Here is a 57671-nt window from a genome sequence, read left to right on the forward strand (position 1 = left end):
CCGGCCAGGATGCGGTGGAAGGCGTCGACATCATCACCACGGTGACGGCCGACAAGCAGTACGCCACCATTCTCACCGACAACATGGTCGGCACCGGCGTCCACATCAACGCGGTCGGCGGCGACTGCCCCGGCAAGACCGAGTTGCATCGCGACATCCTGCTGCGCTCCGACATCTTCGTCGAGTTCCCGCCGCAGACGCGCGTCGAGGGCGAGATCCAGCAGCTCGACGTCGACCATCCGGTGACCGAGCTGTGGCAGGTGATGACCGGCCAGGCTGAGGGCCGCAAGGCGCCCGAACAGATCACGCTGTTCGATTCCGTCGGCTTCGCCACCGAGGATTTTTCGGCGCTGCGCTATGTCCGCGACCAGCTCCAGGCGACCGGCCTCTACGAGGAGCTCGACCTGCTCGCCGACCCCGACGAGCCGCGCGACCTGTTCGGCATGCTGGAGAGGGCGGCAATGCAGCCGGCGGCTTGAGGGGGTCCTCCAGGGGCAGCAGCGAATTCCGCTGCCTTATGCGCGAAGTTCGGCGGCTGGAACTATTATTGCGTGATAGCGACTGACCGGAAGCGAGAGCGGATGGTCGCTGGTTCGGGAGACCACTGCCGTGAGGTGTGAACCAAGCGTAAAATGACTCAAATTCGCCCCGATTTTGGCCCAAGGCAAGGGCCAAAGCCGCGTCGGCTTGGCGTGTCCGAACTCCCCACCACCGACGCCGCGCTAGGCAATGGCGTATTCATTGGCCTCGAAAACATGGTGATGGACGCGGCCGGTGAACATCTTGAGAAGTTCGCTGGTCAGGTCGCGGCTCTGAAATCTCACGCTGGACTGAAGCGCCTTGTTACAAGTATCCATGTCGGGATAGCGGATGGCGAGCGCCATGGCATAGCCCGGCGCGCCGTCGTCACGAGCCGTGCCGTCCAGCACGCGCACTTCCTCGGCGCCCGGAAACTGCGTCCACAGGGGCACCAACCGCTCCCTGACGAAATGTCGGAACTCACTCTCGCGTCCGGCGTGGATCTCACCTTCAAAGAGTGCGTAGCGGATGATCATCGCGATGGTTCCTGATTTGCTTGCATTTGCACACCAAAGCCTTTGCGAGCGGATGCCGGCGGGAAGGCTTGCGGGCGCATCGCCTGAAGCGCCCGCGTTGACGATGCTATTTGCCCCAGATTTTCTTGTACTCGTCGCGGTAGCCGTTACCGGGATCAAACGAATTGTTGGGGCCGCCGTCGAACTCGACATTGTCGGCCGTCACCACATGCAGCGGCGACAGATAGCCAGACCATTTTTCGCCGGCCATGGCGCGGTTCAGTTCGTCGACCAACTGCCAGCCCTGCAGGTTGAGCGGCTCGGCCACCGTCACCTTCTGAAACTGGCCGGCGCGGATGCGCTGATAGGCTGATTCCGAGCCGTCGCCGGCGGCGACATTGATCGGCGCATCGGTGCCGGCCTTGCCGGCAGCCGCGAGCGAAGGACCCATGAAATCGAAATAGAGGTCGTTGATGGCCAACGAATGCGTCCAGGCATCGCCGTATTTCTGCAGCAGTGAGGTCGTCAGCTGTGGCATGCGCTGCGAAGTCTCGGCGATCGGCGTGTCGACATATTCGAGCACCTTACCGCCAAGCCGCTCGATCTCGGCCTTCATCTTGTCGGCCTTGGCGATGGCAATCGCATAGGTCGAGTCGGTGAAGATGACGACGCCGGGCTTGCCCTTGGCGTCGGCATAGGCCCAGTCGGCGGCGGCGGCGGAGACCTGCATGGCGTCTGTCGACACGTTGGCGAAGACGCCGGCTTTTTCGTCAGGTCCGATCACCGGGCCGGCATGCCAGGACACCAGCGGAATGCCGGCGGCCTTGGCCTGCTCCAGTGCCGGCGCCTGCTCGACGGCGTCGAAACCGTTGATGACAATGCCGTTGGGCTTCAGCGCCATCGCCTGGCCGAAAGCGGCGGTGCGGCCGCCAATCGAGCCGGCGCCGTCGATGACCTTGACCTCCCAGCCGATCGCTTTGGCGGCTTCCTCAACACCGGTGGTGACGCCGAGAATGCCGCCGTTTTTGAGGTCGCCGGCCAAAATGACGATGGTCTTGCCGGGCTGCGCCTTCGGCCCAGTGGTCGGACCGTCCCAGGCCGTGACCTTCTGGGCATACTTCTGCACAACCGCCATGGCATCAGCCATCGCGTCCGCCCTCGCCTGACCGGAGAACAGAACCGGAGTAGCAATGGCCATCGCCATCCAGGCGACGGAAGCGTTTAAAAATGTCCTGCGTTGCATGTTGGTACCTCCCTTAGCTTTCAAGAATTTGCGTGCGATTTGGAACGTTGCGGTGGAACGTCGGCGCCCCCTCACCGACTGATATCTCCGGCAACCGGGCCAACCCCGGCCGGATGGGCGTTGACGTAGATGGCGTAGAGCGATGTCTGCGCAGTGATGTAGAGGCGGTTGCGCCTGGGGCCGCCGAAACAGAGATTGGAGACCAGTTCAGGAACCAGCACCCGGCCGATCAGTGTCCCGTCCGGCGCGTAAACCCGCACCGAGTCGGCGCTGGACGCCCAGATGTTTCCGTCGCGATCGACGCGGAACCCATCGAACATGCCGGCTCGACATTCTGCAAAAATGTCACTTGCCCGAACCGAGCGGCCGTTGTCAGCGAGTCCATACGCGTGGATGGCGCGCGGCAGGCCCGGCACATGGCTGGCGCCGGTGTCCGAGACATAGAGTATCTTCTCGTCGGGTGAGAAGGCGAGACCGTTCGGCTGCACCCTATCGGTGATGACAGTGGTCAGTTCGCCCGCGGCCTCGTCAAATCGGTAGACGTGAGAGCCACCGATCTCTGGATTGGCGATCTTGCCCTCATAGTGGCTATCGATGCCGTAGACGGGGTCGGTGAACCAGATCGTTCCGTCGGATTTGACCACCACATCGTTGGGCGAATTGAACCGCTTGCCATCGACGCTTTCGATCAGGGCCTGCCAGCGGCCGTCATGCTCGAGCCGGGAGACCCGGCGCCCGCGATGCTCGCAACCGACGACGCGGCCTTCGCGATCAAGTGTGTGGCCGTTCTGGTTGTTGCATGGCGTCTCGAAGACACTGACGGAGCCGTCGGTTTCGTCGTAGCGCAGCAGCCGGTCGTTGGGGATGTCAGACCACAGCAAATGCTTTGCCGATGGCACATAGACAGGACCTTCCGCCCAGCGGCTGCCGGTCCACAACCGTTCGAGCTTGGCATGGCCGATGATCAGCTTGCCGAAACGGTCGTCCAGAATCTCGTAGTCGCTCATACTGTCATTCCGAATAGGTTCCGGGCACCGGGAGTGCGGCCGCGGGCCGATTACTCCGCGGGTGGCTGGGCGTTCTTGATCCTGACGTGCTGGGCGGCACCGCGCTTACGTTGGGAGTAGCCGGCGATGCCGATGGCGACGAGCAGTGTCACCCCGTTGAACAGTGGCTCGACGAAAAAGGAGCCGCCAAACTGCTGGATGCCGGAAATGCCGACGGCCAGGATGATGACGCCGGTCATCGTGCCCCAGACATTGACGCGCCCAGGCTTGATGGTGGTCGAGCCGAGAAAGGCGCCGACAAGCGCCGGCAGCAGATATTCCAAACCAACGCTCGCTTGGCCGATGCGCAGTTTGGAGGCAAGCAGCACGCCGGTCAGCGCCGTCAGGAAACCCGAGGAGACGAAGGCGCCGATGACGAAGCGGCGCACAGGAATGCCATTCAGCGCCGCAGCCTTTGGATTGGCGCCGATGGCGTAAACGTAACGGCCGATCGGCAGGTATTCGAGGATGATCCACAGCGCGACGGCGATGGCCAAGACATAGAGGCCGGTGATTGGCAGCCCGAACACCATGGTGCCGTTAAGCGCATAAAAACCGTTGGGCAAAACGCCAACGACTTGCCTGCCGCCCGTGTGCCAGAGCGCCAGTGCATAGAGCACGGTGCCGGTGCCGAGCGTGGCGATGAAGGAATCGATGCGGGCGACTTCGACCAGCAGGCCGTTGAGGAAGCCGGTCGCGGCTCCGAGCAGCAACACAATCAGCACCGCTAGCGGCCATGGGAAGCCGAACATTGTCTGCAGGCTGATGGCGAGGATGTGCCACAAGACGATGCCATAGCCGACTGTCAGGTCGATGCGACCCGACGCCATCGGTATCATCGCAGCCAGTGACAACAGCGCAATGATCGCCTTGTCGGAAATGATCGAACGCAGATTGAGCAGCGTCGGAAAGGTGTTCGGCAGCAGGATCGAGAACAGCAGGATCAACAGCACGGTCAAGATCACCAGCCCGTAGACAGGCAAAAGCCGGGCGATCTTCTGCCTCATGGATAGGCTGGCCATCTCACCGCGGGTCGGCTCAAGCGCGCTGGATTCGATCGATTGCATGGGCTTTGCTCCCAGAAAAATCAGGCGGCTTCGGAAGCCGATGCCGCGGTAATCACGGCGGACGTGGTGAGGTCTTTTCCAGTCAGTTCGCGCACGATGCGGCCGCGCGAAAACACTAGGGCACGATGGCAGATATGAGCGATCTCCTCGAAGTCGGTCGACACGACGACGACCGCCAGGCCGGCTTCGAGCGCGTGCCCGATCAGCCGGTAGATCTCGGCCTTAGCGCCGACATCGACGCCGGCTGTCGGGTCCTCGGCGATCAGCAAGGTACGGCCGGTGTGCAGCCAGCGCCCAACCACAACTTTCTGCTGATTGCCACCGGACAATGCCTCGATCGGCAGGTTCGGATCATTGGGGCGCAAGCCCACCGAGGCGCCGATGGCTTGCGCAAGGGCTGCCTCTTTGTGGGGCGCCAAGAACGAGAACAGGCCACGCATCCCGGCGCCTGGATTAAGAAAGCTGTTTTCTCGGATCGACAGCGAAGCTGCGATCGATTCCTCGGTGCGGTCGCGCGCGATTAGCCCGACGCCGGACGCCATCGCGGCGTTCGGGCTCGACAGATCCGGCGTGGCGCCGCGGATGGTCACCGTGCCGGCAAATGGCTGGCAGCCGAACAAAGCACGACCGACCAGTTCCTGCCCGGCCCCGCGCAGCCCGACCAGACCAAGCAGCTCGCCCTTGCGCACCTCGAATGACACCGGGCCGGCGCCGACGCAAACCAGGTCGCGGACGGCACAGATGGTCTCACCGGCCTCGGTCTCTACCTTGGAGAAAACCTGGCTTACCGGACGGCCGACGATCATCTCGACCAGTTCTTCCGGCCTGGTGTCGGCGACCTGCTTCTGCCCGATCAGCCTGCCGTCACGCAGGACCGCTACCCTGTCGGCTATGCGGAAGATTTCATCAAGCCGGTGTGAGACATAGATCATGCCGACGCCGCGCTGCTTGAGCGGGCGTATCGCGTCGAACAGACGCTCGACCTCGTCGGCTGGGAGGCTGGCGGTCGGTTCGTCGAGCACGAGCACATCGGCCTCGGTGGCTAGCGCGCGGGCAATCGCGACCAGTGATTTTTCGGTCCGGGTCAGATCCTGGACGCGCGTCGTCGGATCGAAGTCGCAACCGACCAGCTTCAGCGCTTCACGTGCCCGCTCCTCGGTGGCGCGCCAATCGATGAGGCCGGAGCGCAGTGAAAACCCTTGGGCGAGGCCGACGTTCTCGCCGACCGTCATCCATTCGATCAGGCCGAGATCCTGATGGATGAAGGCCACGGGCTGGCGCTGGTTGGGACGTGGCGGGTGATGGTGATAGGGCTCGCCACAAAACAGTATCTGGCCGCCATCAGGCCGGTAGATCCCGGCAAGCGTCTTGATCAGCGTCGACTTACCGGCGCCGTTCTCGCCGAGCAGCGCCAGGATCTCGCCCTTGCCGACATCGAGTGTCACGTCGGAGAGAGCGCGGGTGCCGCCAAACTCCTTCGTAATCGACTTGAACTCGATCAGTTTTTCGTGGGCCACAATCGCGTTCCTCCCGAGATCGCCAAATTATGTTATCGATAACATTTCAGGGCGTCAAGCGTCAAATTCGGAGCGATCGATCAGGCGGACTTACCGTCGAGCAGGCGCATCATCTCCGCCGAGTCCTTCGGCCCCAAACCGGCAGCGCAAAGGAGGCGGTGGATCTCGACGACCTGCCCGGTCATCGGCAGCGGCGTCCTGGTCTTCAGCGCGAAGGATTGCAGAGAATCCAGATCCTTCAGCATGTTGTCGATGCGGCCGGTCGGCGAATAGTCGCGTGCGGCGAACTTCGTCATGAATTCCTGCATGATGCTGGAATCGGCGCGCCCGCCCTTGAGCGCCGCCGGGATCGTCCGGGGATCGACACCGCCGGCCTCGGCAAGCTTGACCGCTTCGGCAACCGCCTGGAACAGAACCGCGCAAAACAGCTGGTTGATGAGCTTTGTCGTCTGCCCTGCCCCGCTTGGACCCATCAACGTGTAATTGGCGCAAAGATGTTGCATCACGGCGCGGGCGCGTTCGAAGTCGGCCCGCTCTCCGCCGGCCATCACCGTCAGCCGGCCGGCCAATGCGCCGGGAACGCCGCCCGACAGCGGGCAGTCGAGCCATTTCATGCCCGTCTCGGCCGACAGTTTTCTTGCCATCCGCGCGGTGTCGGCAGGATCAATTGACGACATGTCGATCAGCAGCTTTTCGGACGACGCTGTGGCAGCGGCACCGCCTTCGCCGAACACCACCGCGCGCACGATGTCGGCATGGTTGAGGCTGAGGATGACGAAGTCATTGGCCCGCGTCGCCTCGGCAACCGACACCGCCGATGCCGCACCTTTGGCTGTCAGCGCCGCGACCTTGGCCTTGTCGAGATCGAACACCGTCACCTCTTGCTTTGTCTCGATCAGCCTTGTGGCGATCGCCGATCCCATGATGCCGGCGCCGATGACGGCGACTTTCGCTGCTTGGATCATCTCAACGTGCCTCTCTCTTCAACTTGGCGGCCGGAACGATGCCGAGGGCGCTAAGCCCATTCAGCGCCGCATCTGCGATACTGTCCACCGGAGCGTCGATGTCGACGATGACCACCAGCGGCTCGCCGGCAGGACTCTCCAGTGCGGCGAACTGGCTGTCGAGCAACGCCGGAGGAAAGAAATGGCCGCGGCGTTCCGCCAATCTCGCCTGGAGCACCGCGCGCGTCCCTTCGAGATGCACGAAGAACACCGGTCCGTTTGCCGCCTGACTCAACCGGTCGCGGTACGATGTCTTCAGCGCCGAACAACTGATGACAAGCCCACGGCCCTGTTGGCGCGCCAGACATAAGGCCGCGCCGACCAGATCGAGCCACGGCAAGCGATCGTCGTCGGTCAGCGCCATGCCCGCAGACATTTTTTCGACATTGCCGTACGGATGCAACGTGTCGCCTTCGACAAAGGCAAGGCCAAACCGCGCGGCGATCTCGATGCCGACGCTGGTCTTGCCGCATCCGCTCACACCCATCACGACGATGAGTGCAGGCTCAAAGGCAGGTGGTGATGCCGCCGTCGACATAAAGCGTGTGTCCATTGACAAAAGAAGAGGCCGGGCTAGCCAGGAACACCGCGGCACCAACCAGTTCGCCGACGTCGCCCCAGCGTCCTGCCGGCGTGCGGTTGGTCAGCCAGGCCGAAAATTCGGGATTGTCGACCAGCGCCTTGTTGAGCGGAGTCTTGAAATAGCCCGGAGCAATGGAGTTGACCTGCAGCCCGTGCTTGGCCCAATCGGCGCACATGCCGCGCGTCAGGTTGCGCACCGCGCCCTTTGTGGCGGTGTAGGGCGCAATGTTGGTGCGCGCCAGTTCGCTTTGCACCGAAGCGATGTTGATGATCTTGCCGCGCTTACGTGGGATCATGTGCCGCGCCACCGCCTGCCCGACGAAGAAAACGCTGGAGATGTTGGTCCGCAACAGCTCCTCCCATTTGTCGGCGGGAAAGTCCTCGAGCGGCGTGCGGAATTGCATGCCGGCATTGTTGATCAAGATGTCGATGGCGCCGATGCCAGCCTCGATTTCGGCGACGCCGTTCGCTACAGCCGCATGATCTGTGACGTCGAAGATAGCGCTATGGGTTTTGAAGCCTCTCATTGTCAGCGCATCCGCCGCCGCCTCAATTTTGCTGGCGGTGCGGCCGTTGAGCACGATCTCAGCGCCGTGCTCAGCCAGCCCTTCCGCCAGGGCCAGGCCGATGCCCTGCCCCGACCCGGTGATCAGCGCCCGCGTGCCGGTCAAGTCGAACAATGAACTGCCCATGGGCCCTCCCGCGAGATGTCCTGAAGCAGACGCGATTTGCGTTGCGCTTCGCCAATGCCTATTGACATGGATGTTATCGATAACATAGTCAATGGGAAAAAATGAACTGGGAGCAGAGAGCGCCATGACCGACATTTTGATGACTGGCCCCTATCCGGAATGGGACATGGAGGACCTCGAGCGCACCTATCGCGTTCACAAGCTTTGGCAGGTCCAGGACAAGGACGCGCTGATCGCCAGCCATGCCGGCACCATCCGCGCCATCGCCACCCGGGGCGAGCTTGGCGCCAGCGCCGCGCTGATGGCGAAGCTGCCGAAGCTCGAGATTGTTTCCTGCTACGGCGTCGGCACCGACGCCATCGATCTAGCCTACGCCAGGGCCAACGGTATTCGCGTCACCAACACGCCTGATGTGCTGACCGACGACGTGGCCGACATCGGCATCGGTCTGCTGCTTGCCGTCGCGCGAAAAATCCCGCAGGCCGACGCCTATGTGCGCGATGGAAGCTGGCGCAAGGGGAATATGGGGCTGGTCACGCGTGTCTGTGGAAAAAGGCTGGGCATTGTGGGCATGGGCCGTGTCGGCGCGGCAGTGGCCAAACGCGCCGCGGCCTTCGACTGCGAGATCGCCTATTTCGATGTGCGCAAGCGCGAGGACCTGCCTTACGACTTCTGCAGCGATCTGGTCGAGCTGGCGCGAACGAGCGAATTCCTGATCGTCACGCTGGCTGGCGGCGACAGCACAAAGCACATCATCAATGCTGCGGTATTGGCCGCACTCGGACCGGACGGCATCGTGATCAACATTTCGCGCGGCAGCACGGTCGACGAGACGGCACTGCTGACGGCGTTGGAATCGGGAACGATCAAAAGCGCCGGGCTGGACGTGTTCTGGAACGAGCCGACGATCGACGAGCGCTTCCTGAGGCTTTCCAACGTCGTACTGCAACCGCACCACGCCAGTGGTACGGTAGAGACCCGCAAGGCGATGGGGCAGCTGGTTCGCGATAATCTTGCCGCCCATTTCGGCGCAAGATCCTTGCTGACACCGGTCGTCTGAGAAAGGATCGCCGCCATGAAGTCGATCGTCATCCACGCGGCAAAGGATTTGAGGATTGAAGAGACCGATCCGGGGACTCTCGGCACGGGGCAAGTCGAGATATCAGTCGAAGCTGGCGGCATCTGCGGCTCGGATCTGCACTATTACAACCACGGCGGCTTCGGCGCGATCCGCCTGCGCGAACCGATGATCCTCGGCCACGAGGTCGCCGGCACGGTCAGGGCGCTGGGCAGCGGCGTCTCCTCTCTCGCCATCGGCGACCGTGTCGCGATCTCGCCGAGCCGGCCGTGCAATGCCTGCCGCTACTGCCTGCAAGGCATGCAGAACCAGTGCCTCAACATGCGTTTTTACGGCAGCGCCATGCCGATGCCGCACATCCAGGGCGCCTTCCGCCAGCGCCTCGTCGCCGAGGCGTGGCAGTGCCACAAGGTCGCCGACGACGTTTCCATCAACGAAGCCGCCTTCGCCGAGCCTTTCGCTGTCACGCTGCATGCGGTGAACCGCGCCGGATCGCTGCTCGACAAGCGAGTCCTTGTCACTGGTAGCGGTCCGATCGGCGCGCTTTGCATCCTCGCCGCAAGAGCCCACGGCGCGCGTGAGATCGTTGCCACCGATGTCATGGACGGCGTGCTGGCCAAGGCTTTGGAGATCGGCGCCGACCGCACGATCAATGTCGCTGCCGAGGGCGACAAGCTCGCCGCCTACAATGTCGACAAAGGCAGCTTCGATGTGATGTTCGAAGCCTCCGGTAATGAGCGCGCCGTGCGGGGCGGGCTCGACGTCCTGAAGCCGCGCGGCGTGCTGGTGCAGCTCGGCCTTGGCGGCGACCTGTCGATCCCGCAGAACCTCATCGTCGCCAAGGAGATTGAGATGCGCGGCAGCTTCCGTTTTCACGACGAGTTCGCACTTGCCGTCGACTTGATCAACCGGCGCCGCGTCGACGTCAAACCGCTGCTGACCGGGGTCTATCCGATCGATGAGGCGATCGCCGCTTTCGAGGTCGCCGGCGACCGCAACAAGTCGATGAAGGTGCAGATCGCCTTCTGAAAGTCCGCTGAACGCGCGGTTGCGCGCAGCTCAAACAACGTCGGCACCAATCGCAGCCAACGCTGCGCGAGCCACGTCGAAATCGTGTTCGCCGGTTCCCGAACCAACTCCGATGCCACCGGCCAGACGGCCGTCGAAGCGGATTGGCAGGCCGCCAGGTAGATTGGTCACGCTACCTTGCGAAGCGATCCCGGCACAAAGCGCCGCATCGGGCGCCATGCCGCCTGTAGCGGCGTTGACCGCCGCCGCCGTGCGCGCCTTTGCTTGTGCCGTGCGCAGGCTGAGAAACCGGGCACCGTCCATGCGCAGACTGGCCAATGTCTCGCCGCTCGCATCGACGATCACAAGACATTGCGGTACGCCAATGGCGGTCGCGCGTGCCGAGCCGGCCGCGACCGCCTTCAACGCTCCGGCATGCGTGAGGCTGATGGTTTCGCGAAACATGGCCATTGAACCGCCCTTCTTCCTCATGTCGGGGGGCTCAGGTACTTTCGCGCTCAACCACGCGATAGGCTGTCAGAACGATTTCCTGGTCTCGCTTTTTCTCGTCACCACGGATGATCTGGATTAGCCTGCGGGCAGCCTGTCGGCCGATGCCGTAGCAGTCCACATTCACGGTGGTGATGCCGGGGTGGCAAAAGGCGGCGACCTCATAGTCGCCAAAGCCAGCAATGGCGATGTCTTTCGGCACCTGCAGGCCACGGCGCTTGCATTCCATTAGCGCGCCGAAGGCCGACAGGTCCGAGACGCAAAGCACCGCCTCGGTGTCGGGCCAGCGCTCAAGCATGCTGACGAGCGCCTGGCCTCCCTGCTCGATGGAAATCGGCGGCACGCCGAAGGACACGAGGCGGCCGGGCGGCAGGCCCAGCTCCTCTATGGCCCTGACAAAGCCGTCGCGCCGTTGGCTGCCTCGCGTATCGCGTGAGGTCGTGCCGCCGATATAGCCGAACTTCCGGTACCCTTTCCTGGCCAGTGTCTTGACGAGCAGGCCCATCGCCTCCTCGTTGGAAAAGCCGACGACCTGGTCGATGGGCCTGACCGGCAACTCCCAGGTTTCGACCACCGGGATGCCAACGCTTGCCAGCAGGCGGCGTGCCCGTTCCGTGTGGGCGCCGCCGGTCAGAATTATGCCTTCCGGCCGCCGGCGCAGCATCGCTTCGATCAGCCTCTCTTCCTTCTCTATCGTGTAGTCCGTGTAGCCGAGCAAGAGCTGAAGTCCCGTGCTCTCCAATTCATCGGTAATGCCGCGCGCTGTGTCGGCAAAGTTCGAATTGTTGATGGAGGGCACGATCGCCGCAACGAAGCCGGTCTTGCGCGACGACAGCGTGCCGGCCGACTGATCGAGCACGTAGCCGAGGTCGTTGACCGCGGCCATGATCTTCTCGCGCGTCGTCTTCGAAACACGGCTGCCCTCCTTCAGGGCACGCGAGACGGTCATCGCCGATACTCCCGCGCGCTCCGCCACGTCGGCCATTGTCGGCGCGTGGCTCTCGACGGATTTCGAAGAAACAGCCTTGGCCATCAGATCGTCCCATGGATCAGTAGTACTGGTCCGCGCGCTGCCACAGGCACGAGTGCAGCGCGCCAACGCAACAGCTTGATCTGACGTCCACCCCAGTTCATGCCCCCCCCTTGATAATCGGACTGCCGCCCGCATGTTATCGATATCACGTCGCCTTGGCAACACGCGTCGGCGGGCGACTGCGCTTCGATTTGTCGCTGAAAGAGAGATCGGCAAATGGGTTCTTCTGCTCGGGGAATCCCAAGTGGCGAAAATAATCGCCGTAGAGTGATCGCAGGTTGCCCATGTTGCGGTTGCCAGTCGAGGCTGAGCGATCGCTGGGACCCTCGTCAGACGCCACCCGGTCGAGCCAGTATTTATGAACCTTCAGCGCGTCCTCGCGCGTGATCTTGCTCATCGGCTTGTCCTCGACCAATTCGATGAACACATCGACGCTCATCTGCCGCTTGGCCTTCCAGCGCTTGCGCTGATCCGGGCTCTCGGTGCGAAGCTCATCGCGAACGATCTAGGAAAAATAGACCTTGAGCGCTTCGGATATCTTTTCATCAGGTCGTTCGACCATGCCTGCGACAGCGCCCACCACAGGCGATTTCGCCGGCTCAGATATCGTGTTTTCGAAGCGCTGTAGAATGGTCTCCAACGGTTCGGCGGTGAGAATCTCGGCGAGCGGCCGATAAACGAATCCCAGCGACTCGATGCGCTTGATGGCTTGGTCGTATCGGACGCGCGCCGCCTGTGGATTTTCACCCAGCATCAACGATGCCCACAGAGCATTGTCGGCTGCCTCGTTGAGATCTCGGGCGGTACGCGCCTTTTTTCGGTCAGTGGTGCCGAGGGCGCGCCGAACGAATGCACCGCGCCGGTCGAGGTCGCCGACCTCCTTGGGCACGCGGCGATAGTAGTGGAAATGAACGCCCCTCAATTGCAGGAAGCGGTCAGGATGTTGCTCTTCACGACGTCGTCCCACGGTACCAATCCGCCTTTTTGTATCACAATAGGTAACACAATACGTAACACAAAACGGCAAAACGCCGCAATGGCAGAGCCTTGCTTTGCGAATTTCTGCTGCGAAGTCAGATACTTACGAGGGAAATCCGATGGTACCGTTGGCTGGGATCGAACCAGCGACCTCCGGATCCACAATCCGGCGCTCTAACCATCTGAGCTACAACGGCACGTCTTAACGTTAGTAGCAGGATCGAGGTGGAAGGTTCATTCTCCGCGATCCGCTCTGTCGTTCGGCGATGCGTCCTTACGGGCTTATGAATTCTAATTCAAGGCTTTTGCAAAGCAAAGGCCACTTCCCCACAGCGGTGCACCCATCGCCGGGCAAAGAAAAAGGCCGGCGGGAGGAGGTGCCGGCCTTTTCCTGTTACGAGCCAGCGGGAGGAGGTGCTGGCTGGTCACCCCGGAGGTGGAGGGAGGAGGTTCCACCCGCCGGGTATTCAATTGACCGTCACTATCTCACATCTATTTGTCCGACAAAATGCGACCTTTTGCTGCATCCGCGGACGATGCGCATTTATTAGGCGGCCTTGATTTCCTTGATCGCCTTTTCGAAGGCGGTCTTGATCGGCTTCGAGACATCCTCGGCCGCCTTGGAGGCAACAGCCTGGAAGTCCTTGGCCTGCTCGACGCTCAGTTCGACGCGCTTGCGCAGGAAGGCGGTCTGCAGTTCGACAACTTCCGACAGCGACTTGGCGCCGATCAGGGCTTCGAGATGCGAGAAGCCGGCCTCGGCGTTGGCGCGCAGCGCCGTGATGGTCTTGAGCGACAGATCGCTGGAAACAGCCTTGGCGGTTTCGTAGGTCGACTCCAGGGCCTTCTGGGTCTCCTCGGCACCAGTCTTGAGCTTGGCGTAGGCTTCCTTCGACTGCTCAACGCCCTTTTCGGCGAAAGCGCGCATCTGGTCGGTGGCCTTGGAAGCGTCGAAGCTCGGGAATTCAACGTTTTCGATCGTCTCGGCAGTCTTGGTCCTGGACATTTTCCATCCTTTTCAGCGGCAGCGGCTTTGACAGAAAGCCGTCTCGTTCATGTATGATGGCAATATAAAGGCAAATTTTGTGCATTGCAATATCTTTGTTGCAGTGCACAAAAAAATGTTTTTGGCCGTTAACCAAACGGCCAAAATTCAGCCTTTGCACGTTCTGGCTTGTGGACCTTCGTGGCTGCGGCTTTTATTAACAAAGCGTTAACTGCAAATTCGCCGCTCCGTGAGGGTCCGCCAAGCGCATGCCGTCCGAATATTCCTTCCTCGACGTCGCCGTGCTCGACGCGGTCCGCCAGCGGTTTGCCGCCGGCGACGCGATCGCGATCCTGTCGGTGGACCTCGAGCAGGTGGTCTGGGCCAATGGGCCTGGAGCCGCCATGTTCGGCTATCCCGATATCGAAGCGATCATCGGCGCGTCGACGCGGCTGCCGCTGATCGCGCGCCGTCAGATCATGGCGACCAGCGGTTTCCCGCAGATCGGCGGCGATCGCTCGATCACGGTGCGCCTGGCGACCGGCATGACCAGCCGCGCCGTCGGCTTTCTTGCCAGTGCCGTGACGCTGCCCGACGGCGAGAACGCCATCATGCTGGCGGTGCCTGCGGCGCAGACCGGTTCGCGCAGTGCCGCCGAGATCGCCGGCCGGGCGATCAGCGGCTTAACCGAAGACGGCCATTTCATTGCCTTCGTCGATGCCAAGGGCAATGTCGAGGCCGCCTCGGAAGGATTTTCGGCGCTCGGCATCCAGCCCGCGACACTGGCGGCCCTGGTGGCCGACGTCGCGGCCGAGGGCGAGCGCATCGTCAAGCGCCTCGTTCCGGGCGGCAGGACCTCCTACCCGGCGGGCCTCGCCCGATTGACGCCGGAGCGGCATCTGCTGGTGGTGATCGACGAGGACCAACTCGAAGACAGCGCATCTGCCGCGGCGGCTTCGGGGGACGGCTCGTCCGCGGCAACGGAAGGCCCCGCCAAAGAGACTGGCGCCACAACGGAGGCAGCGGAAACCGCCGCGCCAGAATCCAGGTCTCGGCAGGACAATCAGCCGACAACAGATGTTTCGCGGACGGAGGCGATCGAACGGTTGCCGGCCGCTGCCGAGATCGAACAGGAGCCCGCCCCTTCCGAGCCCGTGGCTGACGATATGCCTGAACGGGCAAAGCGGGAGATCGAGGAGCCGACCGCGCCGGCACCGGTCGCCGCCGACAATGACCAGCCGGCGGCGGGCACGCCGGCACAGCATGATCATTGGTATTTCAATGCCGGAGAAGACGACGCGCCGGCCGCGCCGGAACCCAAAAGCACGACCGAGGCTGGCACCGAGGCTTCGGTGGACAGCGTGAAGCAGGACGAGGTCCCCTCCCCGGCAGCCCCGACTACAGCTTCGGCCACCCGGACGATAGACCGCTCGGCGGCACCGCTGCGTTTCGTCTGGCGTACCGACGCCGAGGGCAAGTTCAGCGCGCTGTCGCATGAATTCGCCGATGTCGTCGGCCATCCGGCCGCCGACGTGATCGGCCGACGCTTTAGGGATGTCGCGGCGACCTTCGGCCTTGATGCGTCCGGCGAGATCGCCGGCCTGCTGGAGCGGCGCGACACCTGGTCCGGCCGCTCGGTGCTGTGGCCGGTCGTCGGCACCGACCTGAAGATCCCGGTCGACCTGGCGGCATTGCCTGTCTATGGCCGCAGCCGCGCTTTCGAAGGCTTCCGCGGCTTCGGCGTCGCGCGAACCGGGGATGCGGTCGTCGATCCGGAGGCGATCGGCATGGCATTGGTGCCCAATGGCGAGAGGCCGGCGGCACCGAAACCGGAAGCCGTGGAGACGGTGCCTGAAGAACCAGAGGCCGGAGAGCCAAAGCCATCGGATCCGTTCAAGGGCGAAGTGCCGGCGCTGGCCATCGTACCGAAACCGGAGCGGCGGTTCGCCGACAAGGTCATCCGGCTGGCCGAACACAGGCAACCAGCCAATGACAAGGGGCTGTCGACGCTGGAACGCAGCGCGTTCCGCGAGATCGGCGAGCGTCTGAAGAAAGAAAGTTCCACGGCAGAGCCGCCGGAGGCTGAAGCAATAAAGCCGGCAAGGCAGGCGGAACCAGATGCCGGGACAGGCTCTTTGTCGGAGCCGCAAGACACGACCAAGCCGGCGACCAATGCGAAGCCGCCGGCGGACATCGCCACCCCGGATGCCGAACCAACAGAGTCGACCCAGGAACCGGTGGCCGGCCCGGCGCATGAGATACCAGCGCCCGATGCGGAACACGAGCCGGATGCGGGCGAACCTTCCCCGGGCGATGCCGAGGATCAGAGGGATCTGGCGCGGCTCGACGGTGCGGAGCCGGATCAGGTCGAACAACAAACACCGACTTCCGAATCTCCGCAGCCGTCGGCCTCGGGCTCCCTGCTCGACTATGCCGGCAAAGAGCACGAGCCTGCCCATGCCGCCGGCGGCACCGACGAGGCGCCGGCGCCCGAGGCGCAGGAGATAATCGGGGATGGCGAGGCGCCGGCGCAGGCAGGGCCTGCCAAGGCACCGCCGGCCGATGGCGACGGCATGACGTCCGACGATTTTCGCGACGCCGAGGACAATGAGGATTGGGCCGGCGAGGAAGCGGCTGCATCAGGCGCGCCTGCGACCACCGGCGAAACCGGCGGCACGCATGAAACGACCGAAACAATTGCCGAGCGACCACGCCTGCAAGTGCCGCCACTCAAAACCGCAGGGTTCATGCCGTCGGCTTTTTCCGTCGGCAACGAAAACAAGACGCCGGATACATCGCTTCTCGGCAAGCTGCCGGTGCCGCTCATCATCCATTCGGGCGATCAGTTGCACTATGCCAACGAGGAATTCCTCGACCTGACCGGGTACGGGACGCTGGAGGAGCTGGAGGATGCGGGCGGCCTCGGCGCTTTGTTTGCCGATCCTTATGCCGATGACGGCGCCTCCGACGGCAGCGACCGGGCTCTGCGGCTGAAGACTCGCGACGGACAGGAATTTCCGATCGACGCCATCCTGCGCTCCGTACCCTGGCGCGATGGCAAGGCCCTGATGCTGGTCGTTCGCCGTTCCGGCGAGGATGATGTGCCCGCAGCGGCGCACGCGATCGGCGAGGAGCCGACGCAGCCCGACATTTCCGAGCTCAAGGCACGCATCGCCGAGATGCGCACCATCATCGACACCGCCACAGACGGGGTCGTGCTGATCGGCAGCGACGGCACCATCCGTTCGATCAGCCGCCCGGCCGAGGCGCTATTCGGTTTCGACAGCGACGAGGTGACCGGCAAGCCGTTTGCCTCGCTGTTTGCCATCGAGAGCCAGCGCGCGGCGCGCGACTATCTCACCGGCCTGTCGGAGCCTGGCGTGGCGAGCGTCTTGAATGATGGCCGCGAGGTGATCGGCCGCGAAGCACAGGGGCGCTTCATCCCGCTGTTCATGACCATCGGCCGGCTGCCCAACGACAGCGGCTTCTGCGCCGTGGTGCGCGATATCACGCAGTGGAAGCGGGCCGAGGAGGATCTCACCCAGGCGCGTGCCGTGGCCGAACGCGCTTCCTCGCAGAAGACCGATTTCCTCGCCCGCATCAGCCATGAGATCCGCACGCCGCTCAACGCCATCATCGGCTTTTCCGAACTGATGGTCGACGAGAAGTTCGGGCCGGTCGCCAATGACCGCTACCGCGACTATCTGCGCGACATCAACCGCTCGGGCAACCACGTGCTCGACCTGGTCAACGATCTCCTGGATATCTCGAAGATCGAGGCCGGCCAGCAGGAAATGGCCTATGAGGCGGTGTCGCTCAACGATACGCTGGCCGAAACCGTGGCGATGATGCAGCCGCAGGCCAACCGCGAACGCGTCATCATCCGCTCCAGCTTCGCCTCGCGGCTGCCGGAAGTGGTGGCCGACCTGCGCAGCGTGCGCCAGATCGCGCTCAACATCCTGTCCAACGCCGTCCGCTACACCCAGGCCGGCGGCCAGGTGATCGTCTCGACCGCCTACGAGACCTCGGGCGACGTCGTCATGCGGGTGCGCGACACCGGCATCGGCATGAGCCAGTCCGAGATCGAGCAGGCGCTGAAGCCATTCAAGCAGATCAACGCCTTGAGGCGCGGGCGCGGCGACGGCACCGGCCTTGGCCTGCCGCTGACCAAGGCCATGGTGGAAGCCAACCGCGCCCGCTTCAGCATCAATTCGACACCCGGCGAGGGCACGCTGGTGGAGGTCGCGTTCCCGTCGACTCGGGTGCTGGCGGAATAGCAAGCCGAAAAGAAAAGGCGCCCAGAGGACGCCTTAAGAGATGGGATTGCTGTCACAACGGGGGCTTGAGCTGAATTCAGATCCTCCGGGGGCTGAGGAACGGGATTTCTCCCTCAAGTTACGTGCGACTATCGACGCCGGGCCTTAACAAGTCCTTACCGGGTCGCCAAAAAATTTACGAATGTGTACCACTCGTGAAATCTAGGTAAATTCGCGCGACATATTTCGTTAACCATGCCGGTTGCGGTCACTGCGCAAGTTGCGGCAGGTCGCGGAACAACTCCAGCGCTTCCGGGTTGGCGAGCGCTTCCTTGTTCTTGATGGCACGACCATGCACGACATCGCGCACCGCAAGCTCGGTGATCTTGCCCGACTTGGTACGGGGAATGTCCGAAACGGCGACGATCCTGGCCGGCACATGGCGGGGGCTCGCGCCGCTGCGTATCTTGGCGCGGATGCGTTTTTCCAGGTCCTCGTCCAGTTGAACACCCGCGGCCAGCCGCACGAACAGCACGACGCGCACGTCATTGTCGAAATTCTGGCCGATGCACAGCGCCTCCAGGATTTCGGGCATCTGCTCGACCTGGTTGTAGATTTCCGCCGTACCGATGCGCACGCCGCCTGGATTGAGCGTCGCGTCCGACCGACCGTGGATGATAATGCCGCCATGATCGGTCCATTCGGCGAAATCGCCATGGCACCAGACATTGTCGAAACGCTCGAAATAGGCCGCCTGGTATTTCTTGCCGTCGGGATCGTTCCAGAAGCCGATCGGCATGGACGGAAAGGCCTTGGTGCAAACCAATTCCCCCTTCTCCTGCCTGACCGGCTTGCCGTCGTCGTCCCAGACATCGACGGCGAGGCCGAGGCCCGGCCCCTGGATCTCCCCGGTCCAGACCGGCTCGATCGGCACGCCGAGCACGAAGCACGAAACGATATCGGTGCCGCCGGATACCGAGGCCAGATGCACGTCTTTCTTGATCCCGTCATAGACGAAGCGGAAATCCTCGGGCGAAAGCGGCGACCCGGTGGAGGATATGGCGCGCACCGTCGAGAGATCATGGCTGCGGATCGGCTTGAGACCGGCCTTGCGCACGGAATCGATGAACTTGGCCGAGGTCCCGAAGAAGGTCATCTTCTCGGCATCGGCGAAATCGAACAGCACGTTGCCGTCGGGGTGGAAGGGAGAGCCATCGTAGAGCAGCAGCGTTGCGCCAGAGGCCAGACCCGATACCAGCCAGTTCCACATCATCCAGCCGCAGGTGGTGAAGTAGAAGAAGCGGTCGCCGTCGCCGAGGCCGGCATGCAGCCGGTGTTCCTTGACATGCTGGATCAGCGTGCCGCCGGCCGAATGGACGATGCATTTGGGAATGCCGGTGGTGCCGGACGAAAACAGGATGTAGAGCGGATGCGAAAACGGCAGCCGCTCGAAGGTGACGGGCTTGACGGCGAGGGGCGACAGCGCCTCCTCCATCGCCACGGCCTTGTCGATGGTATCAGCCACGTCGGCGGAGGTGCCGAGATAGTCGACGAGCAGGATCTTGCGGACGCTGCCGAGCCTGGCCGCGACCGCCTTGACCTTGTCGGCGACCTCGATCGCCTTGCCATTGTACCAATAGCCGTCCGGCGCGATGAAGATGACGGGCTCGATCTGGCCGAACCGGTCGAGCACGCCCTGCTCGCCGAAATCGGGAGAACAGGATGACCAGACGGCCCCGATCGAGGCGGCGGCCAGCATGGCGGCGACGGCTTCGGGCATGTTCGGCATCATCGCCGCGATACGGTCACCCTTCTTCACCTCGAGCGACAGGAAAAGCTGCTGCAGGCGCGAGACCAGGCCATGCAGTTGGTTCCACGACAGTCGCCTCTCGACCTTGTCCTCGCCACGAAAAACGATTGCCTCGCCGGCCCCGGTTTTCTTCAGAAGGTTTTCGGCGAAATTCAGCGACGCGTCCGGGAAGAAAGAGGCGCCGGGCATCTTCTCGCCATCGAGCAGCAGTCGTTCGCCCTTGTCGCCTTCAAGACCGCAGAAATCCCAGACGAGATCCCAGAACGCCTCCCGGTTCTCGACCGACCAGCGGTGAAGATCGGCGTAGGAAGAGAATGGACTGCCGGTACTCGCCGCCGCGGCCTTCATGAAGGCGGTCAAGGGCGAGGCATCAATCTGGTCTTGCGTTGGGGTCCAGAGCGGTACTTCGCCAGCCATGATCGATCCTCCCACGGTCGTCATCGCTTATGCATATTGCAGCGCAGCAGAGCAAGATTTTGTTGGGCCGACTCAGCCAGGTGTGCGCAAATGCCATCGCCGGGCCATAAAGACTTGAAATGCGTCAGCCCTAAGTCGTAGTGACGACACGGGTTACACCCGTCGGACGATCGTTTTTATCGGAATGGAAGCATACGGGGCTATATGCCATCATCCTTGATCCGCCGCGGAGTATGGGCGATCGGTGTTGCCGCGATCGTCATCGCCCTGGTGGTCGCGGCCCTGCCGCTGATCGCCTCGACGCGGATCGTGCGTGACCGCATCGCTTGGGAATTGAGCGCCTGGAGCGGCTTTCGGGTGGCCATCGAGGGGTCGCCGCGCATCGAGGTCTGGCCGAAATTCCGCGCGATCCTGACCGATGTGACGCTGTCGAAGTGGACGGATGCCGATGCGCCGCCGGTCGTCGAAGCCGAACGGGTCGAGGTCGACCTCTCGGCCATGGCGGCATTGCAGGGCGATGTGGTGTTTTCCACGGCACGGCTGATTAGGCCGACGATCCGGGTCCAGCGCACGGCGGACGGGCTGTTCCTGCCCACGGCGCCGACCGGCGGGCGCATCGCGCGCTCCATCGACGCGGCCCGTGGCCTGGTCAAGACCGACCCCGCCAAGCCCGACCTGGACAAGCTGCCGACTGACACTTTCGGCACTGTGGAGTTCAGGGACGGCCGCATGGTGGCGTCCGTCAACGGCAAGGATGTGGAGATCTTGAGCAGTCTTAGCGGCCAGGCCACATGGGCGGCGATGAACAGCAATGCTACGCTGTCCGCGACAGGGATCTGGCGTGGCGAAAGCGTGACCGTGGATGCCGCCTCGCCGAGACCGCTGGTGCTGTTTGCCGGGGGCATGGCGCCGCTCACCCTGTCCTTCAAGGCAGCGCCCGCCACCTTCTCGTTCGACGGCACGGCCAACATGTCCGAAAACGCCTATTTCGACGGCCAGGTGAAATTCGCGGCCCCCTCGCTGCGCCGCGTGCTGGAATGGTCACAGGCCGGCATTGCGCCGAGCGCGGCGATCGGCTCGGTCAGCATTTCGAGCAAGGTGACGGCGTCGGCCGGACGCGTCAAATTCGAAAACACGGCGCTGGCGCTGGACAACAACCCGGGCATGGGCGCGCTGGACCTGTCTCTTGGCGAGACGCAGCCGGTGATCTCGGGCACACTTGCCTTCGACACGCTCGACCTCAGGTCGTTTCTATCCGCCTTCACGTCGCTTGGACCGGCGAGCAGCGGCGAGCCAGGTCAGGTCAATACGAGTTTCGCCGACCGGGTCAACCTCGATCTCAGGCTGTCGGCGGCCCATGCCACGGCGGGGAGTATCCAGCTTGCCGATGTCGCGGCCACCGCCCAGGTCAAGGACGGTCTTTCGGTCTTCGACATCTCCGACGCCTCCGCCTTTGGCGGCAACATCCAGACCAGCCTTCGTTTCGACCGCAAACCCGAGGGCACCCAGGTCGAGATCCGGCTGCTGGCCTCCGATGTCGATGGCGGCGCGTTCGGCACCGCGGCCGGGATGACCCGGCTGGTGCCGGTCGGCACGGGCACCGTTTCGGTCATCCTCAAGGGGCCGGGAAGGACCTGGGATTCGATCTTTGAAAACGCCGACGGCTCGGTCTCGGCGACCTTCGGCCCTGGCGCGCTCAGCAAGTTCAACCTGCCGGCCTTTCTCAAGCACACCGAACAAGGCGGCTTCTTTGCGCTCGACGATGTCTCGGACGGGACGCTGCCCATCGATGGGGCCGAAGTGAAGGCAACCATTTCGAGAGGCGTGGCCAGACTCGACAAGGCCGAGGCCAATTCGGCGAAATACAAGATCTGGCTTTCCGGCATCGCATCCTACGCAGGACGCGGACTGGCGCTGTCGGGCGGCGTCATCCAGTCGGATCAGCCGGCAACGCAAAAGGGCGGCCAGCAGGGGCCCAACCAGTCGTCGTTTTTCGTCGGCGGAACGTGGAGCACGCCGTTCATTTCACCGATAAGCCGCGGCGTTTCGGGCGAATAAGGCCTTGTGCCCGAAGCGCTGCTCCTACGGCATGTCGCGGCGAATAGGATTCGCCCGACCTGCTGTAAGCTTCTGATTTTATGCATGTCGTTAGCCCGGAACCGAGGACACTTCCGGGCGACATGCATTAACCGCGCTGCGCGGCGCGCTCGTCAAGCTGCCGCTGCACCTCGCGCCGCTTGTTGGCGACCGAAGCGATGATGACGCCAACCGTGACGATCGCGATCAGAAGGGTGCAGGCGGCATTGATCTCCGGCGTCACACCGAGACGGACCTGGCTGTAGATCTTCATCGGCAGCGTGGTGGCGCCAGGACCCGAAGCAAAGCTGGCGATGACCAGGTCGTCCAGTGACAGCGTGAAGGCCAGCATCCAGCCGGACACGATCGCCGGCAGAATGACCGGCAGCGTGATCTGGAAGAAGGTCTTCACCGGCGGCGCGCCAAGATCCATGGCGGCTTCTTCCAGCGAGCGATCGAAGCTGACAAGCCGCGACTGCACGACGACCGCGACAAAGCACATCGTGAAGGTGATATGCGCGAGGATCACGGTCGTCATGCCGCGATCCATGCCGATGGCGACAAACAGCAGGAGCAGCGACAGGCCGGTAATGACATCAGGCATGACCAATGGTGCGAAGATCATGCCGGAGAACAGGACCCTGCCCCTGAAGCGTGTGTAGCGGGTCAGCGCCAGGGCTCCCATAGTGCCGAGAACCGTGGCCACCGTCGCTGAAATCAGACCGACGCGGATGGTCACCCATGCGGCGTCCATCAGGCCCTGGTTGTGGAACAGCGAGACGTACCATTTGGTGGAAAAGCCGCCCCAGACGGTGACGAGCTTGGACTCGTTGAAGGAGAAGACGACGAGCAGCACGATCGGCAAATAGAGAAAGGCAAAACCGAGCGTGATCGAGGTGATGTTGAAGCGGCTCCAGGTGGTGTTCATTTGTCCTGCTCCTGCGCGCGGGCCTGGGCATGCTGGAACAACACGATCGGTACGATAAGCAGCAACAGCAGGATGACGGCAACGGCCGACGACACCGGCCAGTCACGATTGGCGAAGAACTCGTTCCACAGCGTCTTGCCGATCATCAGCGTCTGCGAGCCGCCGAGCAGGTCGGGAATGACGAATTCGCCCACCGCCGGGATGAACACAAGCAGGCAGCCGGCGATGACGCCGGGCAGGGACAGCGGAAAGGTGATCTTCCAGAAGGCAGCGGTCGGCGGACAGCCGAGATCCTTGGCCGCCTCGATCAGCGAGTAGTCCATCTTTTCCAGCGACGAATAAAGCGGCAGCACCATGAACGGCAGGTAGGAATAGACGATGCCGATGAAGATGGCCGTGTAGGTGTTGAGGATCACCAGCGGCTGGTTGACGATGTGTAGCGACAAGAGCAACTGGTTGAGCAGGCCCTCGGGCTTCAGGATACCGATCCAGGCATAGACGCGGATCAGGAACGACGTCCAGAACGGCAGGATGACCAGCATCAGCAATGTCGGGCGGATCGTGGCCGGGGCGCGGGCCATGCCATAGGCGATGGGATAGCCAACCAGCAAGGTCAGCACCGTGGAAGTGGCAGCGATGACGACGCTGGTGAGGTACGCCTTGAAATAGAGAGCGTCCTGCGTCAGCCATACATAATTGTCGAAGTTGAGGTCGCGAAAGCCGGCGAAGAAGCCGGAAACGCCGTCCCTGAGATCGAGCACCGGCGTGTAGGGCGGCATGGCGATAGCCGTCTGTGACAGCGAGATCTTGAAGACGATGACGAAGGGGACGAGAAAGAAGAACAGCAGCCAGAGATAGGGAACGATGATGACGAGCCGGCTGACGAAGCCGGCACCCAAACGCGTCAGGAACGGATTGGCGGCAGTCGATGGCGCGGCGGCATCGGCGACGGCGATATTGGACATGACCGCCCCTTACCGCACCAGCACGACGCCGGCGTCGGGCCGGAAGGACACCCAGGCACGGTCGTTCCAGGTCAGCGGATCCGCGGTCACACGGGCCGCGTTCATGGCGCTTGCCCGCACGATCTGCCCATCGTCCAGCCTGACGTGATAGACCGTCATGTCGCCGAGATAGGCGATGTCGTAAACCTCGCCCTCCAGCGCGTTGACGGCGTCGGCCGGCTTCTTCGACGAGACCCTGATCTTCTCCGGCCTGATGGCGAAGACGATATTGGCATCGGCCTTTGCGTTCGCGCCACCATTTTCGACGACGATCTGGGCTCCGGTCGCGCCGGTGATGCGAGTTGTCTTGTCGGTCCGCTCGGCAACCTTGCCCTCGAACATGTTCACGTTGCCGACGAAATGGGCAACGAAGCGCGACGTCGGGGCTTCGTAGACTTCCGGCGGCGTCGCAACCTGCATGACCTCGCCCTTGTCCATGATGGCGATGCGATCGGCCATCGTCATCGCCTCTTCCTGGTCATGGGTGACGACGACGAAGGTGAGACCAAGCTCCTGCTGCAGATCCATCAGTTCGAACTGGGTTTCCTCGCGCAGCTTCTTGTCGAGCGCGCCGAGCGGCTCGTCAAGCAGAAGCACCTTCGGTCGCTTGGCGACCGAGCGGGCAAGCGCGACGCGCTGGCGCTGGCCGCCGGAGAGCTGGTGCGGCTTGCGCTTGGCGAACTGCTCGAGCTTGACCAGTTTCAGCATTTCGGCGACGCGCTTTTCGATATCGGGCTTCGGCATCCCTTCCTGCTTGAGGCCAAAGGCGATGTTGTTCTCGACCGTCATATGCGGGAACAAGGCATAGGACTGGAACATCATGTTGACCGGCCGGCGATAGGGCGGAATGCCGCGCAGATCCTGGCCATCGAGCAGGATGCGGCCGGCCGTTGGCTCCTCGAAGCCGGCAAGCATCCTGAGCAGAGTCGACTTTCCGCAACCCGAGGCACCAAGCAGGGCGAAGAATTCACGCTCGAAAATGGTCAGCGACAGATTGTTGACGGCGGTGAAGTCACCGAACTTCTTGGTGACGTTGTCGAACTGGATATAGGGCTTGGCGTTCGGGTCGTTCCATGGCGCGAAGTCCCTGCGGATGCTGCCAAGCGATTTCATATCCCACTCCGTACTTTTTCGTTCCCCAACAGAAATCGACCCCGGCAGTTGGCTGCCGGGGTCGCGTCGGATTGCCTACTGGCCGGTGACGATCTTGGTCCAGCTGCGCGTGATGATGCGCTGCGTCTTGGGGTCGTAAGGCTGGGTGGTATAGAGCTTCTGCAAGGTCGCGGCGTCCGGATAGACGGACGGATCGTCGAGCAGCGCCTTGTCGACGAACTGCTGCGATGCCTTGTTGCCGTTGGCATAAAGGACATAGTTCGACGATTTCGCAATCACTTCCGGCGTCATCATGTAGTTGATGAATTCGAGCGCCTCGGCGACATGCGGCGCATCGGCGGGGATCGCCATCTGATCGAACCACATCTGCGCGCCTTCCTTCGGCACGGAATAACCGATCTCCACGCCTTGCTTGGCTTCGACCGCCCGGTTGCGAGCCTGGAACACGTCACCCGACCAGCCGACCGCCAGGCAGATATCGCCATTGGCAAGTGCGTTGATGTATTCGGACGAGTGGAATTTCCTGATGTAGGGGCGGATCTTGAGAAGAGCTTCCTCGGCCTTGGCGATATCGTCCGGCGAGGTGCTGTTGGGGTCCAGACCGAGATATTTCAGGGCCGCCGGCAGGATGTCTGAGGGAGAATCCAGCACATAGACGCCGCAATCCTTCAATTTGGCCAGGCTGTCCGGGTTGAAGAAGGTATCCCAGCTGTCGATCTTGTCGGTGCCGAGCGCTGCCTGCACTTTCTTGGTGTTGTAGCCGATGCCGACCGTTCCCCACATGTAATTGACCGAGTATTCGTTGCCGGGGTCGTATTTGGCGGTGCGCTCCGTAACCGTATCCCACATGTTGGAGAGGTTCGGCAGCTTCGACTTGTCGAGCTTCTGGAACACACCGGCCTGGATCTGGCGGGCGAGGAAATTGCCGCTCGGCACGACGACGTCGTAACCACTGCCGCCGGCGAGCAGTTTGGTTTCGAGGATTTCGTTGGAATCGAAGGTGTCGTAGACGACCTTGATGCCAGTCTTCTTGGTGAAGTCATCGATGATCGAACTGTCGATATAGTCAGACCAGTTGAAGACGTTGACGACGCGGTCCGCGGCGTGACCAGCGGGTGTCAAAAGCGCCAGAAATACCGAGGTTGCCGAAAGCCAGAGCGCTTTGCGGATCATGCTATTCTCCTTTGGTGAGTGTTCCATCGCCGGCGCGTCGCGACATGCTCGCGCGGCCGGGCATTTGCTTCAGACTATTGGGCTTTCCAGGGATCGACAAGCACCATCCGGCACGCCGCCTGCCGCCACCCGGTCGTTCGGGGCGGGAAGGAATTGCGGTGCCGTCAGAAGCTTTCGCCGCCGCGCGGAGAGAGATACAAGAATGTGGTCCGGTCTCGATCGAGCCGCCGGGGAGACTTGGCAAGATAAGCCTGTCTTGTTGTTGCCGTGTTCCCAGCCTGCCCGGGCGGCAGCGACGTTGTCAATGGGCAAAGCTTCGGCGCCGGCATCAATTAGGCGAAGGTACTCCGGTGACCCCCGCCCGCTGCGGTCGCGCCTGGCGCTTGAATTCGAGCCCAATATGGACAAGCAGCGCCGTGACCACCACCGCGCCGCCGATGATGGTGCGCCCGGACGGCACCTCGGAATGGATGAGCCAGACCCATATCGGCCCCAGGATCGGCTCGAACGTGCCGAGCAGTGCCGCGATCGCCGCCGGGATCAGGCGCGCGCCGGTGGCGAAGAACGCGAGGCCAAGGCCTAGATTGACCACGCCGAAGACGAAGAGAAAGCCCATGTCGCCGGCCGACACCATGAAGGTCGAGGCCTGCGAGGCAGCGAAGCCCGCCGCCAGGATCGTGCCCAGACAGGTCGCCGGCGTCATGCGCACGCTGGAGAAGCGCCGGGTGATGACGGTGGCGGTCGAGAACATGAACGCGATCAGCAGCGCCAGTCCATCGCCTATGGGCGAGACGGCACCGTCAAGAGATTCAGAGACCATGATGGCGACGCCGGCGATGACGGCGGCAATCGCCATCCAGGTTGCGACGGTTACCCGTTCGCGAAACAGCGCCCAGGCAAACAAGGCCGCCAGGAGCGGCACGCCGGCCTGCATCAAGAGGATGTTGGCGACGGTGGTGTAGGCAAGCGCCACGACGAACGAGGTCGACGCGATGGCGAAGCAGAATCCCACCGCAATGCCTGGCAGGCCCATGTCCCGGAATGACTTCACCATGCCGCGCCAGCCGTCACGCCAGACCATGAAGCAGAGCAGGAAGGCGGCAGCCCAAACGGAGCGCCAGAAAATAACCGTCCAGCTGTCACCGACGCTTATGAAGCGGGCGATGGTGCCGCCGAAACTCCACATCAGCGCCGACAGGAATACCAGAAGCATGCCGACGCGTTCCTCGCGCGGCGAGACTGTCGAGGTAGCAAGGCCGGTCGACGCAACGAGGGTTGGAGATGATGCTGTGTCTGTCATGGCGCGACTGTCGAGCTTTTGTGGACGGGACGATGCGCAAGGGACGACAAAAAACTACTCTGTTCACGTAACGCAAAGGCGCAGACCGGGGATGATCCAGTGCGGCGCTCCGTTTGGCGCACTACAAGGCTTTGACAAACCTCAGGAAGTGTTTTTCTTGCCGCGAATGAGGCGCCAGAGACCCGCCAAAGGGACCAGCAGGATCAGGCCGAATTTTTTCAGCGCAATGAGCGCCACAGCAATAAGACCTGCCTTTGCCGCCAATTTTCCCGCTATCAGGCCGCCGATGCCGACTGCCGCAACCGTATCGGCGCCCGGTGTGAAATCCGTGTACTTTTTTCCGTCATTGAAGACGGCAAGGCCAAGGACTTCATCCAGGCTCTGCCTTATCTCCGGCAACTGCTCCACCGTGGCGATATAGCTCATTACAAAAACGCCTTCCCTGCCGAGAAAACGGACGTCGTAGTTGAGCGTGTGAACACTATCGTTTCCGAATTGCAATTCCTTGGCCCAGTGCAAACGCTTGTTTGCCGCATCATAGACCGGCGGTGAAGCCCAACCAATGAGCGTAATGGGCGGAAAGCCGTCCTTCACCCTTTGGTCATTGCCTGACAAGGTGTCCGCCTGCATGCTGCGCAGCAGATCGCCATAATCGATTGATGCGGCATCGCCATCATCGACATGGCCTATCTTTTCCCATCGCAGTTCTATCCCCCAATTGCCGTCCGAGAGGGGATCGTATTTGGCTGGAAAGATCATGCCGACGGCATCGGAAGCCGAAGTGGGTGGATTGCCCCAAGCCTCGGTCAGGACCGAGACGGTATCTTTCTTGCTCAGAAAGTAGAACTTATCTCCGAGATTGAGATGCACACCTTCGGCAAGGTCCACCGCGCCGATCTTCGGATCAATCTTATCCAAGAACGCCTTGCCGGCATCATTGTAAGCTTCATAGGACTTGAAGAATCCCGAGGATTTCTCCGCAAATGCGGGCGAGATCGCCAGGGCAAGGCCCAGACCAACCCAAAGAACCGTCCTGCCCATCAATACCCCCGCCGATCCGCAGCTAGAGGTTTGATATCTTACTACCAATGCTCAATCAATATTGTTGCTCGCAATGTTGGGCGCGTGAAGGCTTGTTGTTTGCACAACCAAAGAAGAACCTGCCCCACCATGCTCTCCACCGGCGCCGACCTTACTGAAAATCGAACGCACTCAGGCCGGTCACCATCTCGTCGAGGCCGAGCGGTCGGGTCACCGGCGGCTCTGCGCGCGCCAGGCAGCCGACACGCTCGCAAAGCCGGCAGGCCGGTCCGATGGGCGTCGCCGCGATGGTGACCGCCCCTACCTTCGGGCCGACTGCCGTGCCGGGCAGGGCCGCGCCATAGACGATGTCGTCGCGAAAACCGATGTCGCAGCCAAGCAGCAGTGCCGTGCGGCGCGGGCGTTCGGAGAATGCGCCTTGCGGTCCTTCCAGCGTGCGGGCGATGCACAGGAACTCGGCGCCGTCGGGCATTTCCACCGCCTCGACGAAGATCTGGCCGGGTTGGGTGAAGGCGACATGCACGGGAAGCTTGGGACAGCCGCCGCCAAATCGGCTTTGCGGAAAGCCCTGGCTGCCGGCCTTGCGAAAGCGATTTCCGGCATTGTCGACCTCGAGCATGAAGAAGGGCACGCCAGAAGCACCTGGCCGCTGCAGCATGGTCAGGCGGTTTGCCGCCTGCTCGAAGGAGACGCCAAAGCGCGAGCGCAGGACGTCGATGTCATAGCGTGAGCGAACGGCCGCCGCGTGAAAGGGCTGGTAAGGCATCATCAGCGCATGGGCGGCATAGCGGCCGAGTTCGAAGCGGGCAAGGCGGCGCGCCTCGTCCGTGGCCAGCCTTAGCGCCTGGATCTCGCCGGCGACCGCGACCGTCATGCGGATCAGGCAGGCCTCCATCGCGACTTCACGCAACTGGTCGAATGGCGACAGGCGCTCGGACAGGAACAGGCGCTGCGAGTGACGGTCGTAGCGGCGGCGCCAGTTCGGCATGGTGGCGACCGGCAGAACCTTGACCACGATGCCGTATTCGCGCCTCAGCCATGCCTTCAAGGTGCCAAACACGTCGTCGCCGGGATCGAGCACCGACGTGAACGCCTCGGCCTCTTCCTCGAGCGAGGAAAAATGGTTCGGCCGCCGCTCGAAAATCTCGTGCACCTCGTCGATCGGCAGCCGGGCGCCGGAGAGCGCGGTCGCACGGCCCTCGCGCGCCAGAAGCTCGTTGATGTCGGACAGCCGCTCGGCCTGCTCGCGATAGGCGCGGAACAGTTTTATCACCGCCGCGGAGGCATTGGGCGCCGCCTCGGCAAGCACGATCAGTTCCTGGTCCCCCGGCAGCTCGCCGACCAGCAGCGGATCGGTGAACACCTCCTTCAGGCCAGCGACCGACCCCCTCGCCTCGCCCTGAAGCTCATGCGGATCGACCTTGTAGACGGAGGCCAACCTCAGGATCAGCTGCACCGTCAGCGGCCGCTGGTTGCGCTCGATCAGGTTGAGGTAGGAGGGCGAGATGCCGAGCCCCTCGGCCATCGCCGTCTGGGTCAGGCCCTTGGCGTTGCGGATGCGGCGAATGCGCGGCCCGGCGAAAATCTTCTGGTCAGCCATCGACTATCCTTGACAGGAAATTACATGAAATCAGTCGCGATCCCGGCTTGCTTGCCTTTACAGGATTGACAAATTTACAATGCCTCCCTGTCAAACACAATACAGATTTTCCCTTATATCAGGTGGGATTTCCTGATTTTCCTGGCTCATTTTGCGGCGCAATGTAAATTCAGTCACATAGAAGTACCCCCGACAACTGGCGCACGGACATCGCGCAGAAACCCTTCGGAGCGACCAATGACTGATTTTTACAACCTTGTCCCCTCGGCGCCTGAAGGCCGCTTTGACGGCATTGAACGCCCCTATTCGCCGGAGGACGTGAAGCGGCTGCGCGGTTCCGTGCAGATCAGACAGAGCCTTGCCGAAATGGGTGCCAACCGGCTGTGGAAGCTCATCCACGAAGAGGACTTCGTCAATGCATTGGGCGCCATGTCCGGCAACCAGGCGATGCAGCAGGTGCGTGCGGGGCTGAAGGCGATCTATCTGTCGGGCTGGCAGGTTGCCGCCGACGCGAACACCGCCTCGGCGATGTATCCGGACCAGTCGCTCTATCCGGCCAATGCGGCGCCCGAACTGGTCAAGCGCATCAACCGCACGCTGCAGCGCGCCGACCAGATCGAGACCTCCGAAGGCAAGGGGCTTTCCGTCGAGACCTGGTTCGCGCCGATCGTTGCCGATGCGGAAGCCGGCTTCGGCGGCCCGCTCAACGCCTTCGAGATCATGAAGGCGTTCATCGAGGCGGGTGCCGCCGGCGTCCACTATGAGGACCAGCTGGCGTCGGAGAAGAAGTGCGGCCATCTCGGCGGCAAGGTGCTGATCCCGACCGCGGCGCACATCCGCAACCTCAACGCGGCGCGGCTCGCGGCCGACGTGATGGGCACGCCCACCCTGGTCGTGGCACGGACCGACGCGGAAGCGGCAAAGCTGCTCACTTCCGATATCGATGAGCGCGACCAGCCCTTCGTCGACTATGATGCCGGCCGTACGGTGGAAGGCTTCTATCAGGTCAGGAACGGCATCGAGCCTTGCATCGCGCGGGCCATTGCCTATGCGCCCCACGCCGACCTGATCTGGTGCGAGACCTCGAAGCCCGACCTGGCCCAGGCCAAGAAATTCGCCGAGGGGGTGCGCAGGCACCATCCGGGCAAGCTGCTCGCCTATAATTGCTCGCCGTCATTCAACTGGAAGAAGAATCTCGACGACGCGACGATCGCCAAGTTCCAGCGGGAACTGGGCGCCATGGGCTACAAGTTCCAGTTCATTACGCTGGCCGGCTTCCACCAGCTCAACTACGGCATGTTCGAACTCGCCCGCGGCTACAAGGCGCGGCAGATGGCGGCCTATTCCGAGTTGCAGGAAGCGGAATTCGCGGCGGAGGCCAATGGCTATACCGCGACCAAGCACCAGCGTGAGGTCGGCACCGGCTATTTCGATGCCGTCTCGATGGCGATCACCGGGGGCCGGTCGTCGACCACCGCCATGCATGAATCGACCGAGCACGCGCAGTTCAAGCCGGCAGCGGAGTGAGCTCGCCAAAAAACGACCAACAGAGGAAACGCCCGAGAGGGCAAGGACATAGGAGAAGACCAATGGCATCGATAAGCCGTGTCAAGGAACGGGCGGAAGAGCAATCGACCACGATGAGCGTCGACCAGCAGGCGACGATCCGCATGCTGGCCAACGATCTGCACAGGCTGAACCAGTCGGTGATGAAGGCGGTCGAGGCGGGCGTCTCGGTGGAGCTCGTGCGCTCTGCAAGGCACCATGGCGGCGACGGCAATTGGGGCGATCTGCTGATACCGGTGATCGTCACGCAGCAGAGCCATGGCTGATCGGAAATCGTCCAAGCGGCCCTTCACCTGCGCAATGTATGCGCAGGTGAATTTTATTTTTACGCAACCGAACGATGGACAGAGCAGTACAGTACTGTTGCTTGAATCCACTGTTGTGGAGGGCGACAGCAGGTTCTTTTATTTCAACTTGACATAGGGTCCGATCTCACGCCAATTGTCGCCCAGATTCAACTCTGCATTGAAATAGGGGCGAACTTCTTGGCCGACTTGGGTGCCCAGTGAATCGCGATGGTGAGACCGCAAAACATGTGAATCTGATGACTCGGGATTCAAGCACGGAGACGATCCGCGATCTCTCGCGGGTGCTTGTTGTCGGGAAATCGCCGATCAACCGGGTCGTCGTATCGAAGATCGTCGAGCGGTCCGGGCTCAGACCAATCTCGGAATCGCCTGATATCGCGGCGAAAACCTTGCGGACGCTGGTGCCGGGAGCAATTGTCCTCGACGGCGGTCCCGACAACAAGGACTGCGACAATCTGATGCCCGGCATCGAAACGTTGCGCCGGGCTTCAGGCAAATCGCTTCCTCCCGTGATCCTGCTTTCAACCAAGAATGGCACGCCGGAGAGCCTTGGCCTGGCGAATGTCGTCGACGTGGTGGTGGCCAAGCCGATAACGCCCGAACGGTTGCAACCGGTGATCGATCGTCTGATCAGCCGCTGAGGCAATTCCGGGAAAGTCGTGTAGCGGTTTTCCGTCCGGAATTATGCAAAAGGCAAATAATCAAAGCCGCGATCAGCCCGACTTCGCGATGCCTTCTATCAGTTCCGGCAATTGACCGAGATCGGATATCTGGCGGAAACGCGGCTCTGCGACCGGCGCCTCGACATGTTCGAGCACCCAGGTCAGTTCGTGCGGCACATGGACGCCCCAGCCGCCTGCCTCGATGGCGGGCACCACGTCCGACTTCAGCGAATTGCCAACCATCATGCTCCTTGCCGGGCCGTCGCCATGGCGGTTGAAGAGGCGCGCATAGGTCGCGGCAGTCTTGTCGCTGACGATCTCGACAGCGTCGAACAGGTCGCCCAGCCCGGAGCCGGCGAGCTTGCGCTCCTGATCGAACAGATCGCCCTTGGTGATCAGCACGAGGCGGAAGGTGCCGGCGAGTTTCTCGACCGTCTCGCGTGCATGCGGCAAGGGCTCGATCGGATGGCCCAGCATCTGGCGACCGGCGTCGAGAATCTCCGCTATGACCGAGGCCGGCACGCGCCCATCGGTGACCTCGATCGCCGTTTCGATCATCGAGAGCGTAAATCCCTTGATGCCGAAGCCATAGATCGCAAGGTTGCGCCGCTCGGCCTCCAACAGCCGCGCCGAGATCTGCTGCTCCTCGCCATGATCGGCCAGCATTGCGGCAAAGCGCCTTTCCGTCATGCGGAAGAATTGTTCGTTCTGCCAAAGCGTGTCGTCGGCATCGAAGCCGATCGTGGTCAGTTCGCTGCTGGTCCGCATCGCCGGCTTCTCGAGGACAGGAAGACACCAAAACTAAGCCAACCGGCAGGCGGTTTTCAACCTGCCTCGGTAAATGCCGGCGGTGGCTCCCCTTCCCTTCCATCGCGCGGCACGGCTATACTCCGAAATCCGCAACCCAATCTGGTGAATGATGCCGCCTGCAAAAAAGGAAGTCCGTCCGTCGAGCCGCGGAGGACGGGCGCGCACGCCTGCCTTTGTGAAAAACCTGCGGGGTGTGAAGAACTGGAAGGAAGTCAGCGATTGGCTGGAATGGCGCGGCATCGAGGATATCGAATGCATCACGCCAGATCAGGCCGGCGTGGCGCGCGGCAAGATGATGCCGTCGAAGAAATTCACCTCCAACACCTCGCTGGCACTGCCCTCGGCCGTCTTCATGACGACGATTTCCGGCGGCTATCCGGAGGACGGCAACGGCTTTCACTACCCGGAAGACGACGGCGACCTCAAGTTGATGCCGGACCTGTCGACATTGACCGTGGTGCCCTGGGAAGAAGACCCGACGGCCGCCGTCATCTGCGACCTCGTCCACCAGGACGGCCGCTCGGTCGAGTTCACGCCGCGCAATGTGCTGAAGCGAGTGCTGGCGGCCTATGACAAGCTTGGGCTGAAGCCGGTCGTGGCGCCCGAGATCGAGTTCTATCTCGTGCGCAAGAATCCGGACCCGGACTATCCATTGACCCCGCCCGTCGGCCGCTCGGGGCGCGCGATCGGCGGCGGCGCCGGCTATTCGATCGCTGGCGTCAACGAGTTCGACGAACTGATCGACGACATCTACCATTTCTCCGAAAGCCAGGGGCTGGAGATCGACACGCTCATCCACGAAGAGGGTGCCGGCCAGCTCGAGATCAATCTGCGCCATGGCGACCCGATCGAACTTGCCGACCAGGTATTCATGTTCAAGCGCACCATCCGCGAGGCGGCACTCAAGCACGAGATCTACGCGACCTTCATGGCCAAGCCGATCCAGGGCCAACCGGGCTCGGCCATGCATATCCACCAGTCGATCGTCGACAAAAAGACGGGCAGGAACATCTTTTCGGCCGAGGATGGTTCCGAAACCGAGGCTTTCTTCCATTTCATCGGCGGCATGCAGAAGCACGTGCCGAACGCGTTGGTGATGTTCGCGCCCTACGTCAACTCCTACCGGCGGCTGACGCAGGCGGCATCGGCTCCCGTCAACAACAAATGGGGCTACGACAACCGCACCACGGCGTTCCGGGTGCCGCGTTCCGACCCTGCGGCGCGGCGCGTCGAGAACCGCATTCCGTCCTCCGACGCCAATCCCTACCTGGCGCTGGCGGCCTCCCTCGCCTGCGGGCTGATCGGCATCACCAGGAAGATCAAGGCCGAACCGCCAGTGCTGACGACCGCCAACGCGGACGAGATCGACCTGCCCCGCAGCCTGCTCGAAGCCGTCGACCTGTTCGAAGGCGACGAGGAACTCGGCGCACTGCTGGGCAAGTCCTTCGCCGCCACCTATGCCGCGATCAAGCGTGCGGAATTCGAGACGTTCATGGAAGTGATCAGTCCGTGGGAGCGGGAATATCTGCTGCTCAACGTCTGACCAGTCATGAACTATCAATCCCCGATCTCGCCCGGCCGCTCCTGGTATGAGGACACGGCTGGACCACGGCCTGAATATCCGGCGCTCGACGGCGGCCGGACCTGCGATGTCGTCATCATCGGCGGTGGGTTTACCGGCCTGTCGGCGGCGGTTTATCTGGCCAAGGCTGGAGCGGACGTGGTGCTGATCGAGGCGCATCGCTTCGGCGATGGCGCTTCCGGGCGCAATGGCGGCCAGCTCGGCACCGGGCAGCGCGCCTGGGCCGAGGATCTGGAGGCCGAATATGGCCTTTCCCGCGCCAAGGCACTGTTCGATCTCGCGGAGGAGGCCAAAGCCCACCTGCTTGACTTCGCGGCCGTCAATCAGATCGATATCGACTACATGCCAGGCCAGCTTTCGGTCGCGCACAAGCCGCGCTATGTCGATGATTACAAGGCGCATGCCGAGATCATGGCCAATCGCTTTTCCTACCCGCACATCTCATTCATGGATGCGAAGGAGACGGCGGAGCGGCTGGGCTCGAGCGCCTATTTCGGCGGCACGCGCGACACCGGCACCGGCCACATCCATCCGATGAAACTGGTGATCGGCACTGCGCGGGTGGCGGCACAGGCCGGCGCGCACCTGTTCGAAGGGACGCCATCGACCGGCATCATTTCCGTCGGGGGCAAGGTCAGGGTTTCCACACCGAGAGGGACGATCTCGGCGCAGAAATGCCTGATCGCGGTCAATGCCTATGGCGGTACGCTCGAGCCGGTCAGTGCCGCGCACATAATGCCGATCGGATCCTTCATCGGCGCGACCGTGCCGCTGGGGTCTGATTCGAAAGTGCTGCCGGGGGGCGAATCGGTCGACGATTCCCGTTTCGTCGTGCGCTATTTCCGCAAATCCAGGGATGGCCGGCTGCTGTTCGGTGGACGCGAGGTCTATGGCGTCAACGATCCGAAGGATATCCACATCCACATTCGCCGCCAGATCGCGGAACTCTATCCGGCACTGAGCGATGTCGAGATCACCCATGGCTGGGGCGGTTATGTCGGCATCACTGTGCCGAGAAAGCCGTTCGTGCGCGAAGTGATGCCGAATGTGATCTCGGCCGGCGGCTATTCGGGTCACGGCGTCATGCTGTCCAACTTCTTCGGCAAACTCTATGCCGAAACCGTCGCCGGCAACCGCGACCGGCTGAAGCTGATCGAGGGGCTGAAAATTCCGCCATTTCCTGGCGGCCGCCGGTTCCGCGCGCCGCTGCTTTTCCTCGCGCTCAACTGGTTCGCGCTGCGGGACAGGATCTAATGCGTCGTGCAAAAGTGACCTGCTCGGGGAAGAACGACCTGCATCAAAACAAGATCTAAAAGTGCGTTGTATAAGTCCGTTTCGAGGCGACGTGCTTTAGGCAGAGATTGGATGGCCGTTATCCCATGCGATCACGATCTAATGTAATATTGTAATATCCATGTAACATTTGTTGCCCGGGCGACACATTGCGGAATTGCCGGCAAAGGCGCAGAATCCTTGGTAATGGCGTACTGATGCCACAATCGCGGGCGAAAGGTCCGCATCTGGGCGATTGTTCGGGGATTGTTGCGGGCCTGTCCGCGTTTTTGGACCGATGCTGATCGAACGCATGATTTGCGATATCTGATCGAAAGAACACCGGCCCGCTTATGGAGGTGGCAAGAGTGAGAGAGCCCTTCAGTTTCGGTGCTCCGGAACGTCGGCGCTTTGCCATGCAGTTCGGCTATGACATGCGCCCGTCATTCTGGCAGGGAGTCCGTTCGAACTCGCACCTGGTCATTGCCGCGGTCGGCACCGCCGCACTGCTCGGCGTTGCCGCCGTGGCACTCTGGCTGGCATTGCCGACCAGCGAGAGGCAAGCGGCCGCCAGCCCCGCGCAGAGCATTCCAGCCATTCCGGTGAAGACGACGAAAGTTCCCCCCTCGGGGACGACGGTGACTGCGGCGGCCGTGACGCCGCGGGCGGAGCGCAAGTCCAGCCAGGTCTCACCGGCCATGGCAGCGGCGGCGGTTAATATACAAGCGCTTGCGGCCAATGATCCCCGCTGGACCGGGACACAGCCCAAGACTGGTGCCGCGGCAACTGATCCCGATCAAACGGCTCCCCCAGGCCAGGTAGCCAAGCAGCCGGAGCCGGCGCCTGATAAAACAGCGGCGGCATTCGCCCAATCGTCTACCAATACAGATGCCACCGACGAGCTTGCCAAGGTTGCCGCGCCGAGCCCGCCTGCGAACAGCAGCAATCCCGATGGCGCGCAGACCGCAGCCATTCCGGAGACGCAGCCACAAGCACCGGAACAAAAACCCGCGAATGCACAAGGCGAGGATAACGCCGCCAAAGCGAAGCCGCGCAAGGTGGCAGCGGCGGGCAGCGGCCATATTCTCAGGACTGTGACCATGCGCAGTGCTCCGAAGAAGGGCGCTACCCCCATCGGCACGGTGCCTGCCCGGACTTCAGTGCAACTGATAGGCTGCAAGAAGTGGTGCGAGATCGTCTACAACGGCAAGCACGGCTGGGTGTACAAGAGCTACGTCAAGCCCGGCGCGTAATATCCGAAGATCGCCGCATTCAGATGCAGCGCCCGCCATCGACTTCCAGCGCCACGCCGGTGATGAAGGCGGCCTCGTCCGAGGCCAGCCATAGCGCCGCATTGGCGATATCGAGCGGAGTGGACAGCCGCCCAAGCGGGATCGAGGCGCGGAATGTCTCGCGGATCTCGGGCGTATCGGCGCCCATGAATTTCTCCAGCATGCCGGTCTCGCCGGCCACCGGACAGAGGCAGTTGACGCGGATGTTCTTCGGCGCGAGCTCCACCGCCATCGACTTGGTGGCGGTGATCGCCCAGCCCTTCGAGGCATTGTACCATGTGAGGCCGGGCCGAGGCCGCAGGCCAGCGGTGGACGCCGTGGTCAGAATGACGCCACCGCCCTGCCGGTCCATGATCGGCACGACGGCAAGCGCGGCGTGATAGATCGCCTTCATGTTGACTGATGTGATCAGGTCGAAGATTTCCTCATCGACCTTGAGCATGTCGCCATTACGATGGGTGAATCCGGCATTGTTGACCATGATGTCGATGCGGCCGAAGGCGCTTTTGGCCGCATAGACCATCTCGTCGAACTCGGAGCGCAACGAGACATCGGTCTGCGTCCAGATTGCCGCCGCGCCGATCTCGCCTGCGACGCGTTCCGCCCCCTTGGCGTTGAGATCGGCAACGACGACCCTGGCGCCCTCTTGCGCGAAGCGCTTGGCCATGCCTTCGCCGAAGCCTGATGCCGCACCGGTGATAATGGCGACCTTGTTTTCCAGACGCATGCGTTTACTGCTCCTTGGGTTCATCGCGCAGCTTGCATAAAAGGGCTGACAGCCCGGCCGGTGCCGCGACGGGTACGATTTCTCCCTTAGCTTTCGTCACATTCACGTTCTATGCTGCAACTGCGAAAGCTTCCGGAGTCTTCGTCCACCGACAAGCCTCCAGGTGGCGCCAGTGTCAAGCGCACGGGTGGACCCAATCAATATCAAGCGATTGGTCCTCGATGTGACACCATGGCACTGGAAAATTTAAATCGATTAGAATATATCAGCCGCGTACTCGCGACCGGCGTCAGAGCGGACAGACCATGACCAGCCAGATCATCCCCGTCGACCCCTTCGACTTCATCATCTTCGGCGGCACCGGCGACCTGTCGGAGCGCAAGCTGCTGCCGTCGCTCTACTACCGCCAGCGCGACCATCAATTCTCCGAGCCGACGCGCATCATCGGCACGTCGCGCTCGAAAATGAGCGACGAGGAATTCCAGGCCTTCGCCAGGCAGGCGATTTCGGACCATGTCAAGCCGGCCGACATCGATGCCAAGGAGTTGAAGACCTTCCTGGCGCGGCTTTCCTACGTCCCGGCCGATGCGACGAGCGGCGCCGGCTTCGACAAGCTGAAGAAGGCGATCGGCGAAAGCGACCACATCCGCGCCTTCTACCTGGCCGTGGCGCCGGCACTGTTCGGCGATATCTCGCACAAGCTCAAAGAGCACAATCTGATCACGCCGAATTCGCGCATCGTGCTGGAGAAGCCGATCGGCCGCGACCTCGCCTCGGCGCAGGCGCTCAACGACCTGGTCGGCGACGACTTCCACGAAAGCCAGATTTTCCGCATCGACCATTATCTCGGCAAAGAGACGGTGCAGAACCTGATGGCGCTGCGCTTTGCCAATGCGCTCTACGAGCCGCTGTGGAACTCCGCCCATATCGACCACGTGCAGATCACCGTCGCCGAGACCGTTGGCCTGGAAGACCGCGTCACCTATTACGACAAGGCTGGCGCGCTTCGCGACATGGTGCAGAACCACATGCTTCAGCTGCTTTGCCTCGTCGCCATGGAAGCACCGTCGTCGATGGACGCCGACGCGGTGCGCGACGAGAAGCTGAAGGTGCTGCGGGCGCTGAAGCGCATCAACGGCAACGAAGCGCCCAAGCACACCGTGCGTGGCCAGTATCGCGCCGGCGCGTCGGCTGGCGGACCGGTGAAAGGTTATGTCGAGGAGCTCGGCAAGGACAGCAACACCGAGACCTTCGTCGCCATCAAGGCCGAGATCGGTACCTGGCGCTGGGCAGGTGTTCCGTTTTATCTCAGGACCGGGAAGCGGCTGACGACCCGGGTTTCGGAAATCGTCATCGAGTTCAAGCCGATCCCGCATTCGATCTTCGGCGACAGCGGCGCGGGGCCGATCTTCGCCAACCAACTGGTCATCCGGCTGCAGCCGGACGAAGGCGTCAAGCAGTACATCATGATCAAGGATCCGGGCCCCGGCGGCATGCGGCTGCGTCAGATCTCGCTCGACATGAGTTTCGCGCAGTCTTTCGACGGCCGCGCGCCCGACGCCTATGAACGGCTGATCATGGATGTCATCCGTGGCAACCAGACCCTGTTCATGCGTCGCGACGAGGTGGAAGCCGCCTGGAAGTGGATCGACCCGATCCAGAATGCCTGGGAAGGCGCCAAGCAGGAAGCACAGGGCTATACGGCAGGCACATGGGGGCCGTCGGCATCGATAGCGCTGATCGAACGTGACGGGCGGACATGGCACGAGAGCAATTGAACAGCGCCGGCTACAACTGGAATGCCTTTGCCGACCGTCCGCAGCTGGCCTCGGCGCTGGCTGGCCGCGTCGCCGACCGCCTGACGAAGGCGATCGACCGGCGCGGGGTGGCGTTGCTGGCTGTCTCCGGCGGCACGACGCCGGCAAAGTTCTTCGCCGCGCTCTCGGCGGCGCCGATCGCTTGGGACAAGGTGATCGTGACGCTGGTCGACGAACGCTTCGTGCCGGCCTCCTCGCCGCGATCCAATGCCGGGCTGCTGGCAGCAAACCTGCTGCAGAACGCGGCCAAGGCGGCCCGTTTCGTGCCGCTCTATCATGATGCCATCGGCATCGAGGATGCCGCGGCTTCCGACGATGCGGCACTGCGATCCCTGCCCTGGCCGCTCGATGTCGCGGTGCTCGGCATGGGACCAGACGGCCACACCGCCTCGTTCTTTCCCGACGCCGATGATCTGCCGAAGCTGCTCGACCCGGCCTCCGGCCGGATCATCCTGCCCGTTCATGCCAAAAGCGCCGGCGAGCCGCGGCTGACCCTGACGCTCGCCCGCATCATCGACGCGGGTTTCCTCGCCTTGCACATAGAGGGTGAGGACAAGCGCGTCGCCTTCGACAACGCTATCGCGCCCGGACCGCGTAAGCCGATCCGCGCCGTGCTCGACGCATCGCCCAAGCCCGTGGAGGTTTTCTGGGCGCCCTGATTTCAAGTTTACAAATGGTCCCGGCAACGGCGGGAGGATGTTTCCGGGACCTCGGCTGAAAGGACCTGATGCCATGACTGCAAGACGCGATATCGAAGCCATCACCGAGCGGATACGCCAGCGCTCCAAACCGGGCCGTGAGCGTTACCTCAGCCGTATCGCCGAAGCGTCGAACCAGACCGCCAACCGGTCGGTGCTGTCCTGCGGCAATCTTGCCCACGGGTTCGCGGTGTGCAGCCCCTCGGAAAAGCTGGCGCTCGGCGCCGACAAGGTGCCCAATCTCGGCATCATCACCTCCTACAACGACATGCTGTCGGCGCATCAGCCCTTCGAGACCTTCCCGGCCCTGATCAAGCAGGCCGCGCACGAGGCCGGCGGCATCGCCCAGGTCGCCGGCGGCGTGCCGGCGATGTGCGATGGCGTGACACAAGGCCAGCCCGGCATGGAGCTGTCGCTGTTCTCGCGCGACGTGATCGCCATGGCAGCCGCGATCGGCCTGTCGCACAACATGTTCGACGCCGCCGTCTATCTCGGCGTCTGTGACAAGATCGTGCCGGGACTGGTGATCGCCGCACTGACCTTCGGCCATCTGCCGGGGGTGTTCATTCCGGCCGGCCCGATGACGACAGGCCTGCCCAACGATGAGAAGGCCAAGGTCCGCCAGCTCTATGCCGAGGGCAAGGCAGGTCGCGCCGAACTCTTGGAAGCCGAGTCCAAGTCATACCATGGGCCAGGCACCTGCACCTTCTACGGCACGGCCAATTCCAACCAGATGCTGATGGAGATGATGGGCCTGCACACGCCGGGCGCGTCCTTCGTCAATCCAGGCACGCCGTTGCGCGATGCCTTGACCCGCGAAGCGACGAAGCGGGCGCTGGCGATCACCGCGCTGGGCAATGCCTATACGCCGGTCGGGCGGATGATTGACGAACGCTCGTTCGTCAACGGCGTCGTCGGCCTGCATGCAACCGGCGGCTCGACCAACCACACCATCCACCTGATCGCCATGGCGGCTGCCGCCGGCATTGCGCTGACCTGGCAGGATATTTCCGATCTCTCGGAAGCGGTGCCGCTGCTCGCGCGCGTCTATCCGAACGGCCTTGCCGACGTGAACCATTTCCACGCGGCGGGCGGGCTCGGCTTCCTGATCCGCGAACTGCTCGACGAAGGCATCCTGCACGAGGATGTGCAGACGGTGTGGGGCGAGGGCCTGCGGCCCTACGCGGTCGAGGCAAAGCTCGGCGCCGACGGCAGCGTGGTGCGCGAGGCATCGCCTCGTGACAGCGGCGACGAAAAGGTGCTGGCGCCGTTCAACAAGGCGTTCCAGCCGACCGGTGGCCTCAAGGTGCTTTCAGGCAATCTTGGCCATGCCGTTATCAAGACTTCGGCCGTCAAGCCGGAGCGACGCGTCATCGAGGCGCCGGCCAAGGTGTTCGATAGCCAGCAGGGGCTGAACGACGCTTTCAAGGCCGGTACGCTCACCGGTGATTTCATCGCCGTCATCCGCTTCCAGGGGCCGAAGGCCAACGGCATGCCGGAACTGCACAAGCTGACCACAGTGCTCGGCATCCTGCAGGACCGCGGCCAACGTGTCGCGCTGGTCACGGACGGGCGCATGTCGGGCGCCTCCGGCAAGGTGCCGGCGGCGATCCATGTGACGCCGGAAGCGGTCGAGGAAGGACCGATCGCGCGGATCCATGACGGCGACGTCATCCGCCTCGACGCCGATGCCGGGACGCTGGAGGTGCTGGTGCCAGGGACCGAAATGGCGCTGCGCCGCACCGCCGAAGCCGATCTGATCGGCAACGAATTCGGCTTCGGTCGCGAGCTTTTCGCTGGCTTCCGGCAGTTGGTGGGCCGCGCCGATCACGGCGCCAGTGCCTTCGGAACCGCCTGACGCATTCCATGCGACATGAAAAAGGGCGGCTCGTGGCCGCCCTTTTTGCTGGTCGAAATCGCAATCCTCATTGCACCGTCAGTTCAACCCGCTCTCCAGCCTTCACGGTCACGGTGCCTTCCTTCTTGCTGTTGTCCGCCTTCTCCGAGATCACCGCGTAATCGCCAGCCGCTATCGCGGCCTGATACTTCTCGTCATAGGCGTAGCCGATCGACTTGCGATTGCCATTGATGTCCTTCTTCGTCTCGAAAATCTCGATCTTGGAGGTGCCGGGCGCCGTGATCGCCAGCACGCCGGCATTCATGGTGGCCTTGAGGTCCTGGAACTCGCCGACCTTGACGCTGAAAGGCTGTTCCACGACCGCGAGGTCAACCGTCGCGATCAACACATAGTCATCGGGCGGCAGGTCGAACTTGCTGTCGGGGCCATAGGCATACGTGACCTCGTCGCGGGTGCCGTCGATCTTCTTCTTGGCCTTGACCACCTTGAAGCCGATGCCTGAACCATCGGCCTTGTCGCCTCCGGCCGCATAATAGGCGTTGGCAACGACATGGCCGACGCCGACGATGATGTCCTTGTCGACCACCCTGCCGGCAGCGAGTGGAATTGTTTCGGTGACCACGCCCTGTCCGATCGTGACGGTCACTTTCTGCTCGCCGGCCGGCAACACGACTTTCGTGTCTCCATAATAGGTCGGGGGGTTGTCGACGCCCGGATAGGCGATCACGACAGCCGCCCCGCTGGCCACATCGGCACCTTGGCTGGGGCGCGGATGCAGGATGAGCGTGCCGGCATTCAAGGTGAATAGCGGCCTGTAGACCTGGCCTGCCTCGATCTTGAGCTTCTGCTCCACCTTGGCCTCGCCGTCGCGCGCGACGATAACGTAGTCGCCCGGTTCCAGATTGGCTTTGTAGTCGCCGTATTCGGTGGTGATGTTGTCGCCGCGCGTGCCGTCCGATTTGGCCTTGTAGACTTCCCAGGCATTGCCGTCGGTGACGGGATCGCCGCCCTCGGCCAGCACCACGGTCGGCATGAAATTGAACTCGGGCTTTGCCGGCTCGGGCGCTGGAGCGGGGGGCGGTGCCGGCTCGGGCGCTGGTGCCGCGACGGTCTCGACCAGCGCTTCCTGCAGCGCCTTCTCGTCGGAAGCCTGGATGTATTTGCCGCCGGTGTTGTCAGCGAGACAGGCGATCTGCTTGCCTTCGTCGGCGGTCAGGCCGAAGCCGACGACGTCGGCGGTGAAATCGACGCCGGACGCCTTCAACTCCTTGCCAAGCGCACAAGGGTCGCCGCCGCAGGTTTCGAGCCCATCGGTGATGAGGACGACGGTCGCCTTGTCCTCGGTGTATTTCAGCGCTTCGGCCGCCTGCTTGACGGCTGCCGTCAGCGGCGTCTTGCCGAGGAATTTCATACTGTCGGCGGCTGCCGAGATGGCGCTTGCCGAGCCAGGCTGAGGGGGCACGATGAGCTGGATGTCGTCGCAGCTGCCTTTCTCGCGATGGCCATAGGCCATGAAGCCGATCTCGTCGTCCGCGGGAACCGATTGAAGCACGGTTCTCAGCGATTCACGGGCGATTTCCAGCTTGGGCTTGCCATCGATCTGCGCCCACATCGATCCCGACGCGTCGAGGATGATGATGACCTTGTTGGCGGCAAAGCCGAATGTCGTCATCGACAAAAGGAGGATCGCCGCAGCGACGCTCCGTGCAAGTCCCGCCATCGAAATCTCCTGAGTTAGCCCCCTCGTCCGCCGGCCGAAGCTATTTGAGCGCGTGCCGGGACACAAGCCACCGCTGTCAACGAAGCTCGCACAGGCTCCCGCGTACCAATTCAGTAGGTCGTGCGGCGCTCTTCCGAGGGCGGGCGGCCAAACTGCAGCCGATAGCTCTGGGCAAAATAGGAATGCGAGGTGAAGCCCGTCGCGATCGCCACGTCGAGGATCGGCATGTTGGTCTGACGCAGCAATTCGCGCGCCCGCTCCAGCCGCAGCCGCATGTAGTAGCGCCCGGGCGTGACGTTGAGATGGCGCAGGAACAGCCGCTCCACCTGGCGCACCGAAAGGCCTGCGGACTTGGCGAGCTGTACCGCCGACAGCGGCTCGTCGAGATGATCGGCCATCAATTCGACGATGCGCCTGAGCTTCTCCGACTTGCCCGTCAGGTCACGCTCCGGCCCGACGCGCTGGCGGTCCCCGGCGGAGCGGATGCGCTCGTGCTGGAACTGGTTGGCGACGCCATTGGCGAGGTTGGAGCCGAAATCGCCACGCACGATCTCCAGCATCAGATCGATAGAGGTGGTGCCGCCGGCGCAGGTGTAGCGTTTGCGGTCGATCTCGAAGACATTGCCCGTGCAGTTGATGTCGGGAAAGCGCTCGACGAAGCCGGCGCGGTTCTCCCAATGGATGGTGCAGCGATAGCCTTCGAGCTGGCCGGCCTCGGCCAGCAGGTAGGATCCGACCGACAAGGCACCAAGCGCGTTGCCGCGCCGGCCCCAGCTGCGCAACGCCGCCAGAACCTTGCTCTTGCCAGGAAATTCGGTGGTCAGGCCGACCGAAACGAAAAGAATATCGACCGGCGGCAGGTCGGCGACAGCGTAGTCGATCTTGAGCGGCAGGCCGTTGGAGGCCATCACCGGATCGCCATCGGCGGAGACCGTGGTCCAGCCATAGAAATCGCGGCCAAGCAGGCGGTTCGCCGACCGGAACGTGTCGATCGCGGCGGCCAAGGAGAACATGGAGAACTTGTCTACCAGCAGGAATGCGAACTGCCGGCCGCCTTGAACGGGATCATTCGTGACCGGCCGTTCCGGGGAAACAGAGGGATTCGGCAAAGCTGCGGCTTTCAGGGTCAACCCGGGCTCAGAAGGAAGGCCGCTTCAATCCGGCCGCAAGGTAGGCCGAAGCTAACGTATTGGCCATCAACATGGCAATGGTCATCGGCCCGACACCGCCGGGTACCGGCGTGATCGCGCCCGCCGCCTTGGCCGCTTCGGCATAGGCGACATCGCCGACGAGGCGCGACTTGCCCTCGCCCTTCTCGGGGGCGGGAATGCGGTTGATACCGACATCGATGACGGTGGCGCCGGGCTTGACCCAGTCGCCCCTGATCATCTCCGGCCTGCCGACGGCGGCGACAAGGATGTCGGCCGTGCGGGCAAGCGCCGGTAGGTCCTTTGTGCGGCTGTGGGCGATGGTGACCGTACAGTTGGCGGCAAGCAGCAGATTGGCCATCGGCTTGCCGACGATGTTGGAACGGCCGACAACGACGGCGTTGAGGCCGGACAGGTCCTTGCCGCGCACGCGCTCGATCAGGAGCATCGAGCCCGCGGGCGTGCAGGGAACAAAAGCCGTGTCGAGTTCGCCGGTGCCGAGCTTGCCGACATTGATGAAATGGAAGCCGTCGACATCCTTCTGCGGCGCGATCGCCTGGATGATCTTGCCGGCATCGACATGGGCGGGCAGAGGAAGCTGGACTAGGATGCCATTGACGGCCGGGTCGGCGTTGAGCTCGGCGATGAGCTTGAGCAGTGCCGCCTCGGACGTCTCGGCCGGCAGCGTGTGCTGAAGCGAATGAAAGCCGCATTCCTTTGCGGTGCGGGATTTGGAGGCGACATAGACCTGGCTCGCCGGATCCTCGCCAACGATGACCACGGCCAGACCCGGCTTGGCCTTGCCCTTGGCGACCAGTTCGGCGGTCAGCGCCTTGACCATCCGCACCACGTCTTCGGCGACGCTCTTTCCGTCAATCACTTCGGCCATGAACCACCCTCAATTTCGTTCCGCCTGCCGCCTTCGGAAAAACACAATACAGCGGCGCCGGCGATCTGCAGCGCGGCATTGTCACGAAAATACAAGCCCGCAATCCCGTCAAAGCGCCTTCCCATGCCGTTTACGCGAAACCGGCACGGTTTTGTTCGGCCTCCGCAACCTATCTGGTAGCTCAGAAGTAGCGGCGGCGGGTGCGGCTTTCCGTGAGTTCGCGGACCGCTTCGCGAAATTCACGCAGGCTGGCGCGAATCTCTTCGACCGATGATTGTTCGCCACCCTCCTCGACCGGAAGCGGCCGCGCATGCGGGGCAGCTGGATGGGCCAACGACTGCGTCGGAGCGGGGGGCGGCGGATACGGCATCTGCGCCGCATATGGCCCCGCCTCGGCTTGCATATAGGAATGGCCCGTCTGCGACCGAGGCTGCCCGGGATAGCCCAACGGCTGCGCATAGGGAGAGGACGGCAAGGGCGGAGCCGGATACGTTGGCTGTTGCGGCATCCGAGGCGAGCGTGAGGGCGACCCCATCTGCCGTCCATACCCGGCATCGGGGCCTGGCTGGAAAGGCGGCTGCGAATAATCCAGGCCGGCCGCCGGCCGAGGCCCGAAACCGGACTCCGGATAGCCAGGAAATGTCGGAGCATTGGCCGGCCGGCCGTTGTCGGCAAAGGCGGGTAAGGCGAACTCGCTGGAGATGTCGTCGTCGGCTTCGGCCGAGGATTTCCGGGACATGGCCTTGCGCAGTCTCGCCATGAGTGCGCCGATCCTCCCGGAGCTTTCGGCGGGAGCGGCCTCGTTCTGCGTGACCGGCGGCGGTGCTGGGGGCGGTGGTACGGGCGCTGCCGGCATTGGCGGCTCGGGCGGAGGCTCCGCTCGAAACGACTGCTCCTCAAGAGGCGCCCTGCGTTGATCTAGCTTGCGTTCGTCCACCTTGCGCTCGTTCAGCTTGCGCTCGCGGCGGGAGCGCGAGGTTGCCGTCTCGCGCAGGCTGTCATAGGTCCCGCGCAAGGCGCCGAGGCCAATACCGGCGGCAAGGCCAAGCAGAAGGCCGGCCAATGCCACCAGCGCCCGCGACGGTCCTGTTGCCTCGAGCGGAGGCTGAGCGGGGGTCATCACATTGATGTTGGCGGTGTTGATCTTTTCCTGTTCGCCGGTCTCCTTGGCGCGCAGCAGATATTGTTCGTAGACCGACCGCTTGGCGGTGGCATCCCGCTCCAGTTCCCGCAGGGCAACCAGGTCGCTGTTGACGTCGCCGCTTTGCACCTTGGCCTGAGCCAGTCGGGACGCAAGGTCCTGTTCGAGCTGGACAGCGCGCTTGAGGTCGACCTGAAGCGAAGAGGCGATGCGGCGCAGTTCAGCCGCTATGCGCTCGCGCGCGCCGGCAATCTGGGCGTCGAGAGCCTGGAGTTCGGGATGACGCGGCCCCAGCCGAACCGCGGCACGATCGGCTTCCTGCTTCAGCGTCGCATATTGCGAGCGCAGATCGCTCATGGCGTTGGAGTTGATCTCTTCCGGCAAAGTGCCGGTCAGAATCGAATTGACGTCCACCGAACGCGCCGAGGCTGCACGCGCATTCAGTTCCAGTGTGCGGGCCCGGGCGACGGAGAGCTGCTCGTTGAGCTTCAGCATCTGATCGTCGCTGATCAGATGGCCCTGCGCGTCGACAAGATCGTGCGTGGCCCTGAAATCCTCGACTTTGCGCTCGGCCTGCTCGACGCTCTTGCGCAACCCGTCGAGCTTGGATGTCAGTTCGCTCGTCGCACGTCCGGCCATGTCCGACTGGTATTTGGCCGTCATCTGCTGGAACACGCTGGTCGTCGTGTTGGCGATGCGCGCCGACTTGGCGGCATCCTCGGTGGTGGCGCTGACGGAGACGGCAAAGGTCTTGCCTGCACGCTCCACTGACAGTCGCTCGGCCAGATTGCCGACGGCCAACGCCTGGCGGCGGACCTCGTCGGCACCGACCGACCCGTCCTGTCGCAACAGAATCGAGCGTATGAGCGACATGACGCCGAGGCCGCCGGAGCCCTGACCGTTGAACTCCGGATCGTTGACGAGATTGAGATCCTTGACGACCTGGTCGAGTACGGTCCCCGAGGTGAGCATCTTGATCCGGGTCTCGACGACAGCCAGCGCGGCATCGGGTTGCCCCACCGGCTGGGTGAGATCCCGATCCGAGAGCTTCAGGTCTCCTGGCTCGATGACCAATTCGGCGGTGGCTTCGTATTTCTTGGGCATCGACAGGGCGATGGCAATGCCGAGCCCGGCGCCCAGTATCGTGGTCGCAACGATCAGCAGCTTCGACCTGGCGACGCCGCGAACCACCAGCATCGGATCGATCAGCGGTTTCCATTGCTGGCTGTCCGCACCGCCATCGGAGGACGTATCGGCTCCGTCCGTGGCGCGGGATTCGATTGCATCATGAGCGCGACCCGTCCCTGAAGGTTCTTCCGGCGTCGGCCTTGCGCGCGGCATGTCGGATGGCAAATGGCCAGTGCCGGTTTCCCCCCGCGAACGCCAGGCGTCGTCGGCTTCAAACGGCGGCTCCTCGTCAGGCGGGGACCGCGCAGCGTCACCGGCGGGCGGCGGGCTCGCCTTCGTCTCGCGCCGGGAACGGGCCAGGCGATGTCGCGTGGCCGCATCCTCGCGCCACGAAGGGTCCGCGCGGTCCCCTATCGACACAAGCGAAGCGTCGTCCTCGCCACGCACGGCCTGGCCAAGCGCCAGCAAGGAGCGCTCGCGCTTCCAGTCCTCACGGTTTTCCCTGTCGACCATTATCGTGGAGCTTTACTCTTGGCCGCTTGGAAGCGGCGGTCGGCCATTCGTTAAGCCACGCTAAACAGGCATAGGAAACAAAAGGTTAATTTCCGGAAGACGATGGCAGGAATTCACGCCATGGTTGCAAGAACTTTCAACACATCTGAAGGCTTCAAAACGGCACGTTAAACTTTCCGGCCTACGCATTTCCTTGACGTATGACTGAGGCCAGAGACATACCGCAAAGGCGGACCTTCGCGCGGATCGGCACCTTCATGGCCGAACGACGGGGGCTGGTGCGCGACTATTTTTCGGCGATCAGCGGTGCTGGCGGGCGACTGGTGTTTTCACTCGCCTATTTCATCGCGCTCGCCAATACGCTCTCGATCGCCGAATTCGGCATGTTCGCCACCGCTTCGGCGGCTGGCGTCATGCTGTCGCGGATTCTTGCCCTCGGTTTCATTTCGGCGCTCTATCGCACCGCCACCATCCGGCCCAATCTGATCGGCACCTTCACCGCCGGCTTCCTGGTGCTCGGCGCCGCCTCGCTGCCGCTTTTGGCCGCCGCCTCGTTCGGCGTCTACCTGATCTTCTTTGCCGGCACCGTGCCGCTGTCGGTATTCACGGCGATCGTCTTTGCCGAGGCGCTGCTGTGGCGGCCGGTGGAAGTGGCACTGATCGTCAACAACGGGCTGGGTAAATTCGGCCGAGCCGCGGTTCTTGCGATCCTGGCCACCGCATTGCGGGCACTTGGCGCGGTGTTGTTCATGTTTTCCGCACAGCACAGCATCTGGGTTTGGTCTTGGTTCTACATCGGCGCCAACGCAGCCTCGCTGCTTTTGGCTTTCGGCTGGTTTTATCCGCGTCAGCGGCTGCGGCTGCGCATCGAGCTCTATCTGCGGCGGCTCGCCGATTCCATCTATGTGGCCGGCGCGGAGGTGCTGTTCTACCTGCAGATGGAGTTCGACAAGCTGCTGGTGCTGGCGATCGGCGGACCGCATCTGGCCGGCATCTATGCCATCATCATGCGCCTTGTCGACTTGACGGCGATTCCCATCCGCACCTTCTCGATGATGCTCGTGCAGCGCATGATGCGCGCGCCCGAACTCCTCGCACGGCTGGCGGTCAAGAGCGGCATCGAGGGCGGTGTGTTCGCGGTCTCGACGCTGGCGCTGGCGGCGCTTGGCATCGTGCTGCATTTCTTCCCCAACGCGCTCGGCAGGAATGTCTCCGAGGCCGCCCCCCTGGTGGCGCTGGCGATCTGCGTACCTGGACTGCGCAATCTGGTCGAATACCAGGCCGAGCTTCTCTTCGCGCGCGGCCAGACGCTGGTGCGGGCGCTCAACCTCGGCCTGCTCGCCGCCCTCAAGGCACTGCTGCTGACCTATGTTCTGACCACCATTTCCGATACATCGAATCTGGTGGTGTCGCTCAACATCGTCTTCCTGCTGCTCTATCTCGCGTCGATGCTGCTGACCTATTCGGCGCTGCGCAGGCCGGCGAAGGCAATCTAGCGCGGTTCAGCGTTTGATAGAATCCTGAACCGCTCTAAATCTTTGTTTTTACGCAATTCCGGACGGAAAACCGTTACACACTTTTCCTGGAATTGCTCTAGATCAAGTCAACGATCAAGCCCGATCAGGCGGCGGATGCGGCCGACATCGGTGCCGATAAAGGACTGCATGCCGATCGCCACCTGCTCCGGCGCCATGCTGGCGACGAAGCGGCGGAACTCGTCGTCCGACAGCGCCTCCCCCGTCCAATGGACACGGCAGAATTCTTCCGAACCGTGGAAGTGGCCGGCTCCGTCCAGCAGATCATCGACATAGCGGCCGTAGATCATGCATTCGGAGAATTTGCGCGCCGAACCGATCACCTCGACCCAGTCGCGGCCATGGAGCTTTTCGATTCGGCCGCACATGGCAAGCACCGTGTCACGGCGCCAGGCGATCAGCGTCGAGATATAATCATGGACCGATGTCCGGGACGGGTCGATGCCGAGTGTGGCGCCGGCATTGCGCGACCACACGCGATGATTGTCATGGCCGTCACCGGCGAGCACGCCATCGCGGCGGAACAAGCGCGCCCTGCCATCGCGCCAGAAGGCACCGCAATCGAACGCCTTCAGGAAAGCGACGTCGGAATCGCAGAAGACCAGCACGTCTTCGCTGGCGTGCGCCGATATGGCGATGCGGCGCAGTTGCTGCACATGCCAGCCGCGCAGCGGCTGGGTCTTCATGCTGAGCCAGACGCGGCGGCGAAACAGGCTGAGCGGATCGTCGAAGGCGCGCAGCCAGCCCGGCAGGAGATCCCGCTCATCGACGATCGAGCGGCGGCTGGTCCCCAATTGACGGAAAAGCGCGAGGTCGAGATGTTCGACCAGAATGTAGTGGTGCTCGGCACCCGAGACATGGCGGTCAAGCGTTTCACACAGCAGGCGGCAGCGCTCGAAGTCAGGGGCATAGCTTGCCGTCACAATCGCTGCCGTCGGCATCTTCGGCAACAGGCCCGGGCCGGCCAGCGGATCTGGGACGAAGCGCTTGTTCAACGAAACTCTCCGGGAGCATCTCCGATGGCCTCGGCGCCGCGCGACCATTTCTGCTTGACGACCCGCCACAGGAACAGGGGATTGCCGACCACGTAGCGGCGCCAGAGCCGGCCGGGCTCGATCGCCAGCCGGAAAAGCCACTCCAGCCTCAGGCGGCGCATCCATAGCGGGGCGCGCGGCACCGAGCCGCTCAGGAAATCGAGCAACGCGCCGACAGCGACCGGCAACGTGCAATGGCGTTCGTCGATGTGGCGTTCAATCCACAGCTCCTGGCGCGGCACCCCCATCGCGACGAGCAGCATGTCAGGCCGTAGTTTTGCAATCCGGCCAATGATCTCCGGCTCCTGCGCGGCGGAGAAATAGCCATCGTGAATGACCACGAAGTTGTGCTGCACCGCAAGCGCCGCCAGCTTCACCGACGCCGCCTCGGCGTTGACACGGGTCGCACCGAGCAGCCCCACGGTCAGCGGCCTCTTGGAAGCCTGCAGAAAGGCCGGCACGAAATCGGTGCCGTTGAGATTGTCGGGAAACGGCGCGCCGTAGAGAAGCTTCGCGGCGAGATCGACGCCGATGCCGTCCGGCAGGATGAGGAAATCGTCGAGCGCCTCGGCGAAGACCGGGTCGGTATAGGCGATGTTGGCATTGTGAGCGTTGAGGAAGCTGACCTTGGTGAAGCGCCGCTCGGCGATCAATCGGTTCAGCAGAGCAATTGCATCGTCCCAGCGGATCCCGAGCACCGGGATGCCGAGGATCATTTTCAGACTGTCGAGTCCGAACGCGGCGCGGGCGTGCATGTTCATGCAAACACCTCCTGCCTGACGGCGCCTATCTTTTCGAGACCGACACGAATCGCGACGTCGAGTGCCTTGACCTGCTGGCGATGGAAGGTGCTGCCATCGATATCGTGGATATTGGCCGCGGCAGCCTGCAGGGCTTGGGCGAAGCCGGCCGGATCGTCGGTGACCACGCAATTGGCAGGCCGGTGGTCGATGCCGCGCAATGAGCGGCTGGTGGCGACCGAGGGCAGGCCAAGCTCGAAGGTCTCGATGGTCTTCAACTGCACGCCGCTGCCCGCGGTGCTGATCAGCGGGATGACGGCCGCGCCACAGACGAAAGCCCGGGCATCCGGAACGCGGCCGACAAATTGGACGCCCGGATGCGTCGGGGTGACGCCGGAAGGCATGTGGCCCGCGATGCGGATTCGGAAACCAGGCGGCAGATGCGGCACCACCTTGCCCAGGAACCAGTCGAGGCCGATGCGGTTCGGCTGCCAGGTCCAGGTGCCGATCAGGGCCGCGTCGCAGTCGATCGGGCGCCGGTCTTTCCGGGCTGGCGCCGTGGCGCCGGTTACCAGCGGCAGCACCGCCGAGCGATCATCCGAGGCGACACCGAGTGCCACGCGATCCTCCTCGGCCAGCGCGAAGACAAAGCGCGCGCGGCGGCAGAGGCGCTCTTCGACCAGCTCGAGCAGCCTCGCCTCGCGCCGGAACAGCAGGCGCTGGAAAATGCCAGCAGCGGCAGCGGCGTTCTCCCGCGCCGAGAGATGCTCGACATTGTGGGCGACGAAAATCGAAGGCCGGTCTTCGAAGAGCCTTTCGAAAGCGCCGGCGAACTGCACCGAATTCAGCACATAGCCATCGAACGGACCGGCTCGTTCGATAGCGGCCTGAACATCGTGGTCGGACACCGCACGCAACTTGACCGAGGCGAAGGTGAGGCCCGAAACCATCGCCTTGCCGACCCAGGCGAGCTTCTGCAGCGGCGAAGCACTTTCGGTGCGCACGTCGATCGCACCAAGCACCACCGTATTTTCGGGATCTACTGCGGCTTTCCCGGGCCAGGTGAAGCCGATGACCGTCACGCGCGCGCCGGCGCGCCGCAAGGCGGCGATGATCGCGGCATTGGCGATCTCGTAACCCGAGGCGAGAGCACCGTCGGGCACGATCGATGTGGCGAACAGCAGATGCATCTCACTATCCTGTGGTGTAGCCGGTAGCAAAGCGCGGTGAACCCTTGATTAAACGAGCACGATCAACGCCCCAAAGCCCATGCCCGGCGGGCTTCTCCGCGCAAGGTGATTAACGAAACCTTATCACCGTGATGCTACCAGAACGCGACTCACGACGCGGCTGGATACGGATGATCCCTTTGCCATTGGACGGTTCGGTATCGATCGCGGGACGGTCTCCCGAGCTCAAGGTGGAGGCGGTCGAAGCGATCGTCACCTTGCCGACCTTCAAGCGACCCGAACAGGTGCTGGAGACACTTGCATCGCTGCGCGCACAGCAAACCGGCAGGTGCTTTGCCGTCATCGTCATGGAAAACGAGGCGGAGGCGCGTGAAGGCGCCAAAGCGGTGCTGCCGCTGTTCGAGCGCGGCGAGATACCAGGCATGGTCGTCATCGCGCATGAACGCGGCAATTGCAGTGCCTATAATGCCGGCTGGCAGACGGCGATCCTGCATTTCCCGAACTTCAGGCATCTGCTGGTCATCGACGATGACGAGATCGCCGATGCGCGATGGCTGGAGCGGATGTGCCGCGCAGCCGAAACGCTCGGCGCCGATATCGTCGGCGGCCCGCAGGTGCCTGTCTTTGCCGATCCCGCCCATGCGACCTGGGCCGAGCATCCTGTCTTCGCGCCCCCCTACCGGGAGACGGGACGGGTGCCCGCGCTCTATTCGTCCGGCAATCTTCTGGTCGGGCGCCACGTGTTGACCGCGATGGGGCCGCCCTTCCTCGATCTCAGATTCAATTTCATGGGCGGCGGCGACGCCGATTTTCTCAGCCGGTCGGCACAACGGGGCTTCGTGTTGGGCTGGTGTGCAGAAGCCAAGGTGCGTGAGACCGTTCCGGCCCGGCGCCTCGAGACCGACTGGATCCGTGCCCGCAGCCTGCGCAACGGTGTCATCTCGACGCTGGTGGAAAAGAAGAAGCGCGCCGGCACCCCCTTCGCCGGTGCCAAGGTGTTCGCCAAGAGCCTGGCCTTGCTTGCCGCCTCGCCGCTTCGCGGCGTGATTCGGCTGGCGCGCACGGGATCGCCGGCGATCGCCATCTATCCCGTCCATGTGGCGCTCGGCCGTGTGCTGGCCGAATTCGGATATGCCAATGAGCAATACCGCCAGCCTGAGAAAAACTGAGCGCGCCCCGCTCAGCGCCGCGTTCACGCGCGGGGGCGTGGCGACCGCGATCGCCGCCCTGCTGTTCACCGTCATCATGGTGTCCTTCCGCCCGTTCCAGCCGGCCGGCGCCGAACTCTCCGGCGAAGGCGGCGACATCGTCAATCAGCTCGGCTTTGGTTCGCTCGGCGCGGTTTCGATCTTCTCGCTGATGGCCTTCGCCGATCCGCGTGTCGTGCGCTCACTGCTCAGCCCTTCCTGGATACTGATGCTGGGCTTCTTCTTCCTGTCGGTGGTGCTGGCGACCGACCCGCCGTCGGCGATGCGCGCGGCGTCCTTCACCATGATCGGCATCCTGACGATGGCAACGATCCTGGCGCTGCCGCGCGACGCCGAGTCTTTCTCAAGGGTCATCATCTTCACCGCCGTCGTGGTGATGGGGCTGTCCTATCTCGGCCTGATCGTCTTTCCGCACGAGGCGATGCACACGGCCGATTCGCAGGAGCCCGAACATGCCGGCCTGTGGCGCGGCGTGTTCACCCACAAGAACATCGCCGGACCGATCATGGCCTGCTTCAGTTTCGCCGGCCTTTATCTCTACCGGCGCGGGCAACGCTGGTGGGGCGCGGGTATCTTCTGCGCGGCGATGATCTTCATGCTGCACACCGGCTCTAAGACCACCGCCGGGCTGGTGCCGTTCTCGATCCTGATCGTGATGTTTCCGAGCCTGATGGGCATGCGGCTCGGTACGCCGATCCTGTTTACGCTGGCGATCATCGCCACGGCGGTCGGCACGCTGGGCATCGTCTTCCTGCCGCCGGTGAAGCACCTGGCTGCGATCTACTTCCCCGATCTGACCTATACCGGCCGCACGACGCTGTGGGAATTCGCCGGCTCGATGCTGGCGAAGAAGCCGTGGACCGGCTACGGCTATGAGAGCTTCTGGGGCACGCCGCTGCTGCTCAACCAGGACCAGCCCTTCGACCGCCCGTGGGACATCAGGACCATCGTGCACGGCCATGACGGCTATCTCGACATCGCCGTGCTGATGGGCATCCCTGCTCTTTGCGTGGCGGTCTACACTTTCCTCATCGCACCGTTGCGCGACTACATGCGCATTCCGCTGCGCAAGGAGAACATCTATCTCGGTGATTTCTTCATGATGGTGGTGCTGTTCACCGCACTCAACGCATTCCTCGAGAGCTTCTTCTTCCATCGTGGCGATCCGGTCTGGCTGTTCTTCGTGCTTGGCGTGCTGGGCCTCAGGCAAGTGTCGCTGCGGCCGATCGCGGTGCGCATGCCCGTCCAGCGCTCCTGAGAGGGCTTTCCCACCGACCCGCGAGCGTCTATGTCATGGCCTTTCTCCTCGGAGGGCTCTCGATGACGATCAGGCTTGTTCTCGCCGGCTGCGGCAATATGGGTTACGCCATGCTCTCGGGCTGGCTGAAGTCCGGCAAGCTTGCACCGTCGACCGTTTTCGTGGTCGAGCCCAATGCCGACCTGCGCAATCGAGCCGCCGCACTCGGCTGCGGCACGGCGGCGGAAGCCGAAGCCATTCCGGCCGATGCCGTGCCTGAACTCGTCGTCATTGCCGTGAAGCCGCAGGTGATCCGTGACGTCACCACCGCCTACAAGCGCTTCGGCGACGGCCGCACCACTTTCGTCAGCATCGCCGCCGGCACGCCCTCCGCCACCTTCGAGGAAATCCTCAGCAACCGCGCGCCTATCGTGCGCTGCATGCCCAACACGCCCGCGGCGATCGGCAAGGGCATGATGGTGGTGTTTTCCAATCCCCTGGTTTCCGACGACGCCAAGCGCTTCGTCGCCGACCTCCTGTCGGCCAGCGGCGAAGTGGCCACCATCGATGACGAGAGCCTGATGGATGCGGTGACCGCCGTGTCCGGATCGGGTCCGGCCTACATCTTCCATTTCATCGAGGCGCTGACCGTGGCTGCCGAAAAGGCCGGCTTGCCGACGGCAACCGCCAGGCTGCTCGCCATGCAGACCGTCTACGGCGCCGCATCGCTCGCCGCCGAAAGCCGCGAGGACCCCGGTGTGCTGCGCCAGCAGGTGACCAGCCCCAACGGCACGACGGCAGCCGCGCTTGGTGTGCTGATGGGCGAAGACCGGCTGACCAACCTGCTCACGCAAGCAGTGGAAGCGGCGCGGCTAAGGTCGATCGAACTGGGGAAGTAGAGCGGACATCTCGCTAGGCGAGATCCGTGTGCGAAAAGTCGTTGCCTTTGTAGAGCAACGCGGAGCCGTGGCTCTTTGCGCAAGCGTAGGACAGGCAATCGGCAAGATTGAGCTGCGCGGGATGCCCACGTCCCTTTCCATAATCCGAAAACGCCTGGATCGCCAGTTTGGCATCGCCGGCGTCGATCGGCACAATTTCGAT

49 protein-coding genes and 1 tRNA gene (2 of these 50 cut by a window edge) are annotated in these 57671 nt (G+C 63.0%); 18 read left to right on the forward strand and 32 right to left on the reverse strand.

From position 1 onward, the window contains the following. On the forward strand, window positions 1–479 hold the final stretch of the coding sequence (locus LB543_RS02650) for an ornithine cyclodeaminase (protein WP_224612941.1). It extends 580 nt beyond the left edge of the window; 479 of the gene's 1059 nt are visible here — the last part of the coding sequence; its start codon lies off the left edge, out of view; it ends in the stop codon at window positions 477–479. A gap of 243 nt (window positions 480–722) precedes the next feature. On the opposite strand, the gene LB543_RS02655 is transcribed toward LB543_RS02650, so the two are convergent. The 8 genes from LB543_RS02655 to LB543_RS02690 all read right to left on the reverse strand — a co-directional run bounded on the left by LB543_RS02655 (window position 723) and on the right by LB543_RS02690 (window position 8185). Continuing rightward, window positions 723–1055, reverse strand: coding sequence for a hypothetical protein (locus LB543_RS02655; RefSeq protein ID WP_140758965.1), 333 nt, complete (start codon window positions 1053–1055; stop codon window positions 723–725). Between the two features lie 106 nt (window positions 1056–1161). Further along, entirely contained in the window at window positions 1162–2277 is a 1116-nt protein-coding gene (locus LB543_RS02660) for a substrate-binding domain-containing protein (protein WP_224612943.1), read from the reverse strand. A gap of 71 nt (window positions 2278–2348) precedes the next feature. Then, entirely contained in the window at window positions 2349–3284 is a 936-nt protein-coding gene (locus LB543_RS02665) for an SMP-30/gluconolactonase/LRE family protein (protein ID WP_224612945.1), read from the reverse strand. Window positions 3285–3334: 50 nt separating this feature from the next. Beyond that, the gene (locus tag LB543_RS02670) at window positions 3335–4390 is read right to left on the reverse strand and encodes an ABC transporter permease (protein ID WP_224612947.1); all 1056 of its coding nucleotides are present in this window, start codon (window positions 4388–4390) and stop codon (window positions 3335–3337) included. A 20-nt stretch (window positions 4391–4410) separates the two neighbouring features. After that, window positions 4411–5907, reverse strand: coding sequence for a sugar ABC transporter ATP-binding protein (locus LB543_RS02675; protein ID WP_224612949.1), 1497 nt, complete (start codon window positions 5905–5907; stop codon window positions 4411–4413). A gap of 80 nt (window positions 5908–5987) precedes the next feature. After that, window positions 5988–6872 carry an NAD(P)-dependent oxidoreductase gene (locus LB543_RS02680; RefSeq protein WP_140758960.1) on the reverse strand — a complete coding sequence of 295 codons (885 nt, stop codon included), beginning with the start codon at window positions 6870–6872 and terminating at the stop codon, window positions 5988–5990. A gap of 1 nt (window position 6873) precedes the next feature. After that, a complete protein-coding gene (locus tag LB543_RS02685) occupies window positions 6874–7449 on the reverse strand; it encodes a gluconokinase (RefSeq protein WP_224612951.1) in 576 nt (191 codons plus the stop codon). Next, on the reverse strand, window positions 7418–8185 hold the full coding sequence (locus LB543_RS02690) for an SDR family oxidoreductase (protein WP_224613129.1): 768 nt from the start codon (window positions 8183–8185) through the stop codon (window positions 7418–7420). Before LB543_RS02690 ends, LB543_RS02685 begins: the two co-directional genes overlap by 32 nt. Window positions 8186–8309: 124 nt before the next feature. Between LB543_RS02690 and LB543_RS02695 the strand changes: the two genes are divergently transcribed. Together LB543_RS02695 and LB543_RS02700 are read left to right on the forward strand one after the other, a co-directional pair. Continuing rightward, complete coding sequence (locus LB543_RS02695) at window positions 8310–9245, forward strand: 2-hydroxyacid dehydrogenase (RefSeq protein WP_224612953.1); 936 nt, start codon at window positions 8310–8312, stop codon at window positions 9243–9245. A 15-nt stretch (window positions 9246–9260) separates the two neighbouring features. Continuing rightward, window positions 9261–10292, forward strand: coding sequence for an L-idonate 5-dehydrogenase (locus LB543_RS02700; RefSeq protein ID WP_224612955.1), 1032 nt, complete (start codon window positions 9261–9263; stop codon window positions 10290–10292). 30 nt (window positions 10293–10322) lie between these two features. Here LB543_RS02700 and LB543_RS02705 read toward each other — a convergent pair whose 3' ends face one another. The 6 genes from LB543_RS02705 to LB543_RS02730 all read right to left on the reverse strand — a co-directional run bounded on the left by LB543_RS02705 (window position 10323) and on the right by LB543_RS02730 (window position 13798). Next, window positions 10323–10742, reverse strand: a complete 420-nt coding sequence (locus LB543_RS02705; protein WP_224612957.1) for a heme-binding protein — start codon at window positions 10740–10742, stop codon at window positions 10323–10325. A gap of 31 nt (window positions 10743–10773) precedes the next feature. Continuing rightward, complete coding sequence (locus tag LB543_RS02710; RefSeq protein ID WP_224612964.1) at window positions 10774–11814, reverse strand: LacI family DNA-binding transcriptional regulator; 1041 nt, start codon at window positions 11812–11814, stop codon at window positions 10774–10776. Between the two features lie 145 nt (window positions 11815–11959). Then, the gene (locus LB543_RS02715) at window positions 11960–12211 is read right to left on the reverse strand and encodes a hypothetical protein (RefSeq protein WP_224612965.1); all 252 of its coding nucleotides are present in this window, start codon (window positions 12209–12211) and stop codon (window positions 11960–11962) included. A gap of 108 nt (window positions 12212–12319) precedes the next feature. Next, complete coding sequence (locus tag LB543_RS02720) at window positions 12320–12703, reverse strand: hypothetical protein (RefSeq protein WP_224612966.1); 384 nt, start codon at window positions 12701–12703, stop codon at window positions 12320–12322. A 209-nt stretch (window positions 12704–12912) separates the two neighbouring features. Continuing rightward, window positions 12913–12989, reverse strand: a tRNA-His gene (locus LB543_RS02725). Between the two features lie 350 nt (window positions 12990–13339). Next, window positions 13340–13798 (reverse strand): phasin, encoded by a 459-nt coding sequence (locus LB543_RS02730; protein ID WP_140758954.1) that lies wholly within the window; start codon window positions 13796–13798, stop codon window positions 13340–13342. Between the two features lie 248 nt (window positions 13799–14046). Here LB543_RS02730 and LB543_RS02735 point away from each other — a divergent pair, with 248 nt between their 5' ends. After that, window positions 14047–18054, forward strand: coding sequence for a PAS domain S-box protein (locus LB543_RS02735; RefSeq protein ID WP_224612967.1), 4008 nt, complete (start codon window positions 14047–14049; stop codon window positions 18052–18054). Between the two features lie 247 nt (window positions 18055–18301). Here the strand turns inward: LB543_RS02735 and LB543_RS02740 are convergent, their stop codons facing one another. Beyond that, window positions 18302–20260: an acetoacetate--CoA ligase gene (locus LB543_RS02740; RefSeq protein WP_224612968.1), complete on the reverse strand. Its 1959-nt coding sequence runs from the start codon at window positions 20258–20260 to the stop codon at window positions 18302–18304. Between the two features lie 204 nt (window positions 20261–20464). Here LB543_RS02740 and LB543_RS02745 point away from each other — a divergent pair, with 204 nt between their 5' ends. After that, on the forward strand, window positions 20465–22318 hold the full coding sequence (locus LB543_RS02745) for an AsmA-like C-terminal region-containing protein (protein ID WP_224612969.1): 1854 nt from the start codon (window positions 20465–20467) through the stop codon (window positions 22316–22318). Window positions 22319–22445: 127 nt separating this feature from the next. Here the strand turns inward: LB543_RS02745 and LB543_RS02750 are convergent, their stop codons facing one another. From LB543_RS02750 to LB543_RS02780, 7 genes are all read right to left on the reverse strand, one after another. After that, window positions 22446–23264: an ABC transporter permease gene (locus tag LB543_RS02750; RefSeq protein ID WP_015316315.1), complete on the reverse strand. Its 819-nt coding sequence runs from the start codon at window positions 23262–23264 to the stop codon at window positions 22446–22448. Continuing rightward, entirely contained in the window at window positions 23261–24229 is a 969-nt protein-coding gene (locus LB543_RS02755; RefSeq protein WP_140758949.1) for an ABC transporter permease subunit, read from the reverse strand. Before LB543_RS02755 ends, LB543_RS02750 begins: the two co-directional genes overlap by 4 nt. A gap of 9 nt (window positions 24230–24238) precedes the next feature. Further along, entirely contained in the window at window positions 24239–25381 is a 1143-nt protein-coding gene (locus LB543_RS02760) for an ABC transporter ATP-binding protein (protein ID WP_224612970.1), read from the reverse strand. Between the two features lie 75 nt (window positions 25382–25456). Then, the gene (locus LB543_RS02765) at window positions 25457–26554 is read right to left on the reverse strand and encodes a polyamine ABC transporter substrate-binding protein (RefSeq protein WP_224612971.1); all 1098 of its coding nucleotides are present in this window, start codon (window positions 26552–26554) and stop codon (window positions 25457–25459) included. A 328-nt stretch (window positions 26555–26882) separates the two neighbouring features. Continuing rightward, complete coding sequence (locus tag LB543_RS02770; protein ID WP_224612972.1) at window positions 26883–27854, reverse strand: DMT family transporter; 972 nt, start codon at window positions 27852–27854, stop codon at window positions 26883–26885. 141 nt (window positions 27855–27995) lie between these two features. Continuing rightward, entirely contained in the window at window positions 27996–28895 is a 900-nt protein-coding gene (locus tag LB543_RS02775) for a DUF2167 domain-containing protein (protein WP_224612973.1), read from the reverse strand. A 151-nt stretch (window positions 28896–29046) separates the two neighbouring features. Next, window positions 29047–30495: a short-chain fatty acyl-CoA regulator family protein gene (locus tag LB543_RS02780; RefSeq protein WP_224612974.1), complete on the reverse strand. Its 1449-nt coding sequence runs from the start codon at window positions 30493–30495 to the stop codon at window positions 29047–29049. Window positions 30496–30732: 237 nt separating this feature from the next. Here LB543_RS02780 and aceA point away from each other — a divergent pair, with 237 nt between their 5' ends. From aceA to LB543_RS02795, 3 genes are all read left to right on the forward strand, one after another. After that, complete coding sequence (gene aceA, locus LB543_RS02785) at window positions 30733–32022, forward strand: isocitrate lyase (RefSeq protein ID WP_140758943.1); 1290 nt, start codon at window positions 30733–30735, stop codon at window positions 32020–32022. A 62-nt stretch (window positions 32023–32084) separates the two neighbouring features. After that, complete coding sequence (locus LB543_RS02790) at window positions 32085–32327, forward strand: hypothetical protein (protein WP_006202762.1); 243 nt, start codon at window positions 32085–32087, stop codon at window positions 32325–32327. 278 nt (window positions 32328–32605) lie between these two features. Next, a complete protein-coding gene (locus tag LB543_RS02795) occupies window positions 32606–33010 on the forward strand; it encodes a response regulator (protein ID WP_224612975.1) in 405 nt (134 codons plus the stop codon). Window positions 33011–33082: 72 nt separating this feature from the next. Here LB543_RS02795 and LB543_RS02800 read toward each other — a convergent pair whose 3' ends face one another. Further along, complete coding sequence (locus tag LB543_RS02800; protein ID WP_224612976.1) at window positions 33083–33799, reverse strand: HAD family hydrolase; 717 nt, start codon at window positions 33797–33799, stop codon at window positions 33083–33085. Window positions 33800–33947: 148 nt separating this feature from the next. On the opposite strand from LB543_RS02800, the gene LB543_RS02805 reads away from it, so the two are divergent. The 3 genes from LB543_RS02805 to LB543_RS02815 all read left to right on the forward strand — a co-directional run bounded on the left by LB543_RS02805 (window position 33948) and on the right by LB543_RS02815 (window position 37948). After that, entirely contained in the window at window positions 33948–35384 is a 1437-nt protein-coding gene (locus tag LB543_RS02805; RefSeq protein ID WP_181183054.1) for a glutamine synthetase family protein, read from the forward strand. Between the two features lie 6 nt (window positions 35385–35390). Further along, the gene (locus LB543_RS02810) at window positions 35391–36677 is read left to right on the forward strand and encodes an NAD(P)/FAD-dependent oxidoreductase (RefSeq protein ID WP_224612977.1); all 1287 of its coding nucleotides are present in this window, start codon (window positions 35391–35393) and stop codon (window positions 36675–36677) included. A 386-nt stretch (window positions 36678–37063) separates the two neighbouring features. Beyond that, complete coding sequence (locus LB543_RS02815; protein ID WP_224612978.1) at window positions 37064–37948, forward strand: SH3 domain-containing protein; 885 nt, start codon at window positions 37064–37066, stop codon at window positions 37946–37948. A gap of 19 nt (window positions 37949–37967) precedes the next feature. On the opposite strand, the gene LB543_RS02820 is transcribed toward LB543_RS02815, so the two are convergent. Continuing rightward, window positions 37968–38714 (reverse strand): SDR family oxidoreductase, encoded by a 747-nt coding sequence (locus tag LB543_RS02820; protein ID WP_224612979.1) that lies wholly within the window; start codon window positions 38712–38714, stop codon window positions 37968–37970. A gap of 305 nt (window positions 38715–39019) precedes the next feature. Between LB543_RS02820 and zwf the strand changes: the two genes are divergently transcribed. The 3 genes from zwf (at window position 39020) to edd (ending at window position 43087) form a co-directional block, all read left to right on the forward strand. Further along, window positions 39020–40492: a glucose-6-phosphate dehydrogenase gene (gene zwf / locus LB543_RS02825; protein ID WP_140758936.1), complete on the forward strand. Its 1473-nt coding sequence runs from the start codon at window positions 39020–39022 to the stop codon at window positions 40490–40492. Continuing rightward, window positions 40474–41190, forward strand: a complete 717-nt coding sequence (pgl, locus tag LB543_RS02830; protein WP_224612980.1) for a 6-phosphogluconolactonase — start codon at window positions 40474–40476, stop codon at window positions 41188–41190. Before zwf ends, pgl begins: the two co-directional genes overlap by 19 nt. A gap of 73 nt (window positions 41191–41263) precedes the next feature. Then, window positions 41264–43087, forward strand: coding sequence for a phosphogluconate dehydratase (edd, locus tag LB543_RS02835; RefSeq protein WP_224612981.1), 1824 nt, complete (start codon window positions 41264–41266; stop codon window positions 43085–43087). A gap of 67 nt (window positions 43088–43154) precedes the next feature. Here the strand turns inward: edd and LB543_RS02840 are convergent, their stop codons facing one another. The 4 genes from LB543_RS02840 to LB543_RS02855 form a co-directional block, all read right to left on the reverse strand. Next, window positions 43155–44807, reverse strand: coding sequence for a vWA domain-containing protein (locus tag LB543_RS02840; protein WP_224612982.1), 1653 nt, complete (start codon window positions 44805–44807; stop codon window positions 43155–43157). A 110-nt stretch (window positions 44808–44917) separates the two neighbouring features. Continuing rightward, window positions 44918–45916: a GlxA family transcriptional regulator gene (locus tag LB543_RS02845; protein WP_140758972.1), complete on the reverse strand. Its 999-nt coding sequence runs from the start codon at window positions 45914–45916 to the stop codon at window positions 44918–44920. A gap of 28 nt (window positions 45917–45944) precedes the next feature. Further along, a complete protein-coding gene (folD, locus tag LB543_RS02850; RefSeq protein WP_224612983.1) occupies window positions 45945–46844 on the reverse strand; it encodes a bifunctional methylenetetrahydrofolate dehydrogenase/methenyltetrahydrofolate cyclohydrolase FolD in 900 nt (299 codons plus the stop codon). 181 nt (window positions 46845–47025) lie between these two features. Then, a complete protein-coding gene (locus LB543_RS02855; protein WP_224612984.1) occupies window positions 47026–49626 on the reverse strand; it encodes a GNVR domain-containing protein in 2601 nt (866 codons plus the stop codon). A gap of 200 nt (window positions 49627–49826) precedes the next feature. Here LB543_RS02855 and LB543_RS02860 point away from each other — a divergent pair, with 200 nt between their 5' ends. Next, the gene (locus LB543_RS02860) at window positions 49827–51122 is read left to right on the forward strand and encodes a lipopolysaccharide biosynthesis protein (RefSeq protein WP_140812917.1); all 1296 of its coding nucleotides are present in this window, start codon (window positions 49827–49829) and stop codon (window positions 51120–51122) included. A gap of 107 nt (window positions 51123–51229) precedes the next feature. On the opposite strand, the gene LB543_RS02865 is transcribed toward LB543_RS02860, so the two are convergent. The 3 genes from LB543_RS02865 to LB543_RS02875 are packed head-to-tail and all read right to left on the reverse strand — an operon-like array spanning window position 51230 to window position 54125. After that, window positions 51230–52156: a DUF6492 family protein gene (locus LB543_RS02865; RefSeq protein ID WP_224612985.1), complete on the reverse strand. Its 927-nt coding sequence runs from the start codon at window positions 52154–52156 to the stop codon at window positions 51230–51232. Continuing rightward, entirely contained in the window at window positions 52153–52956 is an 804-nt protein-coding gene (locus LB543_RS02870) for a WecB/TagA/CpsF family glycosyltransferase (protein ID WP_224596654.1), read from the reverse strand. Before LB543_RS02870 ends, LB543_RS02865 begins: the two co-directional genes overlap by 4 nt. Next, window positions 52953–54125, reverse strand: a complete 1173-nt coding sequence (locus LB543_RS02875) for a glycosyltransferase family 4 protein (RefSeq protein WP_224612986.1) — start codon at window positions 54123–54125, stop codon at window positions 52953–52955. Before LB543_RS02875 ends, LB543_RS02870 begins: the two co-directional genes overlap by 4 nt. A gap of 170 nt (window positions 54126–54295) precedes the next feature. Between LB543_RS02875 and LB543_RS02880 the strand changes: the two genes are divergently transcribed. The 3 genes from LB543_RS02880 (at window position 54296) to proC (ending at window position 57469) form a co-directional block, all read left to right on the forward strand. Beyond that, window positions 54296–55294, forward strand: a complete 999-nt coding sequence (locus tag LB543_RS02880) for a glycosyltransferase family 2 protein (RefSeq protein WP_224612987.1) — start codon at window positions 54296–54298, stop codon at window positions 55292–55294. Next, complete coding sequence (locus LB543_RS02885) at window positions 55263–56591, forward strand: O-antigen ligase family protein (protein ID WP_224612988.1); 1329 nt, start codon at window positions 55263–55265, stop codon at window positions 56589–56591. The genes LB543_RS02880 and LB543_RS02885 overlap by 32 nt, the downstream gene beginning before the upstream one ends. 62 nt (window positions 56592–56653) lie before the next feature. Then, window positions 56654–57469, forward strand: coding sequence for a pyrroline-5-carboxylate reductase (gene proC / locus LB543_RS02890; protein ID WP_224612989.1), 816 nt, complete (start codon window positions 56654–56656; stop codon window positions 57467–57469). A 13-nt stretch (window positions 57470–57482) separates the two neighbouring features. Here proC and LB543_RS02895 read toward each other — a convergent pair whose 3' ends face one another. After that, on the reverse strand, window positions 57483–57671 hold the 3' portion of the coding sequence (locus tag LB543_RS02895; protein WP_140758924.1) for a type II toxin-antitoxin system VapC family toxin. The gene runs 204 nt beyond the window's last position; only the last 189 of its 393 coding nucleotides appear in the window; its start codon lies beyond the right edge, outside the window; it ends in the stop codon at window positions 57483–57485.

Origin of the sequence: Mesorhizobium sp. ESP7-2 (assembly GCF_020164715.1) — a bacterium.
In the GTDB taxonomy this organism is placed as follows: domain Bacteria; phylum Pseudomonadota; class Alphaproteobacteria; order Rhizobiales; family Rhizobiaceae; genus Mesorhizobium.

Coding starts and splice junctions, on each gene's coding strand:
- LB543_RS02705 (WP_224612957.1), bottom strand. CDS start 10,742: ATGGCCATGTTTCGCGAAACCATCAGCCTCACGCATGCCGGAGCGTTG.
- zwf (WP_140758936.1), top strand. CDS start 39,020: ATGACCAGCCAGATCATCCCCGTCGACCCCTTCGACTTCATCATCTTC.
- edd (WP_224612981.1), top strand. CDS start 41,264: ATGACTGCAAGACGCGATATCGAAGCCATCACCGAGCGGATACGCCAG.
- LB543_RS02790 (WP_006202762.1), top strand. CDS start 32,085: ATGGCATCGATAAGCCGTGTCAAGGAACGGGCGGAAGAGCAATCGACC.
- LB543_RS02665 (WP_224612945.1), bottom strand. CDS start 3,284: ATGAGCGACTACGAGATTCTGGACGACCGTTTCGGCAAGCTGATCATC.
- pgl (WP_224612980.1), top strand. CDS start 40,474: ATGGCACGAGAGCAATTGAACAGCGCCGGCTACAACTGGAATGCCTTT.
- LB543_RS02780 (WP_224612974.1), bottom strand. CDS start 30,495: ATGGCTGACCAGAAGATTTTCGCCGGGCCGCGCATTCGCCGCATCCGC.
- aceA (WP_140758943.1), top strand. CDS start 30,733: ATGACTGATTTTTACAACCTTGTCCCCTCGGCGCCTGAAGGCCGCTTT.
- LB543_RS02810 (WP_224612977.1), top strand. CDS start 35,391: ATGAACTATCAATCCCCGATCTCGCCCGGCCGCTCCTGGTATGAGGAC.
- LB543_RS02655 (WP_140758965.1), bottom strand. CDS start 1,055: ATGATCATCCGCTACGCACTCTTTGAAGGTGAGATCCACGCCGGACGC.
- LB543_RS02800 (WP_224612976.1), bottom strand. CDS start 33,799: ATGCGGACCAGCAGCGAACTGACCACGATCGGCTTCGATGCCGACGAC.
- LB543_RS02760 (WP_224612970.1), bottom strand. CDS start 25,381: ATGAAATCGCTTGGCAGCATCCGCAGGGACTTCGCGCCATGGAACGAC.
- LB543_RS02695 (WP_224612953.1), top strand. CDS start 8,310: ATGACCGACATTTTGATGACTGGCCCCTATCCGGAATGGGACATGGAG.
- LB543_RS02820 (WP_224612979.1), bottom strand. CDS start 38,714: ATGCGTCTGGAAAACAAGGTCGCCATTATCACCGGTGCGGCATCAGGC.
- LB543_RS02735 (WP_224612967.1), top strand. CDS start 14,047: ATGCCGTCCGAATATTCCTTCCTCGACGTCGCCGTGCTCGACGCGGTC.
- LB543_RS02875 (WP_224612986.1), bottom strand. CDS start 54,125: ATGCATCTGCTGTTCGCCACATCGATCGTGCCCGACGGTGCTCTCGCC.
- LB543_RS02860 (WP_140812917.1), top strand. CDS start 49,827: ATGACTGAGGCCAGAGACATACCGCAAAGGCGGACCTTCGCGCGGATC.
- LB543_RS02775 (WP_224612973.1), bottom strand. CDS start 28,895: ATGGGCAGGACGGTTCTTTGGGTTGGTCTGGGCCTTGCCCTGGCGATC.
- LB543_RS02670 (WP_224612947.1), bottom strand. CDS start 4,390: ATGCAATCGATCGAATCCAGCGCGCTTGAGCCGACCCGCGGTGAGATG.
- LB543_RS02805 (WP_181183054.1), top strand. CDS start 33,948: ATGATGCCGCCTGCAAAAAAGGAAGTCCGTCCGTCGAGCCGCGGAGGA.
- LB543_RS02700 (WP_224612955.1), top strand. CDS start 9,261: ATGAAGTCGATCGTCATCCACGCGGCAAAGGATTTGAGGATTGAAGAG.
- proC (WP_224612989.1), top strand. CDS start 56,654: ATGACGATCAGGCTTGTTCTCGCCGGCTGCGGCAATATGGGTTACGCC.
- folD (WP_224612983.1), bottom strand. CDS start 46,844: ATGGCCGAAGTGATTGACGGAAAGAGCGTCGCCGAAGACGTGGTGCGG.
- LB543_RS02730 (WP_140758954.1), bottom strand. CDS start 13,798: ATGTCCAGGACCAAGACTGCCGAGACGATCGAAAACGTTGAATTCCCG.
- LB543_RS02755 (WP_140758949.1), bottom strand. CDS start 24,229: ATGTCCAATATCGCCGTCGCCGATGCCGCCGCGCCATCGACTGCCGCC.
- LB543_RS02685 (WP_224612951.1), bottom strand. CDS start 7,449: ATGTCGACGGCGGCATCACCACCTGCCTTTGAGCCTGCACTCATCGTC.
- LB543_RS02740 (WP_224612968.1), bottom strand. CDS start 20,260: ATGGCTGGCGAAGTACCGCTCTGGACCCCAACGCAAGACCAGATTGAT.
- LB543_RS02660 (WP_224612943.1), bottom strand. CDS start 2,277: ATGCAACGCAGGACATTTTTAAACGCTTCCGTCGCCTGGATGGCGATG.
- LB543_RS02765 (WP_224612971.1), bottom strand. CDS start 26,554: ATGATCCGCAAAGCGCTCTGGCTTTCGGCAACCTCGGTATTTCTGGCG.
- LB543_RS02770 (WP_224612972.1), bottom strand. CDS start 27,854: ATGACAGACACAGCATCATCTCCAACCCTCGTTGCGTCGACCGGCCTT.
- LB543_RS02870 (WP_224596654.1), bottom strand. CDS start 52,956: ATGAACATGCACGCCCGCGCCGCGTTCGGACTCGACAGTCTGAAAATG.
- LB543_RS02710 (WP_224612964.1), bottom strand. CDS start 11,814: ATGGCCAAGGCTGTTTCTTCGAAATCCGTCGAGAGCCACGCGCCGACA.
- LB543_RS02855 (WP_224612984.1), bottom strand. CDS start 49,626: ATGGTCGACAGGGAAAACCGTGAGGACTGGAAGCGCGAGCGCTCCTTG.
- LB543_RS02690 (WP_224613129.1), bottom strand. CDS start 8,185: ATGGGCAGTTCATTGTTCGACTTGACCGGCACGCGGGCGCTGATCACC.
- LB543_RS02880 (WP_224612987.1), top strand. CDS start 54,296: ATGATCCCTTTGCCATTGGACGGTTCGGTATCGATCGCGGGACGGTCT.
- LB543_RS02885 (WP_224612988.1), top strand. CDS start 55,263: ATGAGCAATACCGCCAGCCTGAGAAAAACTGAGCGCGCCCCGCTCAGC.
- LB543_RS02680 (WP_140758960.1), bottom strand. CDS start 6,872: ATGATCCAAGCAGCGAAAGTCGCCGTCATCGGCGCCGGCATCATGGGA.
- LB543_RS02745 (WP_224612969.1), top strand. CDS start 20,465: ATGCCATCATCCTTGATCCGCCGCGGAGTATGGGCGATCGGTGTTGCC.
- LB543_RS02795 (WP_224612975.1), top strand. CDS start 32,606: ATGACTCGGGATTCAAGCACGGAGACGATCCGCGATCTCTCGCGGGTG.
- LB543_RS02715 (WP_224612965.1), bottom strand. CDS start 12,211: ATGAGCAAGATCACGCGCGAGGACGCGCTGAAGGTTCATAAATACTGG.
- LB543_RS02840 (WP_224612982.1), bottom strand. CDS start 44,807: ATGGCGGGACTTGCACGGAGCGTCGCTGCGGCGATCCTCCTTTTGTCG.
- LB543_RS02750 (WP_015316315.1), bottom strand. CDS start 23,264: ATGAACACCACCTGGAGCCGCTTCAACATCACCTCGATCACGCTCGGT.